Here is a 57,671-nt window from a genome sequence, read left to right as displayed (position 1 = left end):
TAATAACTTTTCGGCTTTGGCCAATGCTACAGCTATAGCACCTATTACGCCGGCATTATTACCTAATTGGGCGGGAATTATTTCCGGTATAAACAAAACGTGCTTGCTCAGCATATCTTTCAAAGAAACTATAAATTTTTGGGGGACATCACTTAATTGCCCTCCTAATATAATTACTTCAGGATTTAAGATTGAAATTATATTTATGAGAGCTATACCTAAATATATTTTTATATCCTCTACAATTGAATTGGCAATATCGTCTCCTTTTTCCCATCTTTTCAAAACATCACTAATGCTTATATCTTCATCTGGAAATTTTTGACCTTTTAATTGCTCATACTTGTTTTTATAAGTATTAGCTATTGCGTCATTGCATATAAGTCTCTCTAGTGCCCCTTGTTCGCAAAACTTATCTTGAATCAGTTCTTTATCAGGTAACATAAAACCTATTTCTCCTGCTGCAAAGTTAACACCTCTATAAAGACGACCGTTTAATATAAAGCGTGCTGCAACCCCGTCTCCTAATTTTATATAGGCCATATTTTCATAATTTCGCCCTGCACCCTTCCAATATTCCCCTATTATACTCATATCAACGTCGTTCTCAACGATAAATGGAAACTTAAATTTCTCTTCCATCCGGTTCTTAAGATTTATTTGGTCCCACGATTTTATAAAAGGTGCTAAAATGTTCGTACCTGTATTTACATTCTTTATACCGGGTGAACCTATACCTGCTGCCAGTATCTTATCATTATTTATCTTATTTCTTTCTAACATAGAAAGTATTACGTTATGTACTCTGTTAAGTACAGACTCACCACCCTCATTCGCCATAGTAGGAACCTCATTAAAATCAATTATGTCACCATCCAGATTTGCAACTCCACAATGTATCTTGTATTCACCAATGTCAATTCCTAAAACGTAACCAAATGTCGAATTAAAACAAAGCAGTACAGGTTTTCTTCCTACACTAGAATCGTAAGTTCCCACTTCTTTGATAATACCCGCTTCTAATAATGCATTTATGTTGTTAGAAACTGCGGGCGGACTTAAGTTTAACTGACGTGCTATGTCAGCTCTAGATATGGGGCCTTTAGCCCGTACTAAGCGTATGATAGAAGCCTTGTTCTTGTTACCTATCATTTTAGGATTAGCCAGGTCAAAAAATGTACTATCGTCTATAGATGGTATTGATGTATTGTTATGCATATATACCTTTCCTCTATAATTTTTCATCTTCTTACAACATCCCTTTTTTCATTTTTTAGCGTAATACGAAGCTTTTATCACTCACACTATTATCTTTTAAGTTATATTCCTTACTTAATAATATAATACAACTTTATATTCAAAAAAACATATTATATTTTTTTATTTGTTAATTATTATTTAATCCTCATTTATTGCTACTAAATAGCTATATATAACTATTCCAACTTCCCATAAAGTTGACTACTCCCCGCCACAAGTGGCGGGGCTTTGTGCTAAGTTTCTCTGTATTTCTATGACATAATTTGTATGCACTTATTCTGATGCCTTCTTTTAACGGATTTTGTTTATTCACTTCTATTATAGCAGGCATTCAGAATAAGTGCGCTATTTTTATGTTAGATTTTTATCCACTACAACATTTATTATAGAACCAAGATATTAATTATTTGTCATTATAGGCTTTTTCCCCAGGTTTCCATGTTCCATTTACCAATAAAAGCATACCACCATCAAAGCCATAATTAAGTTCGTATACAGCTTCTTCATCAACAGGATTTGTCGGTAATGGCATATCTCTATTATATTTTGAAAATAAATTATGCATCGGGAGTGTATTTTCATCAATAATTGCTTTATTTATAAATATTGACGATGAATTTAAAAAGTAATCGAGTCCGAAGGCATTTTCATTTGCTATCCATGCAAGCGCACTTACAGCTTTTCTCATATCCTCATCATTCATATAAAGCAATTTATCTATTGTCTCATTAATATCTATAATTTTGCCATCTGGCCCCGGTAATTTCATATCAAGTTTACCATAATCTTTACCTTTCTTTGTTACTATTGGGAAATTCGCATAACTAGCTTGCGCACCTCGCCAGAATTCTGACAATGCAAACCAAGGATGCAAAAAATTCCAAGTTACATCTATCCAATCTGTTGACATATGATATTTATTATTAGGCCTTCGTGCATTTGTATAGTAAATGCTATCATCAACAGCTGAAAGTTTTGTTGGAAGCCCAAATGCTGTAAACTGTTCAGCTAATATTTCACTAGCATTTACTGCCATTCCAAACGAAGATGGTGCTCCAATTGATAGATTATATATTTTCCCATTTTTATCTCTCCATATACCATCACTGCCTTTTTGCCAACCATCTTGTTGCAACAATGCAGCTGCCTTATCAGGATCATAAATAAATTTAGTCATTTTCTTTCTTACGTCATCATTTATCCAATTCATCAGATTAAGTGGCATACCTATTACAGAAATATCTCCAACTGTAGCGGCCCAATTTGCAGCATCTCTTATTTTTTTTCTATCTGCTATATATTGTACCGCCCTTCTGAAATTTACATCATCAAAAGGTTTCATTTTTATGTTAAATATCACACCCAAATCTGCTTCGTCTTTCATTTTATAGAAAACCATATCTTTGTTCTTTCTGAGGATCGTCTCCATTATATCTTTTGTTGGGCTATAATCAGTTTGTGCTATTTTGCCTGATTGTATGAGTGCCAATCCACCAGCTTGATCTGTTTGATAGAGCTTTATTCTATCAAATTTTACCTTATCTTTATTATAATAATAAGGATTTTTTTCCATAATCAGTTGTGCAGATGTAACTGTCTTTACCATGAATGGTCCTGTCCCTATTGGATATTTTAATTTATACTTGATAAATGCATTCCAATTCTCATTCAATTCTGCACTGGCTTTATCATCTATTAACTTAGTAAATGGTCCTCTCTTATCAAGATCATTTGTAGTTGGTAAACGAGATAATATTTCATTTGCTTTATCAACGTATTTTGAAAAAATATGATAGGGAATAGTACCTTGGGTATCCTGAGCTATAAGCATATTTTTTATTTCTTCATTTGGTTGCGGATCTGCCCACTTAAAAATCACTGTATAATCATCTGGAATCTCTATAGAATTCAAAAATCTTGTAATAAATGTACCATTATTTAAAATATAAAATGCCCATATATCTTTGCTGGTAAAAGGTTTTCCATCATTCCATTTAACACCTTTTCTCAAATGTATTATTGATTCATTTCCCTTATTTTCTGGCAGTGCTGTGGCTAACCTTGGATATAAACGATTACTCACTCTAATAAATTCATATAATCCCTCAAAGACTGCTGCTTGTACAGGCCATCCAACTCCACCTGAAGAAAAATAGTTTCCTTGATATAAAGGCGGTTTAGGCCAACTACCTAATCTGCCGAAAGTTGCAATTTTAGAGCCTTTTAAATTATTACTACCACTTGTTGTTTTTGCGTTTGAACATCCGGCTGACAAGCTAGAAATAATCAGTAAAATGGCTACAGTAACAGAAATAAACTTTACCCTTTTCAACATAGAACCCCCTTTAATAATTTATTTTATTAGATTATTACGAAACCCCAAAAAGCTCTAAAATATTGAGGTTTCGCGTTATATTTTCAAAGGATTTCCCCCACTTTTGTCTAATTTAATATACAGCAATTCTTATCATAAGATCGGAGGGAATCCTATGAAAACCAACTTTAAACAAATTTCTCTTTGCGACATTTATGACGATGTTAAATCTTTCTTCGAAGATGATAAACCTAAGTTTATCGAACTCTTTGATTCTTTCATTGATTTCTCTGAAATCATCCCTTCTTCTTTCTACGACCATTATTACTTTCCTATTGATCATAGGGACTTTAGCATTGAATCTATGTTTTGTGTCATCTTTCTTCAAAAAATTCTATCTATCCCTAATACTCATTGCTTGTTTGTAACACACTTAATTTTCTAAAGAACCAAAAAACTTTTTTGTGACTTCTCCAGAATCCGTAACCCTTCTAAATTTTCCAGATTTTAAATTCTCTTACTTTAATGACATGAATCTTTCCTTTAAAACCATTATCATCAGTATCTAATTTGATATTGATACCTCTTTGTTTTTTCTTTTTACCTTATTTTACAATTACCTGTAAAAAATATTATTAACATAATTAATTAATGATATTAATAAATTATGTTAATAATATTATAACACAATACTTTTTTATGTCAATAGGAAAACGGTTTGTTAAATAGAAAATTTTTCCTTAAATTGCAATATTAAATGCGACACATTTTTTGGAAACCCGAATGATATTGGATTTCGCGATCATGAATTTTGAAACTCAGAAGTTAGCCGTTCTATTTCCCGGAAGAAAAGCTCTGCTGGCTGGCGGTAACCAAGGATTTTTCTTGGCAAGGTATTACACCAATCCTGTACCCGCCCAATTTGTGAAAGCGACAATTCACTAATAGCTGTCCCCTTAGGAATCAACCGCCTTACTAGGCCATTGTGCCGCTCATTATTAGTGGCTCGTTCCCAGGCAGAGTAAGGGTGAGTATAGTAAATATCAATCCCGTGGACATTTAGATTGGCAAACTCACTACCGTTATCCGCAGTGATGCTCTTAAACACCCGAGAAAACATAAGACCATACTGGCTTTTTAGCCGCTTTAATGCCTCATCCACTGCCTCAGCAGTTTTGCTTGCCAATGGGAGGAGCAGATGATAATGAGTTTTCCTCTCTGTTAGGATCAGCAGAGCATGGTCATTAGAGCGTCTTCCGAGAACAGTGTCGATTCCCCAATGGCCGAACTCCTCACGCTTTTCAATGCTATCAGGCCGCTCGCTAATACTCTTGCCAAAAAGGCGCTTGTGTTTTCTCAAAGAATTCTTCTTGGGTTTACGTCTGGTTTTTATGAAAAGGTCTATATTGCGGACTTTTGTCTTGAAGTATCTTTTGCTCAGCATATTGGAGGAAGGATTCAACCTGGAGGATCTTACTTTTTCGGCCACAGAAAGAGCGATTCTTCTCATATACCGCCTGGCCAGTTTCTAGGAAGTATGCTTCATACGTAGTTAGATCTGTACGGCATTGAGTTGTGGTGCCACGTTTTATTTCGCGGTAAATGGTGCTGCGATGACGGCCAAGTTTTTTAGCGATTTGAGTTGGTGAGAATCCTTCTTTTAAAAGAGCACAAATTTTACCTCTTTCATAAGGTGTAAGGTGTTTAAAAGTACAAGGTGATGTTTTTTGGTGTCGTATTTAATTTTACAATTAACCTGTTATATATTTTTATTATTGTTTTAGTATTAAATGTATTAATATGGCTTGTAAAAAAATAAGTATAAACCATGGCTTATGAATGAGAGTGTTAATAGACAAAAATAAAAGGTAAGGCAACACATAAGTGTAACCTTACCAAAAGGAGTCTTATTTATGATTATTATTCCCAGCCCTACAAAATCTATAACAGAATATATTGACTTAGGCCAAAATATCTATATACCCCAACTTTACGGTTATCCGGTAGAGACTCCTGGACCATATTACCAGGATTATATGGGAGCGCTTATGTATTTTGACAGATTTCAACAATTAATCTGAAAAAGTTTAGCCATTTTGCAACAATTTTTACAACACTTTATTATTGCCGCCAATCATACGGTAAAAGTTCTCTGAGGGTTACTATTTTATTTTCTCCAACCATCACTTCAGCATCTAAATTCTGGTCGTTAATCTGACTTATAAATTCGCGACAACGACCACATGGTGGCATAATATGGCCATCCCACCCTACAGCAATCATTTTTAATACACGACTTTCGCCTGCAGTTATCATCGCAGCTGCGGCAGCGTGTTCAGCACAAAAGCCCATAGAACATGCGGTATCAATGCACACACCTGTATATACATTTCCACTTTCTGAAAGAATAGCAGCACCGACTCCACCGGCCTCAGCATATTCCGAAAGTTTACGTGGATTTATTACAGATTTCGCTTTTTTATAGAGTTCATCAAAAGTCATATTTTTAGCCCCCTTGTAATCTACTTAAAACTCCTCAATGGCGTGAACCAGTAAATTTATAGCTGCCTCCACATCATTTTTATCAACCATCTCACTATGGGAGTGAACATATCTCGATGGAACTGATATAACCCCAGATGGAACTCCTGTCTTTGAAACATGGATTTCTGCTGCATCTGTTGTTCCCATTTCTAAAATCTCGTATTGATATTTAATGTTATTCTTTTCTGCAACGCTTGTTAAAAATTCCTTTATCTTTGGATGAACTATAAAGCCCCTATCCATTATTTTAATAGCAACACCATCTCCCAATTTGACCGCCATCCTGTTGCAATTTGGTATATCTCCTGTTCCTGTAACATCAATTGCAATAGCAGCATCAGGTTCTATTGAATAAGCAGAAGTCCTGGCACCCCTTAAGCCAACTTCTTCCTGAACTGTGAAAACAAAATAAACATCACAGTTTATGTTCTTTATTCTTTTTGCAGCTTCTATTAAAACATAGCAACCTACTCTATCATCAAAGGCTGCACTGATAAGTCTTTGCCCCAAATCTTGAAAATCAGATTTAAACACTCCAAAATCTCCGATATTAACCTTCTTTTTTGCCTCATCTTTACAATTTGCCCCTATATCAATGTAAAGATCCTTTAAAGCTAATTCTTTTATCTCAGCCTTTTGTTCCTTTGAGATTATTCCTTCCACTCCATTCTTAAAAACCACGCGCTTAAAAAGCAGTGAATATGGATTTAGACCACCTATGTTCGTAAATCTTAAGTACCCATCATCGTCAATAAAAGTTACCATAACACCAATCTGATCCATATGAGCTGTAAGCATAAGCTTTTTTTGACCACTTCCCTTTTTAACCGCAATTACATTGCCTAATGCATCTTTACTTATTTCATCTACATATGGCTTTATAGTTTCCATTATAAATTCGGCAATTTTATCTTCTCTACCTGATGGTCCGTAAATTGAAGTCAAGCTTTTTAAAAGTTCCATTACAATTCCTCCCCTTCAATGCTTTCTAATACTTTCTTAACAAGCTTTAATGTGTATTCATAGTCATCCTTATGGACCATGCTGATTGGCGAGTGAATATATCTTGTGGGAACTGAAATGCTGGCTGTAATTATCCCTGATTTGGTCTTATGGATAGCCCCTGCATCATTTCCACCCACATTACCCCTTCTTATTTGATAGGGAATACCATTCTCTTCTGCTACTTTTAAAATCCTATTTAAAAGCTTTTCGTTTGTAATTGATGACGAGTCCATGACAGAAATTGCAGGACCCTTTCCTGTTTCAGTTACAAAATCCTTGTCATCCTTAACAAAATCGGCACAGGTCGTCCCTTCAATAACAAGTCCTATTTCCGGTTCAATCTTATATGCAGCAACAGTTGCACCCCTCAGTCCTACTTCCTCTTGAACCGTAAACACACAGTATAAGTCAAGATTATAGTTTTCCTTTAAAATATCGATTAATATAGCACATCCAACTCTATCATCCAGTGCTTTTGCTTTTATGTATTTTCCCATTTCAACATATTCGCTTTCAAATGTAGCATAATCTCCAGGTTTAATACTTTTTAAAACCTCATCCTTACTTGTTGCGCCTATGTCGATAAAAAGATCCTTAACATTTACTGGATCATTTCTTTCACCTTCACTTTGAAGATGTATAGGCTTATATCCAATTACTCCCTTGACCTTTGCCCTACCGAAAACAACCCTTTTGGAAACCAATATTCTCGCGTCAATTCCACCTACCGGCGCAAATTTTATTCTTCCATCATCCTTTATAGCTGTTACAATAAATCCAACCTCATCCATATGGGCTGCAAGCATAACTTTTTTGCCATTTCCTTTTTTATGAACGATTAAGTTCCCAAGTTTATCTACAAAAACTTCGCCTGAATCCTTCACCTCATCCTTTATAACATCTCTGACTTCCTTCTCATATCCTGATACGCCAAAGGCATCTGTAAGTTTTTTAAGCATAAATTTCACCCCAATTCTTCAATGAAGAAATAAATAATGCTAAAAGCCTTCCTGCTCTTATTACATCTTTGTAATTTACAACCTCTGTGGATGTATGCATATATTTTATAGGGACTGAAATTAGAAGGGTTGGAACGCCTTCTCTGCTTATTTGAACATTCCATGTTTCTGTACCAGTCGGACCTGCTGCAACATCTATTGTATACGGTATACTATACTCATCCGCCACTTTAATCAGCCTTTCAGAAAGTTCCGGGTGAATATTAGGTCCTACTGTTATTTCTACTCCCTTTCCACATTCAACCTGAATATCAGGATTTGCATATTTATCTCCTAAGGTTACATCTACAACTATCCCTATATCAGGATTTATCTCATACGTTGTAGTCCTAACTCCTACAAGTCCTCTTTCCTCTTGAGTTGTTGCTGCAAAATAAACATCAGCTATATGTCTTAAATTTTTTAAGTTTTTAGCGCACTCATATAAAACCATTATCCCTACACGGTTATCTAGAGCTTTGCCGGTTATAAAATCACCTAATAGGTCAATTGACTTTCTATTTATAGTAATAAAATCACCTATACTTATTATCTTTTTTAATTCGTCCTTTTCCATTCCACAGTCTATAACCATTTCATCTATTTTTATAGACTTTTTTCTATCCTTCTCAGTCAATACATGGGGTGGTTTTGCACCTATAACCCCAAATACATCTTCTTTGCCGTGAATTATAACCTCCTGGGCTGGCAATGTTTTTGCATCAACTCCACCTACATTTGTAAAGTGCACAAATCCTCTATCATCTATATCAGTCACCATGAGCCCAATTTCATCGGCATGGGCAGTCAACATTATTTTTAATCTTTCTTCTCCTTCACCCTTTTTGACTGCCACAAAATCCCCCATCTTGCCTCTTTTAACCTCATCTGAATATTCCTTAAAGATTTCTTCTAAAACATCATGCAAAATAAATTCACTTCCTGAAACGCCATTCAGGTCGCTCAGCTTTTTAAGTATATCTTTTCCCTCCAATTGTTTCTACTCTCCCTCCCAAAAGTACTTAGAAATATTGAGATAAAAAATTAACATTCTTGATTAAAACTTTCTAAAAAAAGGAATCGCTATTATCCCAAAGATAAAACCACCTATATGTGCCCACCAGGCAATACCGCCTCCAAATGCTGGCCCTAAAAGAGAGAAAAGCCCGGAAAAAAACTGCGAAACAAACCAAAAACCGATAAAGAAAATGGCCGGGATCTGCACAAAAAGCGGCACCCAAAGAAACGGGATAATAGTTATAATGCGAGCTAGTGGAAACATGACAAAATACGCTCCCATAACCCCGGCAATAGCTCCTGAAGCTCCAATAGTTGGAACAGATGAATATTCATTAAAAATATAATGAGTTAAAGAAGCTATAATCCCGCTTAAAAGATAAAAAACCAAAAAACGAAGATGCCCCACCCTGTCTTCAACATTATCGCCAAATAGCCATAAACTCCACATATTGCCGATCAGATGTAACCAGCTTCCATGAAGAAACATACTTGTAATAAGAGGCCATGAAAAAAACAATATTTCAAGCCGCAAGCCTTCACGCCACAAATTTGTTAATTTTAGAGGAACAAAACCAAAGCCATACACAAACATTTCCAAAATATTTGAAGGTAACGAAATCTGAAATAAAAAAACCAGAAAATTAACAATAATAATTATCCATGTAACAAAAGGCTTTTTTCTGTGGGGGACAGTGTCCATTAGAGGTATCATATACAAATCTCCTTTAAAAATTTTATCACATGTTTATAATGTTCGACAAAAAAAGCGAGAATCCTTTTTGACTTCAAAAATTCTCGCTTATTAGAAAAGAGCATGTCATTTCAATATCTCTAACATCATACTATAATAATATTCATAAAAATTTAAAAGAGAGAGGATTATTAACCTAAATGTAGAATTATATTTATAATGTTATAAACAAAATTTAAATTTTAGATAAAAAAGGGGGATATAAATGGAAAAAGTAAAAATTGGAATCATAGGGATAGGCAACATGGGCAGTGGCCACACCACATACCTTATGAACGGTGAAGTACCAGGTGCTGAACTCACGGCGGTATGTGATATCGATCCAAAAAGATTGGAATGGGTAAAATCAAAATACGGCGACAAGATCAAATTGTTCGATGATGACGATGCCTTTTTTGCTAACTCAGGCGTAGATGCAGTTATAATTGCAACGCCGCACTATTCTCATCCTCCTCTGGCTATTCAGGCATTTCAAAAGGGAATGCACGTGTTAGTTGAAAAGCCTGCAGGAGTATATACAAAGCAGGTAAGAGAAATGAATGAAGTAGCCAAAAAGAGTGGCAAGGTTTTTGCCATCATGTTTATGTGGCGTACACACCCGCTCTACCAGAAATTAAAAGACCTCATAGACTCCGGTGAATTGGGTGAAATCAAGCGGACAAATTGGATTATAACCAACTGGTACCGCTCACAGAGCTATTATGATTCTGGATCATGGCGCGCTACGTGGAGCGGTGAAGGTGGCGGGGTTTTGCTGAACCAGTGCCCTCATAACCTGGATTTATGGCAGTGGATATGCGGAATGCCCAAAAGGGTAAGGGCTTTTTGTTATTTTGGCAAATACCATAACATTGAAGTGGAAGACGATGTGACGGCTTTTGTAGAGTATCCCAATGGAGCAACCGGAGTATTCGTGACGACTACAGGTGAAACTCCAGGGACCAACAGATTAGAGGTCGCCGGCGATAGAGGAAAAATAGTCATAGAAGACGATAAATTGACCTTCTGGCGGCTACGAGAATCCGAGAGAGAGTTTAACGCCAGGTACAAAGGCGGGTTCGGCGAGCCAGAATGCTGGAAATGCGAGATACCTATAAACGGAAAACCATCATGGCATCCCGGCATTACTCGAAATTTCGTGGAGGCCATTCAAAAAGGCACACCGCTTATAGCCCCGGGTGAAGAAGGAATTAAAAGTCTCTCCATATCAAATGCCATGCTTCTCTCAACATGGACTGATGATTGGGTGGAGCTGCCAATAGACGAAGATCTGTATTATCAGATGCTCAGCGAGCGCATAAAAAATTCTACTATAAAAAAGGGATAATAAGGATTTATACAATACTATAATTTGGCATCAACGGTTAATGGAGGATTGCCTATGAATAGCTACAGCAGTAAATTAAAGAAAAATCACTGGGAAGACCAGCACGTTTTACATATAAATCGCGAACCGATGCACTCCCCATGGGGTGCATATTCCAGCCTTGCGGACGCTATTACCTGCAACAGAAAGATCTCTAAATATGTATCAGTGCTGGACGGTACATGGAAATTTAAGCTGGTGAATAGCCCAGAAGATGTGCCTGAAGGTTTTTACAAAGAAGACTATGATACGTCAGGGTGGGATGATATCGTCGTACCAGGAAACTGGGAACTTCAGGGTTTTGGCTATCCCATATACACGAATGTAATTTACCCATTCAGCCAGGACAATCGTGATCTAAATCCACCTTTTGTACCAAAAGATAATCCCACGGGGTGTTATGTAACCAGATTTATTGTCCCTGAAAATTGGAGTGGAAGGGAGATATTTATAAATTTTGAATCAGTAGAATCCGCTTTTTATCTCTGGGTAAATGGTGAGATGGTAGGATATTCACAGGATAGCAAGCTGAGCGCAGAGTTTAATATAACCGATTATGTGAGGATAGGCACCAATACGCTGGCCGTTCAGGTGATGAGGTGGTGTGATGGCTCATATCTTGAAGACCAGGACTACTGGCATTTATCAGGTATACAGCGTTCGGTGATTCTGTACAGCAAACCAAGGGTGCACATAAGGGATTTCAAGGTGTTTGCACTCCTGGATGACCTGTACCAGGATGGAAAGCTAGTTGCATACTGTTATGTAAACAAGGTCAAAGGATATGAGAATTACAGAGTAAGGGCTAGGCTTTTTGGTCCTTCGGGAGATGAGGTAATACCTGCTTTTGAAGCAAAAATATCATCGGAAACCCCTATGTACGACAGGCGAGAGTTTACTCCAGAGGCTGGCGCAGCCCTTTTAACTGCCGGCGTAAAATCTCCCCTAAAGTGGACAGCCGAAAATCCCAATCTCTATACCCTGGTGTTTGCACTGGTAGACCCAGAGGGCAATGAAGTGGACTTTGAAAGCTGCAGAGTGGGATTTAGGAGAATAGAGATTTCCGAAGACGGTGTCATCAAATTAAATGGCAAGAGGCTTATAATAAGAGGCGTTGATCGCCATGAACATCATCCTGAAAATGGCAGAGCGTTGACAGAAGAGCGCATGCGCCAGGAAATCATAGCCATGAAGCGTCTAAATTTCAATGCTGTTAGAACCAGTCATTACCCCAATAGCCCTATCTGGTATGATCTGTGCGATGAGCTCGGAATCTACCTGGTAGACGAAACCAACCTTGAAACCCACGGCATTCAGGGGCAACTGTCCAAGGACCCAGAATGGGCTTGCGCCTATCTGGACAGAGCCATGAGAATGGTGTTGAGGGACAAGAACCATCCATCAATCCTGTTCTGGTCACTGGGAAATGAATCCGGTGCGGGAATGAACCATGCAGCCATGGCGGGATGGATAAGGGCCTACGACCCTTACAGATTGGTTCAGTATGAAAGCGGAGATCCAGGTCCTGCTATTTCGGATATAAGAGCGCCTATGTACCCACCTCTGTCCTGGGTAGCTGATGTTATGGCCGATACCAAAGACAGGCGTCCGATGGTCATGTGTGAATATGCTTATTCCAAAAGCAACAGCAATGGAAACTTTAAGGATTTTTGGGATTATGTAGACAAATACCCTCGCTTTCAAGGTGGATTCGTATGGGACTGGATCGATAAAGCCATAACCAAATACACCGAAGATGGCACAAAGTACTGGGCATACGGTGGGGATTTTGGCGAACCTGTGGTGGATCCGGTAAAGGATATGTGCTTAAATGGCGTAGTACTGCCCGACCTCACTCCCAAACCAGGTGCCTACGAAATCAAAAAAATCCAAGCTCCCGTCCAGGTCAAAGACCTGGATGTCTTAAAGGGCAGGTTTGTGGTTTACAATAAGTATATTGACAGCGATCTCAAGCACCTTTATATAAAGTGGCAGGTCACTGAAAATGGCATTGAAATCCAGAGTGGAGTTATAGAACCCCCAGATATCCCGCCAGAAGGAAGCGGAGAATTGATAGTGCCGTTTGATCTGCCCGCTGCCAAACCAGGAGCAGAATATTTCGTAAATCTGTCGTTTTGTTTGAATAGGGATATGCCATGGGCAGATAAAGGCTACGAGATATACAGCGAACAGTTTGTGCTGCCTCTTAAGGCGCCATATAAAAAGCCGACCGTTTTTTACGCGCCCTGTACCTCGAAAAAGTTGAATATCACCGAGGACGAACTTCATTATGAAATCCAGGGAGAGGATTTTACAGTTAGCTTTGATAAAATCCATGGCATCATAGTTTCATACCGATTGAACGGAGAAAATATCATTAACTCGGGTGCACGGGAAAATTATTTTAGAGCTCCTACGGGTATCGATGAAGCTACGGGAGGAGCCTCATCCATAGCCGAAGATTGGTATGCTGCCGGGCTGGACAGATTGGTTAGAAAAGTTGAAAAGGTAGAGTGCTATAAAGCAAATGAAAATCGGGCACACGTTGAAGTAACTTCTTACCTGTGTACCGATGGCCTGAATGACGGCATCATGAGCCTCATGAGGTACACCATTTATAGCGATGGCACAATAGTCATAGAGAATGCCGTAGATGCAAGTAAAAATCTCCCGATTTTGCCACGAATCGGCGTGACATTTACACTTCCAGCTAAATTTGATCGCCTGAAGTGGTTTGGAAGAGGGCCTCACGAAAATTACCCAGACCGCAAATTGAGCGCCCATGTAGGGCTGTATGAAAGCACTGTAGACCAGCAACACTTTCCGTATATTGTACCGGTGGAATGCGGAGGGAAAGAGGATGTAAGGTGGTTATCTCTAACCGATCAAACCGGCAAAGGAATAATAATAGAGGGCTTTAATTTGCTGCACTTTGACGTGCACCGCAACAGCGTGGAAGACTATGCAAAAGCAAAACATACTATAGAACTTAAACCTAGAGACGAAATTTATCTCAACATAGACCACATTCACTCTGGGCTTGGCGGTGATAACGGCTGGAGCAAGTGCATACATGAACAATACCAGGTTAAGCCTGGGAGATATCAGTACAGCTTCGCCATAAAGCCGCTATGGTAAAAGTTCAGTTGGTATCAAAAGATTCGATCGTTCCGCTGCTATCAAAATTCAACTCATCAAGTTTACATTAAAGGGGGAATTTTTTAAAATGAATAAAAAATTTGAATTACCTTTTAGAGAAGTAAATCTGGATTTTCACACCAGTCCCGACATATATGATATCGGAGCAAAATTTGACCCCGAAGAATTCGCTACTACCCTTGAAAAAGCCAGGGTAAACTCCATAACGTGTTTTGCAAGATGCCATCACGGCATGTTGTATTATGATTCCAAAGCCTTCCCCGAGAGGGTACATCCCCATCTGGTAAACAAAAACCTCCTCAAGGAACAGATCGAGGCGTGCCACAGGCATGGCATCAGGGTCCCCATTTACATAACAGTTCAATGGGATCAATATACAGCCGAGGAACATCCTGAATGGCTGGCTGTGGATGGCAATGGACGCCCCTTTGGAAATTCCACCTTTGAACCGGGTTTTTACCGCAGATTGTGCGTAAACTCTCCATATAGAGATCTTCTAAAAGCCATAACGAAAGAAGTGCTAGAGACGCTGCCTGTGGATGGATTATTTTTTGATATAGTATCACCCGTACCCTGCGCCTGTAAATATTGCCGTGAAGGCATGAAAAAAGCCGGTCTGAATCCTTCTGACCTGAAAGACAGAACAAAATATGGCCAGATGCTTATAAATGAATTTATGAAGGATATGACTAATTTTATAAGACAGTATAATAAAGACTGCACCATTTTTTACAACAGAGGCCATATAGGACCGGTTCACAGACCGGTGGTAGATGCTTATACCCACTTTGAACTAGAAAGTTTACCCAGCGGAGGATGGGGATATTTGGATTTCCCAATAACCGTCCGTTACGCCAGAAACCTGGGTCTCGATTGCGTCGGCATAACAGGTAAGTTTCACACCTCATGGGGCGATTTTCATTCCTTTAAAAACAAAGCGGCACTGGAATACGAATGCTTCCGAATGCTGGCACTAAATGCTAAATGCATGATCGGTGACCAGCTGGAGCCTAACGGGAAGTTGTCCGAGGCGGTCTATGACCTTATAGGCTCTGTCTACTCTCAGGTAGAAAAGAAAGAACCCTGGTGCGTGGGCGCCAGAGCTATAACCGACATCGGTGTTTTTACCCCTGAAGAATTCTACGGGGCTGATGTAGGAGGTTTGCCCCCTGCCATCATGGGAGCAAATCGCATGCTGGAAGAAGCAGGCTATCAATTTGATATCATCGACTCAAAGAGCGATTTTTCAAGATATAAGGTGCTGATATTACCAGACAATATACCTGTGTCCCAAGAATTTGCTGAGAAACTGGACAAATATGTAGCTGACGGCGGCGCAATCATAGCATCATTTGAATCAGGTTTAAATGAAGACAAAAGCGCCTTCTCTATAAAATCACTAGGTATAAAGCTAAAGGGTGAAGCGCCGTACAGCCCTGACTTTATACTTCCAGAGGGAGAGATAGGCAGGGGATTGCCAAAAACAGAACACGTCATGTACATGAGGGGATTGGAGGTAGAAGCGGAGCAAGGCACAGAAGTACTGGCATACACCGTTGTACCGTATTTCAACAGGACATGGGAACATTTCTGCTCCCATAAACACACACCTTCTTCAGGAAAAATAGGTTATCCTGGTATATTAAAAAACGGCCGAGCTATTTACTTTATGCACCCGATTTTTACTCAGTACAATCAAAATGCTCCCCGCTGGTGTAAGCAGCTTCTCGTCAATGCCCTGAATATGCTTCTGCCTGATCCAGTCGTGAGACACAGCGGACCTACTACCATGTTTGTCACGCTAAATGAACAGGCAGAACAAAACCGCTGGGTGCTGCATTTGCTCCATTATATACCTGAGCGGAGAAGTCAGGACATTGACATAATAGAAGACGTTATACCGCTGTACAATATTAATGTATCCATAAAAGTACCTAAAGAAGTAAAAGAAGTAGTATGCGTGCCTGAAGGTAAACCGTTGGCTTTTGAAATAAAGGGTAACCGAGTCGAGTTTGTAGTGCCAGAAGTTAACGGTCATCAGATGATAGCAATAAGTTTTAAATAAAATATGACACGAAAAAATATGACATGAAAAAGGAGGGCGTCATTTTCAGATGCCCTCCTGATTTTTTAATATCTTCTGCCTATAAATGCTATAGTCTTGAACTGAAGTGGTATTCTCCTGACTGAAGCAGCAAAACAACACGACCATCTTGGTATCCTTTAACCTGTATACCTACCTGCTTTGAAACAGGCTCACCATTTTCCATTACGCTCTCCGGGTCAGATGTGGGAATATAAACAGTGCCCGTGCTGTTTGGCGGTATTATTACATGCATGTTAAAATTGTTTCCCTCCACAGCCCAGTTGCATGTTATCTTCCCGTACATGGATTCATGCCATGCTTTTACCCATTGTAAATCCCCCACAGGATTGGGTTTAAATATAATGTTCTTGAAGCCAGGCACCTCCGGGTCTGGATTAATTCCGGCCAATCCCTTGTAAAACCATGCGCTTATATCGCTAAACATGTGGTGATTGCGGGATGCGTCCCCTGACCATGTTTCCCACAATGTGGTTGCACCCTGTGCAATCCAGTAACCCCACCCTGGAAATGTGGTCTGTGTTGCTATGTCATAAGCCAGATCTGCCCGGCCTAACTCCGTCAATGTGTGCATAATATATTTTGCGCCTAATATGCCACAATCTATATGCCTATTTGCTTTTTCCACCTGTTCCACCAGTAATGCCAGAACTTTCTGCTTTTCATCTTCATTCACCAATCCCTGATACAACGCACAGGATAGTGATGTCTGGCTGTTGCTGAGAACCTGTCCGGTGTCTGGATCAAAGAATTTTTTGCGGAATGCATCTCTGATCCTTCTGGCAAGCTGCGCATACCTTTCCGCATCCTCTTTTTTACCTAAAATCGATGCCACCTTTGATAGGATATGGGTATCTACATAGTAATAAGCTGTACTGGTCACCGCTACTGGACATTTATGGCCTTCAGGACCACCTGTAGGTGGGCACCAATCACCCAGGCCGAACTCTAAAATGTCATCTGTGGCCATAGTGGTCATAAAGTCCACATACTTTTTCATGTTATCATACATCTTCTCAAGTATGGCTTCATCGCCACAATATAAATACATATACCATGGAATGAAAATTATGGCACTGTCCCATGCAGGGCCACTGCCCCAATTGTATCCCCATCCCCCTGTTGGAACAATACCCGGCAACTGTCCGGTCTTTCTCTGTACATCCTGAAAATCTGACATCCATTTTGTATATGCTGTCATTGGATCGAAGTTCATCAACACCTGCTCAGCAGAAAGCTGTGCATCACCCGTCCAGCCATTTTTCTCCCTGTGAGGACAATCTGTGGGAATACCCATATAGTTGGACAATGTGGCCCACCTGGCAGCATGTTGAATGGAATTTAGCAATTCATTGGAACACTTAAATTCTCCCTGGGCTTCAAAATCTGTATGAACCACTCTTCCCCTTAAGTTGTCCAGCGTGGGTCTACCAGGAAATCCTGTAACCTGGACATATTGAAAGCCATGGTACGTAAACCTGGGTTCCCAAACCTCTATCCCTTCACCTTTTAAAGTATATTTATCTGTCTGAAATTCTCCACTTTTTACAAACACGTCAATATTAGATGTATCGATGTCTCCATCATCCTTCAACTTTTCAGCATATTTCATCGTTACGGTTGTCCCCGCCGGCCCGCTTACCTTTATTTGAGCCCATCCTGAAATGTTTTGCCCCAAATCGTACACAAAAACACCTGGTTTTACTTCTTTAACGCTTTTAGGAACTATTGTATCCGTAATTCGGATAGGTGTCATCTGTTGAGACTTTAAAACGCCTCCAGGACCGGGTACAATAACCGCATTTTCCCACTCACTATCATCATAACCAACGTCATTCCACCCTTGCTTTTCGAGGCGGGCATCGTAAAACTCTCCGTTTCTCAACCCATCAAACACAATAGGTCCTGTGGACACACGCCACTGACGATCAGTGGTAATCACCGATTCACTCCCATCATCATATTGAACAATTACCTGAAGCATTAGCTTTGGCTTATCCCGCCAGGGAGCCTGCTCAAAATTCCACACCTCTTTTGTAAAACAGTTATACCAGCCATTTCCGAGAATAACCCCTATGACGTTTTCTCCCGGTCTAAAAGCGTCAGTCACATCATATGTGTTGTAAAGCACTGTCTCATCATATCTGGTAAAAGCAGGTTTAAGAACATCATCGCCTATTTTTCTCCCATTAATGTACAATTCATAATACCCCAAGCCGCAAACATACGCTCTTGCTGATGCTACCTTTTTTTCTAATGAAACCACGCGGCGAAAAAGCGGTGCAGGAGACGGCTCCATATTACCAGTATGTGGTGCAGCTATCCACTGACCATACCAGTCGCTTTGATTAAGCAATCCCATTTCCCAGTACGCTATTTCACTCCAGGCAGAAGGTTTTCCATCCATATCCCAGACTTTAACCTTCCAGTAGCACCTTTGCCGTGACTTTAATTCTCTTCCTTTATAAACCACATGAATGGATTGATCCGTTTCCACTATGCCAGAATCCCACATGTCGCCGATATCTTTATTCAATAATTCTTTTTCGCTTGCCACAAGAACCCGATACGCGGTCTGACGCTGTCCCCTTTCTTGCGAAAGCAAAGCCCAGCTTAAACGCGGGTTGGGTGTCTCCACACCCAATGGATTGTACAAATAATTACACCTTAATTTCCCTACTGTCAATTTAGTATCCATAATATCCTCTCCCCTTTTATATCCCACATTTTTTCACAAAACTTAAGTTTTTCTTTAATTTCCATATCTATATTATATCACTTTAATTCGTAATGAAAAAATCAAAATCTTCCGCTTAAAAGATCTATCTTCCTTTTCATGTAATACATAAAGTTCTCCAACGGCACATCAGGCGGTACCAGGTGGTCGACGGTTGGAATAAATCCTCCTTCTTCGATGAGGGGTAATAACGACATCAGATGCTCTTCAATATCAGCTTTTGTCTTAGCAAGGATCCTTTTATCTATACCACCCCAAAGCCTGAGGCTTCTGCCAAACTTCTTTCTCAATTTTATTGGGTCCATATCTGCTGCTCTTTCCATAGGCCATATAAAATCCACGCCGGCGTCCATTAAAAGAGGTATCAACGCTTCGCAGTTGCCATCAGTGTCAACGCCTACATACCTTACACCATGGCTCTTAAAGTAATCGACAAGACGCCTCATATGAGGATATATAAACTCCTTATAGGTCTTGGGGCTCAATAACGGACCGCTTTTCATGGCCATATCTTCGTTAATAAACACGTAATCCACATCGGTTTTTTCCAAAATCGGCCTGCTAACTTCTATGGTAAAATCAGCTATAAACTCCATCATCTCATGCATTAACTCAGGCTGATCATACCACGCGTAGCATAAGTTTTCCGTGCCCATCCACTCTCTGGCTCTCCAGTAAAACCCTAAAGTACTGCAATTTCGACCAAGCACCAAAACATGGTCTCTGCTTTTCCAACGAGGCAACATGATTTTCTCCCATTGAGGGGGATATCTTCTTCGCATATTAGCCACATATCTCTTTTTTAGTTCTCGAAAATCATCGATATTTTCCACCGGGAATTTTAAATATTGATCCATACTGGCCCTGGTGCCGTGAGCCGTCCCTTCAATCAAAGCCTTGGTGACGACGCCGTTTTCGTGCCTTATGATTTCATACCTATCTGTTTTTTCGATAATTTCTGCTTCAAATGGAGGAATCATTCCGTAGTTTAAATTTATAAATTCCCTGGCATCCATATCAAAAAATTCTTCTCCCGTGAACCAATCCCAATGCAGATCGTAAATATTCAAACCTTCTTTTTCCCATCTATCTATGGTCTGCCCCCAGACACCTACTTCGTAGTTGGGTATGCGGTCAACAGCCTTATATTCCATCGTGTTGATAAACCTCTCCCTTTGAGTCATAGCTTTATCAGTAAACATGTTGCAACCCCACCCTTTTAGAATTCCTATCTCTTTTTATAAGTGCGGGCTACTTCTACCATCGCCATGATGTTTTCAGCAGGTATATTGGGATGCAGTTCCGTGGTCGAACCCAAGAAATAACCTACACCGCCTGCCTCTTCAATAGCATTAATACAAGCTTCCCGCACTTCTTCTACTGTACCAAATGCCATCAACTGGCTAACATCTATGCCGCCGGTTATAAACAGTTTATCGCCATAGCGTTGCCTTACCTCTTTTATGCTCATGCCAGCTACTGTCTCCATGGGATTTATACCATCGATACCCGCATCAACCAGATCATCCATTATGGGCATGAGATTTCCGTCTGAATGGAAAAGGCATTTTACCCCTGCATCATGATAGGTATCGTTGAGCCGTTTTAACCGCGGGAAGAATTCTTTTTTTAAGAAAGCCGGAGGAAATATAGGTCCACTCTTATATGCCAGATCCGTATAAGTCAACACTATAGGTACCAGTTCAGGGTCAGCGATGGCCTTAGCCCGCCTTATCTCAGCCTGATTTAAAGCTTCCAGCCATTCCGACACCAGATCTGGTTCGTCAGCCATCAAGTAGCTAAAAAGCTCTATACCTGCCATACTGCGAGCATAATCCAGGCCAACATCGCTTTCTACCACGATCACCGTATCATCGCCTATACCTCTCATATGTTTTATTATACGTTCTCTATAACTTTTTACATAAGCCTCGTCAGGTTGCCATCTGTTTTTTCTGTCAATATCCTTCTCAACCCACTTTTTCAACCCTTCTACGTCATCAAAAGGCCTCTTTTCTATCCAGGATGTATATCTATCGTTATAATAAACAAAACCATCTTCATTCGCAGAATATCCAGGATGGAAATTGGGCACTACGATCATGCGCGTCATGTCCAGCAACTCTCTTATTGCGGCATACTCCAATCTCCACGCATTTTCTTCAGTTATCTTCTCCCCGCCAATGTATTCCCGTATATTGTCATTGTCTATGATGTCGTAGACCGGTATTCTATCCGTCTCCTGAAAATTAATTGTCCTTAAAACCCTTTCCCTTTTTGTCATTTCCTTCATAACAGCACCGCCCTTCAACAGCTCCCTTTCTCAATAACGCTTCTCAAGCATTTAAGATAATACAAATAGTTTTTCAACGGCACATCTGGCGGAATAGAATGGTCTACATCAGGTATGTATCCGCCTTTTTCTATGAGAGGTGGTACTTTACGCAATATCTCTTCTCTTATAGCCCTCTCATCTTTAGCCAGTACTTTTTTGTCTATACCGCCGATCATGCGAAGTTCCGGATATTCCTGTCGCAGTTTAACCACATCCATTCCTGATTGAACTTCTAAGGGCCAAACGCCATTGATACCTGCTTCCAGCCATATGGGTATAAGCTCGCTTATATCCCCGTCGCTGTCTACAAAGATCAGATCAATGCCCTTTGATCTCAAAAAATCCGTAACCTTTCTATAGCGTGGCAACATAAATTTTCTCACCATTTGCGGCGATATCAATGAACCGTGATTGTAAGCCATATCCTCCCAGAAGGCAAAAAAATCTATTTTTGTATACTTTAATATCTCATCAACTATAGCAATTATCAGTTCGGCTTTATCGTCCATCATCTCTTCAATGAGCACAGGGTCATCGTAAAACGTAAGGACCAGATTTTCCAGTCCCATGAGATTTCTTAAAGGGCCAAAAAAACCTCCTTCCCTATCGGCAAACATTCTTATAGGTAAATTGCTATTCTCATTGTAAAACCTTGCTCTTTTCTTCCACTCCTCGGTTATGCGCTGTTGAGCGTTAAGCCGAAAACGCCACTTTAGCTTGTGATAATCCTCCCGGTTTTTTACGGGAAATTCCAAAAAATCCGGCATAGATGTTTCGGGGTCTGTCTTCTTTTCCCTCATCTTTATGCCTTCGTGGTTTATATAAACCACGAAGGCATCATCCTCTTCTAAAACGGTTCGCTCAAATGCCGGACACATACCAAAATATATTCCAAGTTCCACAACGCCATCGGCATCAAACAATCTGTTCAAATCTACATTCTCCGGCAAGCCTTCGCTATGCCACCGCTTTAAAGTCGTAGCCCACGGCCCGCCTATATAAAAAGGGACCCTATCCACCGATTTAAATCTCATGGTGTTTAAAAAACGCTCTCTTTGATTCATTATATCACCCCAATTTACTTATCATAAGGACAAAAAGTTCAACTATCCTGCAGCGGTATTATTCTAAAGTTTCAACGCTCCGCTGGTCATGCCTTCTATAAATTGTTTCGAAGCAAAGAAAAACGCCACAAGCAGCGGTATACTCGTTATCACATACCCCGCCATAGCAGGGCCAAAATTCCTGGTAACCTGAGCTGTCGTTGACGTAAAAGGCTGCAAGCCTATGGCAATGGTATACAGATCCTGCGACGTCAGCGCAATACTGGGCCATATGATATCGTTCCAGAAAAACAACAAGCTCAATATTGCCAGTGTTGATATCATAGGCATGGACAGCGGTATTGCAATCTTTCTAAAGGTTTGAAAAGTGGTAGCGCCGTCAATTCTAGCCGCATCAAATAAGTCCTCAGGTATTGCAGCCATAAATGTCCGCAATACAAATATGCCAAAAGGAAGCTGCGACCTTATACCAGGTAATATTACGGCCCAATAAGAATTTAATATCTTTAAATTATCCACTACTTTAAACAAGGGAATAAGTGTCAATATTCCCGGAACCATCATGAGTGCCAGTATAGACATAAACAGAAACTCTTTACCCGGAAAGTCAAATCTGGCGAATATAAAAGCGCTCAAAGTAGCAATTATCAAAATCAATGCAACGGCAATTATGGTTATTATAAGCGTATTTACGATATAGACGCTCACGTACTGCCATGCGATTTTATAATTATCAAAATTTAGTGGAAACGATAAAAGCCATGGATTATGTATGTTCTGTTCTGGTGTCTTAAAACTCTTAAACAGCATCTCTATTAAAGGCAAAAATGTGAAAAATAACAATAACCACGTCAAAACATGCAACATCCACTCTTTATAATCAATATATCTCACTCTTAACGTCCTGGCAACAGGCCTTTCAACTTTCACATTATACAATATCTCCACCTTCTCCCTTTTAATAGTTGACCTCATTGGCTTTACCAATTCTGGTATTAATAATGGTAAGTATGAGAATAACCCCAAACATAAGCAAACCTATTGCAGATGCATAGCCAAAATTGCCGTACCCAAACGCATTTCTGTACATCCAGTAGCCTGGCACCATAGTGCTGTTGGCCGGACCACCGTTTGTCAAAATATATTGTAGGCCAAAACCTTGAATACCGCCAATAAGCCCGAGTATTACCAATAGCTTTATCTGACCCAACAAGAGAGGCAAGTCAATGTAAATAAACCGTTTAATACCAGTAGCTCCATCCAACTTGGCCGAGTCGTAAACGCTTTCAGGCACGTTTTGAAGCCCTGCCATATAAATAAGGAAATTGACCCCTGATACCCATGGAAAGCCTATCAAAATCAGAGAATACAGTGCAGTATGGTAATCTCCTAACCATCCAATTTTCTCAAAGCCCAATGCGCTCAATATAGAGTTCAGCAAGCCTACGTTGGGTTCAAATACAAGGTTTTGCCACACCAACATTATTACCACACTTGGTATCAGCATGGGAATTATAAACAAAAACCTGTATATATTGCTGAGCTTCTTATTCTTCATATTAAACAACAATTCTGCTCCAAGCAATGGAGGAATAAGGCCTGTTATCATGCCAGCTATTAGCAAAATCACCATGTTATATATTGAAGAAATAAATATCCTATCGTTTACAAATAGATTGACGAAATTTCTAAAACCTATGAAATTGGCTATATTCCCATCCCAATCAGTAAATGCGTAGTAAAATGCGATAACAGCAGGATAATAGCCAAAAATCAATATAATGATAAATGCAGGCAGCAGATATAGATACAGTTCTTTTTTTCTGTAAATCTCTCGCAGCAAACCCATTTGACTTCCCCTCCTCTACCATTTAGATGTATCCCAGTGATTCTGTCTTATCTGCTCCTGAACGGATATTTTCATCTCAGCCGTCAAGGAATCTATCATCTGCTTCAGGCTATACTTTCCTAAAATATATCCTGGGTAATAATTTGTTTCAAACTGGTCGTGGGCGCGTAAAGAAAGCGAATCCCATAATGCAAAGGTATGCCAATCCACAAAACCTTTCTTTTGGTCCTCTATCGCCGCGTCATAAAGAGGTTTAAACAGAGGCAATGGTTCTGCGCCATTTACAGCTGGTGTGGCGGTCCCTAGCTTATTTACCATCAAGCTGTTGTTATGTGGCTCAGTTAAGAACTGAAGAAAATCAAAAGCCAGATCTGTAGTTCCCTTAACCTTCGTAGTATTCGTAACAAGCCATGTAGTGCTATAGCCTGCATCTCCTCTCACAACGCCTATGCCACCATAAGGCGAATCTTCCTTTGATACGATAGGATATGGCATTATCCCAAAATCAAATTTTCTGGATTTGTCATCACTGATAGTCCGCATGTGAATGCTTATACCTTCTATCATTCCCACTTTGCCATTTAAAAACAGATCAAGAGCATTTGCCGTCATCCAACCCTTTGGATAATATTTGGTCTTTTCTTTCACGAATTTGAGATATGCCACAAACTGCGGTGAATCAAAAGAGAATATGCCTTTAGTAAAGCCCCTCGCAAATTCTTGGTTATCTATAACCCCATCTTTTACCAGTACATCCATCTTGGGCAGATACGAATTCATAAAGCAGCCACCTAGGAATATATCATACCAGTGATATAGCGGCAAATACGGTATCACACCAACCTCGCGGAGTTTTTTTTGCGCATCCATAAATTCCCCAAAGGTCTCCGGTATCTTATCTATTCCAGCTTTTTCAAACATATCTTTGTTGTATATAATGCCTATAGGTATAGTATCAAGGCCAACCCAGTACAAGTGGCCATCAGGAGATCTTAGGGCATCCACCCATACCTTGTTAAATTGGTCAATCCAGTGCTTATTCCCCGGTACGTATTTGTTGGGTTTTTCTAAATACGAGTCAGATGGTATAACCCAATCCTTACCCACAATCATATTTTTATATGCTCCCATATTCATGTACACAATATCAGGTGCTTTTTTACCTATAAACAAAGGGATAAGCCTTTGAGGATCACCGCCAAATGTTGTATCCAATATCTGTATCTTTACTCCCGGATGCAGCTTTTCCCATTGATCAGCCAACACTCTTAACTCATTATATGGATACGGATTGGCATCAGACTTTACCATGCTCTTTGTAGAATAATAATTCCCCGTACCTCCACCGGCATCTACCACAATAACCTTTTCGCCACCGGTATTGTTTGTGCTGTAATTGATATCTTCCGAAGAACTGTTTGTTGCTTTCCCGCTCCCCTGTGGCACAAGGCCTTTTACTATATAGCTATAATTGCCTGTACAGCCCGACAATACAAAAATTGCGAGCAGGCAAAATAACCATATAAGGTGCCTTTTCATAGATCAACTCCCCCTCTTAATTAATCACTTATTTCTACAGTAAAGGGATTTGCTTGTAAGGCAGCAAATCCCTTTACTGTAGTCCTTAGTACCTCTAAATTTTCGCCTCTATATTTCTACATCATTTAGGATAAACCTGACCCGTCGCAATATAATACTTTAATATGCCAGGCATCCAGAACGCCATCACATCGTCATAATCTTTATCAGTTGCAGGCATAGGCATATTCCTGTTGTATTTCGCCAGCTGATCCTCCATAGGCACACCGCCGATCTGCCCGGCATTAACCATGGTTGTACCTGTATTCCAGAACCAGGTAAATGCCAGTGCATTTTCATTTATAATCCATACCAGATCTCCTGAAACCTTTTTCAATTCGTCTTCACTCATATAAGGCATTTTCTTCAACACATCGTTAATGTTAACATCCTTGCCATCCGGCCCTTTAAATATCATGTTAGTGCGGCCCTGATCCGGACCACTCTTAAACGTGGGGAAATTGCCTGCTTGCCCTGGAAAACCATTGAAAAAGTTATTAAATATTGTAGGTGGATCATTTATTCCATCATTAGTCCAGTTAAACATAAAATCCCACGCCATATTATACATAGCCTTTGGCCTCGTAGCATTGGTGTAGTAAATGCTGGGATCCTGTACCGTAAGTTTTGTAGGCAATCCAAACTTCGTCATCTCTTCTGCCTGTACTTCCATGCCTTTTACAGGCCATCCTGATTGACACGCAATCGTTAAATTATACATCTTACCGTTTTTGTCTCGCCAGATTCCATCAGAGCCTTTTGTCCACCCTGATGCCTTCAACATCTCTTCTGCCTTGGCAGGATCGTATTTATATTTTGTCAGCTTATCCTGTATATCCTTTGATACCCATGGATCCATAAACTGAGGTATAGGAAGTAATGCTGTAGCAGCATAGTCCACCAGCGTTGCATAAGGGTTAGCTACATCCCTTATTTTGCTCCTATCTACAGCGTATAGCACAGCTTTTCTTACATTGACATCGTCAAAAGGTGCTTTCTGTATGTTAAAAGATGTGCCAAATGCGGCCGGATCACCTGCGGGATAGAAAACCAAATCTTTGTTTGTCTGCAATAGATTTTCGATGATATCCTTTGTACCTCCTGTTTCCCATCCACCAGCCAGATTGGTCTTGCCGGATCTGAACATGGCCAAAGCCCCTGGCTGATCGGCTATATATAGATGAACTTTATCAAATTTCACATTGTCCTTCCAGAAGAAATATGGGTTCTTTACCAGGATCATTTCAGATGCTGTCACTTTCTGTACCATAAACGGACCTGTACCAATAGGCAACTTGGGATTTTCTTTCGTAAAGTCCTGCCAATTTTTGTTCAACGCATCAGATGTGTCTTTATCAATATATTTGCCAAACGGCCCTCTCTTGGATAGATCGTCCGTAGGCTGTGCTTTATCCAGTATCTCTTTTGCCTTGTCTACATATTTGCCGTAAATATGATAAGGAATTGTATCCTGGACATCATGAGCAATATACTTTATCTTTAAATCATCTGGCGGCGAAAACTTATCCCAATTAAACACCACCGTATAATCATCAGGTGTATCGATGCTTTTAAGGAACTTTGTTACGTAAGTGCCGTTGTTTAAAATGTAGTACGCCCAGACATCCTTGCTGGTAAATGGTTGTCCATCGTTCCACTTCACATCTTTTCTCAAATGAATGATAGTCTGTAAACCCTTTTGTTCATAAGATTCTGCTATAAACGGCTTAAAATTACCTGTACTTCTCCACCACTGAAATAAGCCACAGTAAACCCAGTCATACGCTGAGCCTACGCCACCTGCTGCAAAAGGATTACCTTGATATAACGGCGGTTTAGGCCAACTACCAAAAGCATATGCTATAGCTTTTTCTTTATTTTTTAGTTTAACCGGTGCATTGTTCTTTTTAACATTAGAAGATACAGCTTTATTAGAAGTTTTATCAGACGAGCTTGTAGATGTTTTTCCACATCCGCTCAATAGAATTGTTAATAACATTATAACCGATAAAAAGACAGCAATATTCCTTTTAAGCACGTACATCCTCCCCCTCGTATCATTTTACTTTAGATTTTATTTGTCACTGTATATGTCCACTCTATCAATTAAATTTTCACCGATAAAATCACCTCCTTGTAAACTTTTACTATTAATATATTATGCTCCTATTGCTAAATATTACTTTAATCTTCTATAAAAACATTTTCAAAGTCCAAATTTGACCAAATTCGTCGAATATTCGCTGTTTTTTTTTTTTTTGAATATTTCTCGCGTTTTCTCATTGTTTCTTTAATTTTGATATGGGAACTGTGTTATTCTCAATTTAGCTGCTCCATAAGGTATGAGTTCGATATCTTCCTCTGGTTCATCTGAAGTCACAGGACTCATAGGCAATTCGCCTGCCGAATTGGATTGTAACTGCCATTCTTTTACTCTTTTGCCCTTGCACTTTAATATAATAGGTGGATTGGATGAATCGTATGGCTGATAAGTTACGTCATGCTTCTCTATTGTAAAAGAACGACTGGGGCTTTGTACATCCAACAGCAAAGCATAGTTCCATGGAGTAGTAGGATATACCTCCCAATCAGCATAAGGACCAGTACCCCTCAGCTTGCTCCATCGTTCTCCAATCCTTAGTGAAAATACCAAAGGACCACGCTCTACAGCCACCGAATTGTTGTACCATCGGCTAATTCTTATATCCATAGGCAACCGTAGAATAATTTGATCACCATCACTCCATTCTCGCTTTACAATAGCAAAAGTGCCCGCATGCGGAGTAGCAAATAAACCACCATTCACCATCACTTCTGCTTTATAGCACCAACCTGGTATGCGCAGCTTTAATGGAAAGCAAACAGATTTATCACAATGTACAGTAAAGGTTATACTTTCATCAAATGGATAATCGGTTTGTTCGTCAATAACAATATTGATGCCATTACCCACTTTTGTGTTAACACTACATGGAGCATATGTCAACGCTACCACACCATTATCAGCTAACATCCACAAACTGTTAACAAATTTAGGCCATCCTTGATGCATGTTGGCAGTACAACAACCAAAGTTGGGTTCCAAACCAAAAAGATTGGATTCATCGCCGTTATTATACCAATTTCTTTTTGCTTTAGTCACCAGTACCTGATTGGCCTGCTGATCATATTGATGCCCCCACATATCTTTGGTAAAAGCAGCTGGTAAAGCATTATACGCTACTTTTTCCAATATATCCGAAAACATAGTACTCTCAAATATTGACAGCAATACTTGCAGGCTGAACATATACTCTACCACAGCACATAGTTCTGTTTCCTGTGATGGATTACGGCCGCTTAAATGTTCATCACCTGTAAACATTCCATTTGCAACACCATGATATTTCATAAGGTTTTCTATAGCATTTACAACGGCTTCCTTGTGTATGGGATTATTGGTATAAAGATATCGCAATGCTGGCTCTTTTATAGCCATGGCTACATTAACCACATGATTGTAATGATAGTTCATAAGTCTTACTAACTCATCGTGAGGTCGCTTTATAACATATTCCCATTCATAATAATACCTTATAGGACGGACAAAAGGAAAATCATTAAAGAAATCAGTCCAATTCAGTGTTTGATCAAATATAATTTCAGCCAAATCCAACAGCTCTCTATCACCTGTTTTATTATACAACCAATATATGGCGAATATGTTCTCACCGCCCCTGGCCTGTGCCCAATCCTTTAATGGTCTCTCTTTTATATGAGACTTTTGATAGGCAAAATATTTCGTCATAAACTCTAAAACCCTTGAATCAGCAGTAGCTTCGTAATATTGAATCAATGCCTTGAGCATTATCATCCTAGGCCACCAATCATCGTTGTTTTCTGGTCCAAAGAAGCCGTTTTCCTTCTGGCTATTTAATGTCCATTCTACCCACTTTTTGGCTTTCTCTATAAGCCTTTCATCATTTAACAGATAGGCCAACGGTATTAATCCATCACAGTAATACGGGCCTCTTTCCCAATTTTCGCCAGTTCCCCCTAGCCACGCACTGTAAGAACCCACCGAATCCCATATTTCATCCAGATGCCCCGTCAAACCATTAGCTTGGATTTGCAATTGATTATAAAGCCAACCTTTAGGCTTTATAGCTCCTAAAGGCAACGGAGTATGAAGTGTTTTTATCATTCGTAGACACCCCTTTCTTCAACCTCTTAGTTATGTAACTCCAAAAATTATTTCCTTTAAAAACTTATAGTACCTACAAACCTTAATTTTAAGGGAATAGCCTTTTGCTATCCCCTTAGTAATTCTTTTTTAAAAAATTCTACCGATTCATTTATAGCTGTTTTCTCCCATTCAAGATTATTAAAAGTGTGGTCTGCATTTTCTATTGTAACCCTTCTAGCATTGCTTCCATAAACCTCATTGAGAATTCTATCAGATACTTTATACTCTACAGCAGCATCATTAGTTCCATGCACTATAAGTACATTGTTGTTATAACCTTTAGACAGCTCAAATATATTTAATTTTACGATATCCTCCACAAAATTCTTGCTAAGGGCAAGACCACCTATATCTACAAAACCGTATTTCTCCATTGTATCGCCAAATCTATTGTTCTCCCCATTCGCCATCGCCTCAGGTATGTTAAAAGCAGGAGCCCATAGTACTAATGCTTTTACATCATCCTTATACTCATTTGCAAGAACACCTGCAATAGCTCCTCCCATGCTTAAACCAAGTACCCCTATCCTATTCAGGTCAGTTGTAGGCTGCTGCTTAATAAAATTCAATATCTGCCTGGCATCTTCTAATTCGCCGCTAAAGGTCATTTCACTAAAGTCTCCATCGCTTTCCCCTGACCCGTAAAAATCAAATCTGACACTTCCTATTCCTGCTTTTTCTAAAGCTCGTGACAATTTTACAAATATAAAATGGGGCTCCATTTTATTTCCCGTAAAGCCGTGAAAGATCGCTACCATTGGCACTTTCCCGTTTGAATTATCAGGTATGTGCATCATACCTCTTAAAGTCCTTCCACTGTATGTAATCTCAACAGCTTTTTGCATAATTAAAACACCTCCACGATTTTCTATAATTTATTATAGCATATCTTAGAAAACATTTCCTCTATCGACGATACACCCATCATCCAAAACCATCACCTCATCGGCAATAGCTAAGGTAGAAAGGCGATGGGAAACAATCAAGGTTGTGCGCCCTTTCATCAACTACCTTAATGCATTTTCTATCTGATGCTCCGCAACACTGTCCATGGAGGCAGTAGGTTCATCCAGCAGCAATACCGGAGCATCCTTTAAAAAAGCTCGAGCAATGGCAATTCTCTGCCTTTCGCCGCCTGAAAGCTCCCTGCCGCACTTTCCGATTATAGTGTTATAACCATCAGACAGCTTCTCTATAAAATCATGGGCAAATGCCGCTTTAGCCGCATCTATGACTTCGTCTCTAGTTGCCTGCGGTTCTGCTATAGCGATGTTATCGTAGACGGTGCCCATGAATATAAAGGTGTCCTGGGGTACATAGGAAAAGTATTGCCTCCACTCATCAAGGGACATATCAGAAAACGCCTTCCCATTGATGTACATACTCCCTGATTCAGGCACATACAAGCCCGCTAATAGTTTCAAAAGGGTACTTTTGCCTGCACCGACCGCTTTTACCGGCTATACCCAATACCGAGCCACGTTTTACCCTAAAGGATATGTCCTTTAAAACCAACCTGTCTTTATAACCAAATTTAAGGTCTTTTACTTCCCCAATACATGGGATAATAATCCTGAATAAATTTTATTAGCCCTGACAACAAAATCAAAAAAGTCAAGGTCACAATAATGTCTTTAACCCCAAGGACATCTTTTGCTGTACTCATGGCATCCGCGCTCTTTCGCAATAAAATCGCCGTGCCGATGGTTGTGGCAATCCCTGCCACTATTATCAGCTGAAACGATATTAAATCCCACCAAAAATGCGGGAAAAGACCCGGTATGCGCTTTAAAGCATCATTTTTCTTCATATCATTTCTCCCCCTATGTAATATCCTGGTAAGACATCAGGAATACTCTTGAGGAGTTTTCAAAATCTAATTTTTAACATACTACCAATTTTGATCCTCTCTCCATTCTGTACTTTTTTAACAGAACCATCGGTTTCTACGTAAATCTCATCATATACATCTTTTAAATCGATGACCATATACCACTCATCTTCATCAGTATGTATAGCATACTCACTCCTGTCATCTATTCTCTTATAGCTGAAATCAAATAAAGCAGTCCCTATCCTCACTCCATTGTATTCCCAATTGTCCCATCCTACAGGGTTGCGCGGTTTAAATAAAATCTCTTTTTTATAAGCATGAGGCCTAATTCCAAAAACGTATGTAACAATTGGCCATATTATCCCATATCCCGTCCATGCCTGAACAAAACATCCATAATCAGGCGACATTTCAGAAAATGTACCTGGCATCCTGATAGAGAACGTGGATATTATCTGGTTGATATATCCAAGCATCTGTTCTATCCTCTCATACTGCCCTTCTGCTTCTGCCTGCGCCGCAGTAGAAATGGTCATCATGGCACTTTTATCGGTGCCGCACAGCTTAAGGCCAAATCTTCCTGTATATTCACTGCTCTCCATCACATCCAGTGCTTTGTGGGCCTTATCTACCTCTGCTATCCCTTCCTCCATAGGTAAATTAATAACCCAATTTTTCATTAAATGATTTGTCTCTACCAGGTTCTGCATCTATCGCTTCTCCTTTGAGTTTTTCTATAATATTTATGAACTCATCATCGTTACTATAAAAGCCTCTGTTTTTGAAAATGTCATATCTATCAATAAATTCTTCTGGTTTTGCCATAAAATCCGCAAAAGTATTATCCTCTTCTTTCCAGAAATCTGTATTGATTTTATCTTTTAATAACCCCGCTTTTTCTCTCCAGATCTCACTGCCCTCAATCTTTAAATAATCCAGCATTTCAGCATAGGCTTCCAGCGCTCTCTGGGTAAAAACAGCTGTATCTATGTTTTCACAATTTAACCCTTCAATCTCAATAATCCCATAACCTTCGGGCAAAAGATCGTCATCTTTATCCATATCATTTAGCAGCCAATTTATTGACTTCTCTATAAATGGAAACATCTCTTTTAAAAAGTTTACATTTCCAGTCCACTGAAATACCTGCCATACAAGTTTTATAAATTGAGCTGTTTCCTGTGTATTCCCTTTATTAAAAACCACACCATTGGTCGATACCTCATGAATTATTCTGCCATTGCCGTTTTCTTTTTCAGATACATTTTTCAATAATCTGAGCGTGTCTTCGATCTCATCAAACCTTCCAGTTGGCAATAAGCCTAAAAGGGCATAACCGTTATCGCAGCCAAACCACCACGGATATTCCGGAATGCCTGCCCCTAGGCCCCTACCTATATCCGGTACATCTCTTATCAACCAATCGTAGTTAAATTTAACCCAATCGATTGCCTGATTAATCCTCTCATCCGGAACTCTTATATTTCCACTTTTTATTAATTCCATATATCTATTTGATTTTTCTTCAAAGAGTTTATCGTGGTTATCTTTAATAAAATTAAAATCCTTTAACGCCTTTTGTTCCGAAACATATGACCCACTGATAAAAAAATTTATACTGTACGTGGATTTGCCTTTTATTTCAATATTTTTATATATTAACTTTCCGTTGGCACCATTGCCGTTGGTATTTTCTATATACCCTAATTTATCAGGTATTTCCCAGTCATCAGCTTTTTTATCAGAGCCCCAAACAATATACCACGGATTCTTTTCATCCCTACCAATAAACACTCCTACGTCTTCCCTATATTCCAGCAAGTCGTCGCCATCAAATATATTTAATTTTTCTGCCAGCCACACCGGACGAAGATCAGTTCTTAATAGCAATTCAAAGGTTATTTTCTTATCGTTGTTTGTTATATTTTTTATCTCATAATTTATTACAATTCCTTCTATCCCATCGGGACAGAATTGCTTTCTTTTTACTATTAAATCATTACCTTTTAAATTATAAACAAACTCCTGATAAAAAGGACCGGTTATATACATCGAAGCCTTTTTCAGAAATCTCTGATATTCACCTTCTTTAATCACTGCCCAAAAGCCATCTGCTAGCTTTATCGGATGATCCCATAAGCCGCCCATTTCTTCGGGTACATGCCCTCCCATATCAGGAAAAAGGCCATCCTGTGTACCGACCAAATATATTCTATCTCCCGCACAAACATATGGGTCATCCAGTCTATGGCTTTTGCTGATCTTATACGAATCTAACATCATACATCCTCCCCATTTCCAATTATGTTTGCATTATAGCATATTATAGTGATATTTATAAAGAGCTTAGGCAAAAGTGTACCTGTCCATTGGGTAAAACTATTTTCCCTTTAACTCCATCAGGCAACTTAACGGATATAGTAAATTCACCATCAACTATCTCCCATCTAACATGAATGACACCGTACATGGTAGGCACACTACCCTCTGCTCCTGTTAAATTTAAAATATGGGGTTTTATAAGCACCTCTTTAAAACCCGGCTTAAGCGGCTTTATCCCTAAGATTTCTGAGAGAAATTCATATATAGGGGTGGAAGACCAAGCATGGCAGTAGCTCCTGGCAAAGTACGGATCTTCTGGCCATGTAGTAAGGTCTGTTTTCATCATGCTATGCCACATGGTAAAAAGCCTTGGCGCTACATCATCATACGAGTCTGCTTTACTCAATGCCCTGAAAACATAAAATCTGCCATAAAGGGTAGACTTTGCAAGAATAGGATTTACGCCGATTTGAGATGCAATAGCTTTTGCCTGTTCCGGTGTAGCAGCTTCAGATAGTATTGCCCAGGCATTACCCAGTTCGCTGAATTCATCATAACCCGGTCTGTCCCTATACAATTTGTGTTCATCAGACCAGCAGGATCTCCTTACCTCTTCTGTAATTTTATCCCTTATATTCATAAAGTGATCCGCTTCACGTTCTCTTCCAAACTCTCTAAACAGTTCTGCAGCCTTCATCAGAGCATAAGCATACTGTAAGCTTATTAAGGCAGTCACTCCACCTTCTGCTCCCGGCGGGCAACCATTAGGGTGCTTCCACTCTTTTACCCAATCTACTACTTTCCAATACGGTAACTTCTCCAACAAATATGAGTTATTTAGGTACTTTTCAAGCCAATGAAGTGTAGCATTAATTCCATCAAGACATCGTTCTGTAGTTTCTTTATCAGCCGTGTGCAAATAATAATCGCTTACCATAACCACCCAGAGTATTGACCACGATGGAATTTTCTGAGGAACTACACTCGGATACCTGCTTTTAGTTATACCTTCATAATCCCTTGACCAATCAAAATGCAATACAGCCTGCCTTGTAAGGGACCAATCGCCAGAAACATATCCTGCAACCAGCGAAACAACCTGGCTGTCCCCTGCATACTGCATCTGCTCATAATACGGGCAATCTTCAAAGGTCTCATGCGTACACAATCTGACAGTCCACCATGACATATCCCACATTTTTTTGTGTAACGGATCTGATGATTGATATGTAGCAACTTCTTTTAAAGGATAGGAAATAAATCTATAATGTATATCTTCTATAAAAAGTTCTTCATCAAAAGTCTCTATATCTACTTTAACGTACCTAAATGTCCTCCAGAGTATCGGTTCATAATATGTCACCTTCCCTGATGAAATAACTACATCGAAAATTCCTTCAACATCCCCTTTGTCCGGTACATGATATGGCGTTTTTCGGCCATCCACATATAAAGCCTCTGAGTAAGTTAGCTTGATCCTTGAATTTTTGCCTCCTCTGACCTGAATTACAGGGAAACCAGTTGTAAGCATGCCAGCATCCAGTATAAAACTTGCATTGCTATGTGGCATTACCCGCATATCATTCATACCCTGCCGCTTATATATTGCTACAAACTGCATATCCTTCTCTTCCAGCTGGGCTATCATTCTAGGTATAAGCCTGTAAGGAAGTGACGTATCCGTTACATTGTCAGGGCGTATTCCCCTGTCCTATATACTTATGATGTTTTTTCTCCTGTATTTGTTTAACTTGAATATAGAAACATTCATTCATATATAATGTTTGCTTTTTATACAGAATAAAAAATGCATTATTGGGTATTACTTGTTATGAGGTGGTTACAATGAGGACAAGGAGAAGAAATTCAGCTGACATAGGTATAGCAAAAAATGACGATGAAAGGATAGCAATATCCGAAGCGTTAAATCTCATACAAGCCGATCAGCTGATTAACAGCAATGATGTAGTGGTGATCACTCCTAATTGGGTTCAACAGCAAACTCCACAGACAGGAGTGGTGGTTGGGCCTGAGAGTCTTAGAGAGATTATAAGGTTTGCTAAAAAAAATAATCCACGCAGAATTGTCGTCGCAACAGGTTCAGGTGAAAAAGATACAGCAGAAATTATGAATTCCATGGGCTTTGACCAGGTGATTAAGTCAGAAGGTGTTGAATTTATTGATCTAAATAAAGGCCCATTTATAAGAGTAGACCTGAATCATGATTCGCCATCATCCACAAACCTTAACAAATTATTTGATGAAATGACTTTTTTAATTTCCTTTACACAGCTTAAGGTTCATGAGGAAGCTACAGTGTCAGCCTCAATAAAAAACATTGCTATGGGGTGGCCACCTGCTGAAGAACACGGTCATCCAAAAAAGGATAAAGGAATACACAAGAATTTACATGGTTTTATACGGGCAATGGCACAACTAATTCCCATTGACCTTTCTATCGTAAGCTTAAATCCTGCAATGGTAGGTACAGGACCTTCTGGTGGAATACCTATACACACAGGGATCATACTATGTGGTACTGATGCTGTTGCTGTAGATACGATAGGTGCTCGCCTTTTAGGTTTCAAACCTCAAGCTATCTATTACCTTTATGACTGCATTAACAATGGTATTGGGATAGGCGATGTAAATCAAATGAATATAAAAGGACTTCCACTGGTTGAAGCAGAAAGAATTTTCAGCACCGCTGTTTACAGACAACCTGTTATTATAGACCAATAGCTAATTATCTAAACATTCGCCTTAACACCTTGAGGAAATTTAATAATAAACTTTGTACCTTCACCAACCTTGCTTTCAACAAACACAATTCCATCGTGCATATCTATTATCATCTTTGCTATAGATAATCCCAAACCCCAGCCCCCTTGCTCCTTGTTTCTGGATTTATCAACACGGTAAAACCTGTCAAAAATATGCGGTATGTCCTCCGGCGGTATGCCTATTCCATCGTCCTCAATAGACATTTTTACCTCCGATTCATTTCTAATTAATTTTATTAAAATACGGCCACCCTTTTTTGTATACTTTATGCTATTGTCAATAAATATCCTCAGCATCTCTTTAATAAGATTTTTATCACCATAAAAAATGATATTTTGTTCACTTTGTACTTTTATATTGTGCTCTGGTGATATGATTTTAGCTTCTGAAACAACCTCATTAACGATATCATTTAAACAAAAACTGCTCTTCTCTATTTTTATTTGCCCTTTATCACCTCGCGCAATTAGTAAAAGGCGCTCTGTCAATAACTTCATTTCATCCGCCTGCTTTTTTATAGCGTCAATGCCTTCCTGCAAAACACTCTTATCATTTTTACCCCATCTATCTAACATATCAATATATCCCTTTATAACCGCAATAGGTGTTCTTAATTCATGGGATACATCAGAAATAAATCTCTCTTGTCGCTCAAAGGAATCCTGTATCCTATTCAGCATTTCATTAAAGGTTTTTGCTAAACGGGTAAGCTCATCATCGGGACCATTTACCTTAATTCTTTTATTTAGATCAGTCGCCCTTATGCTTTGTACCTCCCGTATCAAATAATTGATCGGCTTTAATACTTTCAGTGTCACAACAAATCCCACGCCAATGGACAAAAATATACCTATCCCATCTACAAACAGCAGTATCATAAACAACGCCTTTAAGAAATCATATTCATTTTCCATGTCTTTTATAAGTTGGATGTAAAATATTTTACCACTTATTTCAATCCTCTGATTTAAATATACGAGGTGATATTCGTCTTTTTCTATTTTTTTTGCCTTGCCTACATTATTTAAATAGGGAAGTCTTAATTTGTCGTTTTTCACCGATGAATATATAATTTTACCATTACTATCATATACTCTTGCAATCATATTTTGAGATTCACCTGTATCAAACAATAAATTCTCATTATAATCATTAAACTCCCCTTTTATTTCCTTGATTTTTTCTAATATGGCATCTGATTGATTATAAACCTGATTTATGGATTGCTCTATAAGGTAATATCTCAAACCAAACAATATTGATGCACTGAGTATAAGTAACACTAAAGAAAAAAGTAATGAATAGATTAGGGTGATCTTTAGTGAAATCTTCATTATTTATGCTCCTTTATCACATACCCAACGCCTCTGACAGTCTGTATCAATTTTACATCATACCCGTCATCTATTTTACTCCTTAAATACCTTATATACACATCTACAATATTTGTATCGCCAATATAATCATATCCCCATACTTCATTGAGTATTCTCTCCCTGGACAAAACTATATTTTTATTTTTTAGCAAAAAAAGTAATAATTCAAACTCTGTTTTAGTAAGCGGCACATTCTTATTTCCTCTTGTCACTTCCCGTGTTGCTGTGTTTAATACAAGATCTGCCACTTTATAACTATTCTCGTCCTCCTGCTTTTTATTTTTTCTCAAAAGCACTCTTATTCTTGCCAACAATTCTTCTATGGCAAAGGGCTTTGTTACATAATCATCAGCACCGGAATCCAGTCCCATTACCTTATCTGATACCTCATCTTTGGCTGTCAATAATATTATCGGGATATTGGAAAATTCTCGCGTCTTCTTTAATAATTGTATGCCATCCATGCCTGGTAGCATTATATCCAGTATCGCCAGATCATATATATTTGTGGTTAATTTGTTATATCCTTCAATGCCATCATTGGCTATATCCACACTAAATCCCTCATGTTGCAATTCCAGCTCCACAAACCTGGCTATCATTTTATCGTCCTCGACTAGCAAAATGCTATTACCCATACTCATATCATTTAATCACCTCAAAATAATAACGCGGATATCCGCGCTATAAATCAAACTAAACATATTATAACTCATATATTATTTTTTGCAATTCTTCTGTATATGGAAATTACTTTATTTTCCAGCGGTTCAATGTATTTGTCAATATTCTTTAAAATACGACTGCTGATAAAGCCAACTGCCAATCCGCCTAATACATCGCCAGGGTAATGGACCCCCACATAAACCCTGGATATCATTACACCTATAGAAAAAGCGATCATTAAACTACCGATGACCTTATTGTACAGCATTTCAGTAAATGACACTGAACTGGAAAGTGATGAGTGGTCACTGGGAAATGACGCATCTGCCGGGTGTTTTATCAGTTGAACCACTTTATGCTCAACAAACGGTCTCGGTTCATAAAAAAATGCAGATATAATCAAATTAAATAATAGTGCAAGAAATCCTGCTAATGCAGAATTAATAGCAACTTTTTTATCTCTATCATTGCCCACAAGCCACTGCAAAATCAGAAAACCAGCATATATAAATGGTGAATACACAGCAAAAAAGATCATCAAATAATCCAGCCATTTAATATGCCCAGCAAAATCGTTTATGAGGTGCAGCCCGATTAAATTAATGTTCAATATTAATCACCTTTCTTTCTTAAGAAAAATGTTACACCTCATCGCTTAAAAAAATATTAATTAAGCATTAAAATTCAATTAGAATTTCATTTAGAAAATATTGTAATTAACATTTTAAAATTGCTCTTTCAAATAAAAATTTTTGTGTTGACAAAAATTGCTTCAAAATATATAATTTAAAATAACTCAAAATCTTATCGAAATACTTGGAATTAACGACTAAAGGGAAAGTAAATTTAACGATTGGAGGGAGTATATGTACCATATTAAGGTTTTAAAAACCTTGTCTGTTATATCGTTGCTCTTTGTGATAATAGCTTTTACCACAGCATGCAATGCAAAAACACAAAGCAAAAATACAGCTGTAAGAATTGGTTTTTTCCCCAACATAACGCACTCACAGGCACTGATAGGAAAAGCCCAAGACCAATTTCAAAAAGCATTGGGGGAGAAAAACAAGATTGAATGGAAGCAGTTTAACGCAGGCCCCGCAGAAATAGAGGCGATGCTCTCGGGACAAATAGACATAGGGTACATAGGACCCGGACCGGCAATAAATGGATATGCCAGGTCAAAGGGTGAGATCCAGATAATTGCAGGGGCTGCAGATGCAGGAGCTATTCTGATCTCCAGAAAAGACCTCAAAATCAATAGTGTCAAAGAATTAAGCGGAAAAAAGATCGCCATCCCTCAGTTTGGAAATACTCAGGATTTATGTTTAAGAGCCATCCTCAAAAAAAATGGACTGAAGGACACAACCAAAGGTGGAACAGTTGAGATCGTACAAGCTGAAAACCCCGACATAGAGGTTTTGCTGGACAGAGGAGAGATAGACGCCGCTCTGGTGCCAGAACCATGGGGTTCAAGGATGATAAAAGAAGTAAATGCCAACGTAGTCCTGGACTACGACAGGATATTAAATAGCGGAAATTATGCCACTGCTGTAGTAATAGCAAGAAAGGAGTTCATAAAAGAACACCCGGATATAGTGGAGAAGTTTTTAAAAACCCATGTGGAATTGACCGACTTTATAAATAACAATAAGGATAAGGCAAAAGAGATTGTAAACAACCAATTAAATGAATTGACAAAAAAGCCTTTATCAGAAGACGTACTCACCAGCTCATTTAACAGGCTCAAGATAACTTATGATCCTGAAAGAAACTCCGTGATAGACTTTGTAAATATTTCACTGGAAACCGGCTTTTTAAAGCAAAAACCTGATCTTAAGGAGCTTTTTAATCTAGATATACTGAACAAGATCTTAAATGAAGAAGGCAAGCAGCAGATTAAATAAGCTTAAAAGAAAGAGGTGTATATGTTGAGTTTAAAAATCTCCAATGTCAGTAAAAGTTTTATAAACAAGCAGGGAAAAAATCACGTTCTGTACAACATTAACCTTGAAATAAAATCAGGTGAGTTTATATGCTTGCTGGGCCCTTCAGGATGCGGCAAATCAACTCTTCTTAATATTATAGCTGGTTTGGAAAAACCTTCAGAAGGCAGTATTTTTTTAAATGGAACTGAAGTAAAAGAAGCAGGACCAGACAGGGCAGTCATGTTTCAGGAATCAGCCCTTTTCCCCTGGCTTAAGGTCATCGATAATGTAGAGTTTGGCATGAAAATGGCGGGAATCCCAAAAACAGTGAGAAGAGAAAAGGCGCTAAAATACCTTAAAATGGTTCACCTTACCAGATTTCAGAACTCACTGGTACACGAGCTGTCAGGAGGCATGAAGCAGAGGGTCGCCCTTGCCAGGGCATTGACCCTGGACTCTGAGGTGCTGTTAATGGATGAGCCTTTCGCTGCCCTTGACAGCCAGACAAAAAATATATTATTGCTAGAACTGCAGCGCATCTGGTTGGAGACCAAAAAGACCATAATATTCGTAACCCACAACATAGAGGAAGCAGTACTGCTTGCAGACAGAATTATTGTAATGGCTGCCAATCCAGGAAGAATAAAAAAGATATACAATGTACAGCTGGCAAGACCAAGGCAATCGGGAAGTCTGGATGTGGCGTATATAGTAGCTGACGTAATGAGAGAATTGAAAGAAGAGGTGGAAAAGGTTGCAAAAGCTGAGTTTGACGATGACTGGGATATTAAAAAAGACGCTGTTTTATATAATGCTGATAGTAATCTGGGAATTGGCTTATAAGCTTGGAGTTGATTTCCTAAAAGTCTGGAAGCCTTACACATTCCCCTCACCCCTTTCCGTATTCAGCACTCTGATGAGCCTTATAGCCGATAACAGTATTGGCGTTGCGGTGCTGGCTAGCATGAAAAGACTTATCCTAGGCTATTTTATTTCACTGGCAATAGGTACTGCCATTGGCTTAATTATGGTGCGCTTTAAATACCTTGACGAAAACCTAAACCCAATAATATTGGGACTTCAAACCCTGCCAAGCGTTTGCTGGCTACCTTTTGCTATACTGTGGTACGGCTTAAGTGAAAGTGCAATCATTTTCGTAATAGCTATAGGCTCTACTTTTGCTATCGCTATGTCCATCGTATCGGGAATCAAAAACATAAACCCTCTATACATCAGAGCCGCTAAGACCATGGGAGCGAATGGAATTAAAATATACTCCAACGTAATTATACCGGCCAGTTTACCCAGCGTAGTCTCAGGGATGAAACAGGGATGGTCTTTTGCGTGGAGGTCCCTTATAGCCGGTGAAATGCTTTACGCCACCAAGGGATTAGGACAGATCCTTATAGTGGGAAGAGATCTGGCGGATATGAACCAGGTTGTGGCAGTAATGATAGTAATAATTGTGCTGGGATTTATGGTTGACAATTTGATTTTTGGAAAAGTTGAGGAAAAAATAAGGTACAGGTGGGGCCTTGATAGGACATAACCTTTTCAGCTTGCCAGCTCATCTCCCTCAAACTGGCTGTTATAAAGGCTTGCATAAAATCCGCCTTTTGCAAGAAGCTCTTCATGGGTACCCTGTTCTACAATATCCCCATGGTTCATGACAAGTATCAAATCAGCATCGCGTATTGTAGACAGGCGGTGAGCAATTATAAAGCTTGTACGGCCCTTCATGAGATAGTCCATAGCCTTTTGTATTTGAACTTCAGTAAGGGTATCTACAGAGCTTGTAGCTTCATCAAGAATAAGGATTTTAGGGTCTTTGAGTATGGCTCTTGCTATAGTAAGTAGCTGCTTTTGACCCTGGGAAATATTTGTAGTCTCTTCATTTAATACCATATTATAACCACCGGGCAGTGTGTGTACAAAGCTGTCCACATGAGCAGCCTTTGCAGCTGCTATAACTTCTTCATCTGTTGCATCAAGGCGCCCATACCGTATATTTTCCATGATAGTACCGTTATAAAGCCATGTATCCTGTAAAACCATGCCAAACATCGAACGCAAATCCTCGCGGGTAAATTCCCTTATGTCGTGACCATCGATCAAAATTGCACCTTCATTCACATCATAGAAACGCATAAGAAGCTTAACTATGGTAGTTTTACCTGCACCGGTAGGACCTACAATCGCGACTTTTTGCCCCGGTTTAATATGAGCTGAAAAGTCATTAATTACGATTTTATCAGGATTATAGCCAAAATGAACATGTCTAAATTCAACACTGCCTTTAACAGTATCCAGTTTTACGGGATTGGGATTGTCCGGGGTTTCTTCTTCTTCATCTAAAAACTCGAATATACGCTCAGCACAGGCAGCAGTCTGTTGCAGTATATTGGAAATATTTGCAATCTGTGCAATTGGCTGTGTAAAAGAACGCACATATTGTATGAATGCCTGAATATCCCCGATTTCTATCGTCTTCTTGATTACAAGCCATCCTCCTAAAACCGTTACTGCAACATAGCCAAGGTTGCCTATAACGTTCATAATAGGCATCATCATACCTGTTAAAAACTGTGATTTCCATGCAACGGTATAAAGCATATCGTTTAATACGTTAAACTTCTCTATGCTCTTTTTCTCACCATTAAAGGCTTTAACTATATTATGACCGCCGTACATCTCCTCTACATGACCATTTACATGTCCTAAATAGTCCTGTTGTTCTTTAAAGTAAATTTGAGAATACTTTACTATGATAGTGACAAACAATGCAGATAGCGGGATTATACCCAGGGCGATAATTGTCATAAGCCAGCTTATGCTGAGCATCATAATCAATACCCCAACTATTGTGGTAACTGAAGTAATTATTTGAGTTAAACTCTGGTTAAGTGTCTGGCCTATGGTATCCACATCGTTTGTAATTCGAGACAACACCTCTCCCTGGTTGGTGCTCTCAAAATATCTTAAGGGCATACGGTTAATTTTTTCTGATATTTCTTTTCTGAACTGATAAGTAATCTTCATAGAAACGCCAGACATGATCCAGCCCTGTAAATAACCAAATAACGCACTTAGTAAATACAATCCCAGGAGAATCAAGACTATCCTTCCGATATAATCAAAATCTATGCCACTACCTGTTCCTGTAATCTTACTCATCACACCTTCAAAGATTTTTGTTATTGCCTTGCTTAATATCTTAGGACCTACTATGGAAAATGTAGCACTGGCTGCTGCAAATATAAACACAGCAATTATAGATAATTTATAAGCATTTAAATATCGTATCAACTTTTTCATAGTACCCTTGAAATCGCGGGCCTTTTCTCCTACCCGCATCATGCCGCCGGGACCGCGACCCATTCCAAAACCTCGTTGCCTGGGCATTTGTTTTTGCTGATTGCTATTTTGCTCGTTCATGCCAACTCCTCCTTTGATAGCTGTGATAGAGCTATCTCCCTATAAGTTTCGCATTTTTCCAGAAGCTCTTTATGCTTGCCTATACCTACAATCCTACCATCTTCCAGCACGATTATCTGATCTGCATGAGCGATGGTCGAAACGCGCTGCGAAACCATTAAAACTGTACTTGAACTGAGGCGCGTCTTTATTGCTTTTCTTAAAGCGGCTTCTGTCTTAAAATCAAGAGCAGAAAAACTTTCATCAAAAATGTATATTTCAGGCTTTTTCACAAGAGCACGAGCAATTGACAGTCTTTGCTTTTGACCACCTGATACGTTAGTTCCTCCCTGAGCAATCTCCGAATCAAATTGCTTTGGCTTTTCATTGATGAACTCCATTGCCTGAGCAATTTCGGCAGCCTCCATCACCTCTTCATCAGATGCATTTTCGTTTCCATACTTCAAATTGGATTTAATCGTACCGCTGAACAACCAGCTCTTCTGAGGTACATAACCTATTTTGCTGCGAAGCTCGTGCTGTGTCACATCTTTCACATTTACTCCATCGATTAGCACTTCACCGCTGGTTGCATCATAAAAACGAAGAATCAAATTGATTAGCGTCGTCTTACCCGAACCTGTCCGCCCTATAATGGCTGTCGTCTGTCCAGGCAATACTTTAAAACTTATATTTTTCAACGCATCTTCATCTGCACCAGGATATCTAAATGATACATTTCTGAACTCTATCGTCCCTGCCATATTTTCATCAAAGTGCTTTGGATTCTCCGGGTCTACAATAGAAGGTTCTGTCTCCAGAACTTCCGCAATACGCTGCGCAGACACAGAAGCCCTTGGGATCATGATAAATAGCATTGACAGCATCAAAAATGCAAAAATAATCTGTATTGCATATTGCATAAACGCCATCATATCTCCTACCTGCATACTGGAGTTTTGAATCTGATGGGCACCCACCCACACTATTAGAAGCGTAACCCCGTTCATGATGAGCATCATAGACGGAAACATGACAGCCATAGCGCGGTTTACAAAAAGTCCTATCTTTGTAATATCCGTATTGGCACTATCAAAGCGATCTTCTTCGAATTTTTGGTTATTAAAAGCTCTTATCACCATTATTCCCGAAAGATTTTCACGGGCAACCAGGTTAAGCCTGTCGATAAGCTTTTGCATAAGCATAAACTTTGGCATAGCGATTGAAAATAATACTGATATTAAACCTAACAGCACAATAACTGCCAGCGCTATAATCCATGACATTGATGTACTTTTGGCAAGAGCTCTAAATACTCCGCCAATGCCCATTATAGGTGCATAAAACACCATTCTCATCATTATAACCACAAGCATTTGAATCTGCATAATATCATTTGTAGTCCTCGTTATAAGAGAGGCTGTAGAAAACTTATCAAACTCGGCATTAGAGAAACTCTCCACTTTCGTAAACAAATATCTGCGCAAATCCCGGGCTAATCCTGCCGCTACCTTTGCTGCAAAAAAGCCAACCATAATCGTACTGGCAGCACTCAATAAAGTTATCAAAAGCATGATTATGCCAGTATTCATAATGTAGCTATTCTGAATTTTATCTGTATTTACGCCAAGTGCGACATACTCAGCTTTTACCGCATTGGTTGCAGCTTGTATCACCATATTGTCGCCTAAAGCTGTAAACTTTTTATTCATTTCATCTCTTAATTTTAAAAGTTGTTCCTCAGGCATTCTGGCTATGATTTGAAATAAGTCTACGTTCGCCGGTATCTTCTTGCCATTAAATTCAATAAATCCTTTTTTAGCGTTAGCTTTGGCTCTTTCAATGCCGGTAACAGCGAGAAATGCCTAGGATAATCCTTCATATATTTATCGTAGTCAACACTGGATTTATCTATCAATTTATAATCTTTTAAGACTTCGGCCCTCTCTTCCGGATTCATAAATAAGGTCAGCTTATCCATCTGACTTTTTCTAACGGCTTTTGGAACAGCATTTACTATGCCACCCTGCTGTATGCCTTTGTTTACAATATTTGACATATAATCAGGCAGTGAAAGGTCACTCATGGCCTGAACAAATATAAAAAGTATTGCCATAATGATCATAGCAGTATAGGGCTTCAAATATTTCGCCAATTTTAACATAATCACACCTTCTCCTCGCTAAGATCGATGTCAATTTATCACTCTTTTTGCCTCTCCAATACCTCTTTTAATGTATTTAAACCTTCAAATATTTTGTTAAGTTCTTCAGGAGTAGCTTTGTTTATTGCTTCTTCAAACCTCCTTTCTGCCTCACTAAAATACTTCTGAAAAGTTTTTTTAAAGTCTGGTGTTACCCTCACATAAACAACCCTTCTATCCTCGGTACTCCTTATCCTTTCAACTAAACCGTGCTTTTCCAGTCTGTCAATAATACCAGAAACAGTGCTATTTGACAACCCAAGCTTTTTACTTATATCACTTATCTTCATCTCCCCGTAATGGGTCAGTATACCCATTAGTATGCCCTGCGGCCCTGTTATATCCAAATCTTTACACTCATACTTCATTTTTTGCTTTATAATATACATTATCTGCTTTAACATTTTAAGTATTTTAATTCCATTGCTTACTTCTTCCATGGCTCATCACCAGTTCACAAACTTTTGTATTCAAATATTTTGCATCGAAATATTTAGTGTACGAACTATATTTTACTCTTGCCGCTATATTTTTGTCAAGTATCATCTTCAGCACCTCAATTCGCAATTTACAATATTTATAAACAATGGTGATAAATATTTAAGAGAAAGGAGCAGATTTAAGATCAGGCAATTTTCCTTTCAAATGGGAACAGATCCTTTCTATTCCCATCTGAAAGGAAAATATATTTTTTAGAAATGCTTTTTGCTACACAAAAGTACAATACTCTCATTCATTCCCGCCGCACGGATTCTGGGTTCACATCTGTTAAAACCACTGCTGAATAAGGCTGTAGAGCTATCGTAACCATTCCATCCTTTACATCATAATATTCTCCCTTTAAGAGATCCACAACCTTTCCTCCGCTTTCTAACGGCAATTTCAATGTATTATATAAGCCGCTGTTGTTTATAAGAACCCATATGCGCTCTTCTTTTCCCTCTCTTATATAGCCGTAAATGTTCTTCAGCGGATCTACATGCCATGTACGGTAAATAGAATTAGCAAGCCATGGAAAACTATGGCGTATACTTATGAGCTTTTTATATAAAGCATAAATATCTCTATCCTGTTTATCTTCCTCCCATATCATGGTCCTGCGGCAATCTGGGTCATTATCCCCTTCCATACCTATTTCATCCCCATAATATACCATCGGTATCCCAGGATACGTCATCTGAAAAACCACTGCCAGCATCAATTTTCTTTTATCCCCCTTACAAAGGGTCAAAAAGCGCGGCGTATCATGGCTATCAATGAGGTTAACAAGCCCTGATACAACTTCACTGGTATACATCATCCTCAATCGTGCCAGTTCACAGTCAAAGGCTTCTGCATCAATGGTGTTCTTTGCAAAAAACTTTACTACCAAATCCCTCCACGGATAGTTCATCACTGAATCAAATTGATCTCCTTCCAACCACTTCAAAGCGTCATGCCATACCTCTCCTAGAATAAACGCCTGCGGATTGATGTCTTTCACTATCTTCCTGAATTCTCTCCAAAAGGAGTGGTCTATCTCATTGGCAACATCCAGTCGCCAGCCATCTAAATTAACCTCTTTTGTCCAATACTTTATTACTCCAAGCAGGTATTCTCTGACTTCAGGATTATAGGTCATGAGCTTTGGCATTGTATACACACCATTGGCAAAGGTTTCATAATTGGGATTGGGACCTACTTTAACAGGGTAACTGTAAATATTGAACCATTGCCAGTATCTTGAACCAGGACCTTTAGATACAGCCTCTTTAAATGCCCAAAAGTCCTTGCCGCAGTGATTAAAAACGGCATCAAGAATTATTTTTATTCCGCGCTGATGCGCCTCATCCACCAACTGCCTTAAAGTGTCTAAATCTCCAAAAGCCTTATCTACCCTATAGTAATCTGTAGTATCGTATTTATGATTGGAAGGCGATTCAAAAATCGGTGTAAAGTAAATGGCATCAATACCCAGCTCTTTTAAATAATCAAGCTTTAACATTACGCCTTTTAAATCGCCGCCAAAAAAAGACTTACTGTCCGGAGCTTCGCCCCATTTTTTACAACCTGGAGGATCATTGTTTTTATCACCGTTATAAAACCTGTCCGGGAATATCTGATATATAACAGCACCTTTAGTCCATAAAGGCTCTTTAAACAAGTCTGCTTTGCATATATAAGGATATTGAAAATGACCCTCTAAAGGCCTAACTTCTGAGAATCCCCCTTCGGCATACCATATATGCTCATTTTCACCTTCCAGATAAAAAAAGTAGCGTATCCTCCTGGTGTCCGAATATATATCAACCTGAAAATAGTCATATAAAGTATCCCAGCAAACTTTCGTCATCTCTGCTACTTTTTCTGTGCCCGGCCCTGTATACCTATCGTCGTAGAGAACATAGCACCTCTTTAAGTCTCCCCTTTTTGCCTTTAAAATCAACCTTATTTCATTTTCACTTAATGGATATGCATAAGACCCTTCAGCCCTGTGATAAATTGCTTCTTTATGCAATATATTTATCCCCCTTCCTTTCAACCTTATTTTTTACAAAGCTTCAAAGCTTAAAAAAATCTTTTGGATTCTGGTACAATAGCCTTTGTGCGATGTCCAAGCATTGTCCCTCTTTTATATATCCCTTTTCCACTTTGTTAGCCAATGCCCTTGCAATGTTCTCTCTGGCGATGACCTGATGCCCGTACACACCTTCCACAAATATATAATCGCCACCAAAACCAAATATCTTGTTAGCTGGTATAGTGTCCAGCCACTCTTCCAATATGCGAACTGCATACTCTCTGGATATTATGTGGGCCCAGCACATGTCTGCGTAGACGTTAGGAAAATTCTTTACTATAGCTGATAATTCTCCGCCATAAGGATAACCAGCGTGAAAGATGTCAAATCTCGCCTGTGGGTAATCCATAAATAGGTTTATTAGATGGGATGGATTGGAATTTGTAATTACATTGCCGTTCCCTTCTTGGAGACCCGTATGTATCTGAATAGGCAAATCCATCTCACTGGCAATCTGTACCACTTTATGCATCATATAATCCTGCAGGGGCTTTGTCTGTATGCAAAATTCTGATCCGACGCCTCTGGCTGATAAAAGTTGATTAAATATGGCTTCAGCTTCTGAATAATCGGTCCGCTCATACCTCAATATCCTAGAATAAGCGAGGCCGGACTTAACAGCACATATATGATATTTTTCTTTATACTCTTTCATGGTATCTTCCAGCAGTCTCACCCACTGGTTCAAGCTGTTGATATAACGCCCATGTCTTTTTTCAAGAGCTGATATATCGTCGCTGGATTCCACGAAGATAAACTCATCAAACCTGACTGCTGGGCGATAAAACTCTTCGTCCAGCAAAAATGGATCCGGCCAGTATACATCGCATATGCTCAATTCGATATGAGACATATCTTTGAGGATGCGGCGGTATAAACCCGGTTTATTCATAGACACAATACGTGCGTTTAACTCCTGGTATGTAAAGTCGTTTATATCATCTACACCATATATGTCTTTCACCGCTATCAACAAACACTGGCAATAGGATGTATTTTTTGCCCTTTCCCAGTAGGGCTTAAAAATCCGCCACTTTTCATCAATGTCCAGCTGATTTCCCCTTAGCTTATCCATGTCTTCAACAGGCATTCCCGCTGATATTAGATCCGAAGAAGCATAGTGGGTCATAAAAAGTGAAAATAAATCCACACCTTTTTTCACCCTATGCTCTTCCATATCTAGGTGCTCATGGGTATCTATTATAGGTAACTTCTTTACCTCAGATAAGATATTTTCATAAAGCTTATCCATCAGAAATCCCCCTCCTTTCCTTAATTCAATATCCTAGCTAATCTTTCTCACAGTTACATTATACCATATTTAAAAAAATTGCTTTAAAAAATATATATATTGACATCACACTATGCATATGATAATTTCAATGAGGGTAAAGTTCCCGATTCAGTGTTTTATGCTTAAATCGGGAACTTATTAGAAAAATGTCAAGACCATTACATTGCTGGCAATGCTTATAGCTCTCAGCGCAGTAGGCGCTCTTATCAAGATTTTCAATACTGTGGCGTTTGACTCACTGCCTGGATATCTTGCAGCACTTTACCTAGGTGGAGGCTACGGCGCTACAGTAATAAGTCTGGGACATATGTTAACAGCTATTACGACAGGTTTCCCGCTTGGTATCACTAATCACATCTATATAGCAATTCAAATGGCAATATATGCATACTTATTCAGGCTTGCCTACAAAAAATTTAATATCTACATAGCTGTTGCTATCGGTACGGTACTAAATGGGCCTATTGCAACTCTTTTGATGGTTCCAGTATTTGGTTGGGGCTTCTTCGTCAGCTGGGTTCTACCATTGACCATAGGATCTTTCGTCAATGTACTGTTGGCAGGAATCCTTTACAAAATATTAATAAAGTGGGGAATAGTTTATGATAGAAAGGTATAGAGATACGCTGATCATGTATATTGGCAATGAAGCTATCATAGTTACTTGTGATAGCCTCGGTTCAATAGGCAATAAGAAATATGATAAATTACATGTTGACGAGGAAATAGTTGGAAGAATGACAGTAAAAGTAGCTCTATCTGAAGCACTATCTCTTGGTGCAAAACCTGTAATTATATCCGACACTATATCAAACGAAATGAATCCTACGGGTATAAAAATCATAAACGGTATTGAAAAGGAACTAAATGAAAATGGTTTAACGGACGTAATCTTAACAGGAAGCACTGAAGAAAACTTTGTTACACAGATGACAGCAATAGGAATAACTGTAATAAGCAAAGCAGACCGTTCAAAGCTCAAGATTAAAAAAGTTCGCAGTGGCATGCATATTGCGCTAATTGGATACCCGCGGGTAGGAAAAGAGGTAATCAATTATAATGATATACTGACATTGAAGGATTATATAAATATATCAAATACTCCTGATATTGTAGAAGCTGTGCCTGTTGGTTCTAAAGGGATAAAGTATGAATTATCTGTACTCGCTGAAATATATGGATATAGAATTGATATGGAAAATCATGGTTACTTTGATATGTCAAAATCTGGAGGTCCAGCCACATGTGCCATTATTGTATATGACAAGAAAAATGAAGACAATATAAAAAAAATTACGGATAAACCATTTACTTATTTAGGAAGATTTTTGGCATAGGTTGGTATTGAGACAAATAGACCAGGCATAAAAATTTTTGTTATGTCTTTTTGCCTGGTCTTTTCATTGTATAATACGCTCCTATATACCCCATGATTTATTGGGTCTTGGCCCCATATGGAATACCAGTGTGCCGCCATTGACAATATCTTCATGTTTAATCCACGGCTCATTTAAGGGTTTTCCATTTAATTCAGCGGACTGGATATATTTATTTTTACTGGAAACATTAATGGCTTTTATCGTAAAGACTTTATCGTTATCTATATGAATTTTTATTTCTTCGAATATCGGGCTTCCAATATCATAAACAGGCTTGCCCGGGCATACCGGATAAAAACCCATGGCAGAAAATACAAACCATGACGACATAGCACCACCATCTTCATCACCGCATATGCCCAGCGGACCATCGCCATACCATATATCCATTATTTTTCTCACTATGCGCTGCGTTTTCCATGGCTGACCTGCATAGTTGTACAGATAAGGGATGTGAAAACTTGGTTCATTCCCCTGGGCATACTGGCCAATTAAACCTGTAGAGTCCGGGAACTGTCCCAAAAACCTGTATTTAGGCCCATCATATTGTTCTGTAAATAAGGCATCCAATCGCTCAGCGAATTTTTCTTTACCGCCCATAAGGTCTATGAGGCCATCGATATCGTGTTGCACGTGAAATGTATATATCCAGGAATTACATTCTGTAGTATAATCCCTTCCACCTAATCCTCCACCTAATTTGGGATCAAAATCTTTAACCCATTCGCCATGGGCATTCTTTGGAGCCATAAACCCTATCCGCTCATTGTACAGATTCTTATAATTTTGAGCCCGTTTTGCAAAATACCTATAATCTTCTTCCTTATTTAATGCTTTCGCCATTTGAGCTACGCACCAATCGTCATAAGACCATTCTAATGTAACAGACACGGCCTGTCGCCTTTCAAAGGGATGGACCTCTTTTACCGTTTCTTCCTCTCCTTTATCCAACGCCGGGAAAAAGCCCTTTTCAAGATATACCTTATCAAGCTCTGTAAGCGGACCCTTCCTCCACGGCAATTTGGTGCACTCCATGGCATTCTTTTTCATGGCTTCATAAGCTTTTTCTACATCAAAATCCCTATAGCCTTTCATATATGCGTCTAATATAAAAGCCGCTGCGTGATTGCCTATCATTACATCCAGGTCTCTTTCCAGATGAGGAAAAGTCGGTAACCATCCTGTGTTCTCATAAATGTGTAAGTACGAACGTATCATGTCCATCTGCCTTCTGGAGTCTATAAGCAATTGCAGTGGATGCATGCAGCGATAGGTATCCCATATCCCATCATTTACGTAAAAATCGTGACCTTCGCAGTCATGAACCTTTTTGTCGTAATTGCTGTAATACCTGCCATACTCTGTCACATTAACCATGCGACTCATGGCTCTATAAAGCGCGGTATAAAATATAGTGCGTTGCTTTTCTGTTCCACCCTTAACTTCTATGGCTTTTAATGCGTTATTCCATATATCTCTGGCCTGACTTTTGATACTCTCAAAATCCCAATCCGGTATCTCTGTCACAAGATTTCGGTGTGCCTGATCTACATCTATATAGGACAACCCTACTTTTACTTCAATACAATCTTTATCTGATGTTTCATACTTTGCGGCAAATCCTGTTTTTTCGGCCTCAAGCTTAAATGCTTTTTGTTGAACAATTTCTTGCCTTCCCTCTTTATATACACTATATCCTTCAAACGGCCTGGAAAATTCCATGTATATATAACGCTTCATACCATTTAATATGCAATATCCTTTTACTACCCTGAAATCTGTGACCTCAAGTTCACCAGCATCCAGTGCACTGATAAGTATGTTAGAATTCGCAGAAGCCGGAAACGTAAATCGGTAATATATGGCATGATATGTAACGGTGTACTCAACAGTAATATCATAATCTTCCAGTAAAACCGAATAATAATATGGCGTCGCTGTTTCAAAATCATGATCAAATGACGATGCGCATTTTGAAGGTTGAATCTCATCACAATTTACTGTAGGCATAATAGTGCATGCCCCTACAGGAAAACCATATATTTTATCAGCTAAGTATACATCCGTTATCCCTGGAGTAAAAACAGGTGACACTTGAACCATACTGTGGGGAAGCATGACAGTTGGTGATGTTGCCGTCAGTAAATGTCCAATAGATCCTATATATGGCTTAACATAATCGACAGGATCTTTATTGACATCGTCTTTCATATAACACACTCCTTTCCTTTTTCCATTATTCGCTGAGACTCTTCAAGGGATTGTCCTTCTTTTATTTGTGTAATTCCAGCTTTCTTGATCTTTGCAAAAAAGCTCTTAACTAATTCAGCCCTGTTAGGATAATAACCTGGCGTTGTAGATAATTTTACATATTCTATTGGCAATCTAGCAATGCGCACTCTTTCAAGTATCTCATCGTTATCAGCCAACATTTCTGCCCTGTCGAATAATTCTTCAGCTTTTTCCAGAATATCTTTTGATAAATACTTACTTGTCGGTGGATCAAAAATACCCACGTGTATATTCTCATCTACAACTTTTCTATGCAACATATCGATATATTGCCTTATAGGCGCTGCAGCACTGCCGTAATATCCGATTAAAAATTCATTTATTGCAAGGTCAACATCATAATCGGGATTCCACAGCAGCTTAGCCAGCACATATGCTCTAAGTTCTGCAAACTCGCCTTTTCCGCCCTGTGAATAGTTACCTTCCTCAAAAATTCCCTTTACATTATTTTTTATCATAAATTTTATATTGGGTTGGAGTACATACAAGTTCGGGAAAGGCATTATATAATGCGCGAAATTTGTCACATAGTCCCACACATACAACCTATCAGTAATCTTAGCCCATTCCTGTAAATCCTTTGCAAAAGAAGAGCCCTCCTCCACCCTATCCCTAAATGGATAACTGACAGCGTCACATTCCTCAAATGGATGAGAAAAACAGGATTCTATACTGCAAAGCCTTATAATAACATTCTTTCTCGGTCGAACGTATTTCGGTGGCTTTCTTGTATACTGGTACGCCAATGTATCTATTAATTTATCCGGATAGTCTTTTTCTATCTCTTCAGCAATCCGGTTGACAAAGTAAAGCAAAGTACCGCTGTGGCTTCCTTCTCGTTCATCTATTTCTCTACAGTTTTTACACTGACAAGGGTTATACCAATCGTTCTGGGATACCGAAAATATTTTTGCATCCGGTTCTTTTTCAATCCATTCTCTAACTCTATCAAGAGCAATTTTGAAAACATCCTCGTTAGTCAAACAAAGCTGGGTATGTTCAGAAATGCGTTTACCATTAACCTCAGAAAAATATTCTGGATGTGTATCAAAATACTCCGATACAGGTACCAATTCATTGAATGTGTGTACAAAGTGGGTTGAATATTTCATCTTGTTACCGTGTTTTTCTTCTAATCTTCCAAAACTGCTGTTACATTTATTCCTGGCACACCAATCTCCATCGAAAGCATCAAAATAGAATGGTTCCCTATATTCTAGTACCGGAATTTGTTCGATATCAATCTCTGGGATCTCAATTATTTTCCTTTTGGGTATAGAACTTACTTTTGAACTTAGCCATCGGCAACCAAGATAATCTTCAAGGAAAGTATACACTCCATATAGGGTTCCCCTAAGTTTTCCACCAGCAATGATTAAATTGCTGTTCACTGTTTTAATTATAAAGCCCTCATCACCGAGTTTTAGCCAGTCTATATCAAGCCCTAGTTGAGATAGATGTTTGTTATTGCCCAGTATGATTTCGTTTTCCCTCTTTTCACACGAATCTTTCACTATAGGTATACATACGCCGGATATCTCTTTTATAAAATGCTGTAATTCCTCACTGGCATATCTCTCAGATGGTGATGCATCATCTCCTATGACTATCCGCCAGCCAGTACAGCCATCATTAACAAGCAATTTCTTCTCTTTTAAGCTCATATTCATCCTCCCCCCTTATATTTTTATTATTAAGGCTTTTAGCCTAATAAGTAGCTAAAAGCCTTAATATTTTCCCATTTCCTTAGCCAATTCTACTATATGCCTGAAATCCTCAAGGCTAACCGTATCAGGCACCGAGTGATCAGAGGAGAAAATATACCCTCCAGACTCCTTCAATACAGGCACTTTTTCTTTTATCTCAGCCTCTATAGCCTCTCTATCATTCCACAGTACCGCATTGATGCCTCCGTGTAAGACCAGGTCCTTGCCATACTTTTTCTTTAATTCTATTGTATCCACACCCGCTTTGACCTCCAGAGGATTTAGCGCATCAAGGCCAATATCTATCAGCTCGGGTATAAATGGCCTGATATCACCACATGAGTGCAGGTGTGCTTTGATTCCTTTGCTGTGAGCCCAATCAATAGCTTTTTTGTGGATAGGTTTTAGTAGATTCCTGTAGGTATTGACGGAGAAAAATTGGTTGTTTTTATAGCCCATATCATCTGGCCAGAATACGCTGTCAAAGTGATAACCAGCATCCCATACCATATCCAATAGAGCAAGATTGACATCCAGGAAATGGTTGAACATGTCAATACACCACTCAGGATCCTCTATAAGCGCTATCAATAGCCTTTCTGTGCCCACTGTCCATGAATGCGTTACATCAAAGCCAAACCACAAACCGGCCTGTATCCAGTACCCCTCTTCTCTCCACTTTTTATAATTAGCTTGAAGATAGTCCCACGGAATCCTATCCCTAGAGGGCACCATCCGCTCTTTGGCCTCTTTCCAGCTTATTCTGTCTTTTATCCTGAAATCCAAAAACTCTGGAGTAGATGTGATATGTTTCCAACTTTTTAAAGTAGCACCCCACGACGTTGTATATATTTTATACTCATCAGTTTCTTCAATAATTTTGGCTTCATATCGCGGACTGTTATCTACACTTATATGAGCAACTCGATCCAGATCAAAAAATTCCACAAAGCTTACGCCTTCAGGCATCCCCTCCCTATGCCATCTTTCAATGGTAGTCTCCCATGGATCATCAATAATAGGTATCCTGTCAGCTTCTTTGTGCTCAAACATGCGCGAAAACCTTTCATGAGAAGTCATTTTATACATACAAAAGTCCCCCTTTACTTTTATAAAATAATTATACGTTAACATATATTGGTTAACAAGAGGTATAATGAAATAATGTGTGAACCTCTCTCTTCATGCCTTCTCTTCTTGTTGTATCTGTACCTCTCTGCTATCTCTCCTATCTCCTTATCTTCCGCCCGTGCCCTTATATTCACTGCACCCACATGGTCCGCATCATCTTCATATCCGCAGCATATGCATTTGAATTTCACCGCAAGGGTTATTTCCTTCTTCACGGCATGTTCATAAGACCTCAAAACACGGTTCAGGGCCTTCCTGCCTTGTAGCATCCTGTTGATATTGCTTATCTTCTCCCTTAATCTCTGCTTCTTTTCTTCAGATGTCTCTTTCTTCAGTCTTTTTCTGTATTTCCGCATCAACGCTCTCAACTTGCTCCTGTTGCTCAATTTGGGCAATACCGTTTTATCGTACTTCTCTATCATCTGCTTGAAACTGCCGTACGTTTTGTTCTCCGATGTGTGCAGCAGTTCCGT

41 protein-coding genes, 4 pseudogenes and 1 riboswitch (1 of these 46 running past the window's edge) are annotated in these 57,671 nt (G+C 39.1%); of the genes and pseudogenes, 9 read left to right on the top strand and 36 right to left on the bottom strand.

Annotated features, from left to right (window positions below):
• The 9 genes and pseudogenes from BUB87_RS07585 to BUB87_RS07545 form a co-directional block, all read right to left on the bottom strand.
• Window positions 1-1,245: the 5' portion of an ROK family transcriptional regulator gene (locus BUB87_RS07585; RefSeq protein ID WP_073343594.1), read on the bottom strand. The gene continues 18 nt to the left of window position 1, outside the view; the window shows 1,245 of its 1,263 coding nt (coding positions 1-1,245); it begins with the start codon at window positions 1,243-1,245; the stop codon falls past the left edge of the window.
• A 418-nt stretch (window positions 1,246-1,663) separates the two neighbouring features.
• Window positions 1,664-3,592 carry an ABC transporter substrate-binding protein gene (locus BUB87_RS07580; protein ID WP_073343592.1) on the bottom strand — a complete coding sequence of 643 codons (1,929 nt, stop codon included), beginning with the start codon at window positions 3,590-3,592 and terminating at the stop codon, window positions 1,664-1,666.
• Between the two features lie 115 nt (window positions 3,593-3,707).
• On the bottom strand, window positions 3,708-3,962 hold the full coding sequence (locus BUB87_RS14375) for a hypothetical protein (protein WP_159432380.1): 255 nt from the start codon (window positions 3,960-3,962) through the stop codon (window positions 3,708-3,710).
• Between the two features lie 414 nt (window positions 3,963-4,376).
• Window positions 4,377-5,313 (bottom strand): annotated as a pseudogene (locus BUB87_RS07570) (IS30 family transposase).
• Between the two features lie 220 nt (window positions 5,314-5,533).
• Window positions 5,534-5,634: riboswitch (purine riboswitch) on the bottom strand.
• A 61-nt stretch (window positions 5,635-5,695) separates the two neighbouring features.
• The gene (locus BUB87_RS07565) at window positions 5,696-6,076 is read right to left on the bottom strand and encodes a cytidine deaminase family protein (protein WP_073343588.1); all 381 of its coding nucleotides are present in this window, start codon (window positions 6,074-6,076) and stop codon (window positions 5,696-5,698) included.
• Window positions 6,077-6,100: 24 nt separating this feature from the next.
• Complete coding sequence (locus BUB87_RS07560) at window positions 6,101-7,081, bottom strand: M42 family metallopeptidase (RefSeq protein ID WP_073343585.1); 981 nt, start codon at window positions 7,079-7,081, stop codon at window positions 6,101-6,103.
• Window positions 7,081-8,082: a M42 family metallopeptidase gene (locus BUB87_RS07555; protein ID WP_073343582.1), complete on the bottom strand. Its 1,002-nt coding sequence runs from the start codon at window positions 8,080-8,082 to the stop codon at window positions 7,081-7,083. Before BUB87_RS07555 ends, BUB87_RS07560 begins: the two co-directional genes overlap by 1 nt.
• Window positions 8,075-9,115 (bottom strand): M28 family peptidase, encoded by a 1,041-nt coding sequence (locus BUB87_RS07550; protein WP_073343579.1) that lies wholly within the window; start codon window positions 9,113-9,115, stop codon window positions 8,075-8,077. The genes BUB87_RS07555 and BUB87_RS07550 overlap by 8 nt, the downstream gene beginning before the upstream one ends.
• Before the next feature lie 63 nt (window positions 9,116-9,178).
• Window positions 9,179-9,853, bottom strand: coding sequence for a rhomboid family intramembrane serine protease (locus BUB87_RS07545; protein WP_073343576.1), 675 nt, complete (start codon window positions 9,851-9,853; stop codon window positions 9,179-9,181).
• Between the two features lie 244 nt (window positions 9,854-10,097).
• On the opposite strand from BUB87_RS07545, the gene BUB87_RS07540 reads away from it, so the two are divergent.
• The 3 genes from BUB87_RS07540 (at window position 10,098) to BUB87_RS07530 (ending at window position 16,482) form a co-directional block, all read left to right on the top strand.
• Entirely contained in the window at window positions 10,098-11,219 is a 1,122-nt protein-coding gene (locus BUB87_RS07540) for a Gfo/Idh/MocA family protein (RefSeq protein ID WP_073343574.1), read from the top strand.
• A 54-nt stretch (window positions 11,220-11,273) separates the two neighbouring features.
• On the top strand, window positions 11,274-14,396 hold the full coding sequence (locus tag BUB87_RS07535; protein WP_073343571.1) for a beta-galactosidase, LacZ type: 3,123 nt from the start codon (window positions 11,274-11,276) through the stop codon (window positions 14,394-14,396).
• Between the two features lie 88 nt (window positions 14,397-14,484).
• Window positions 14,485-16,482, top strand: a complete 1,998-nt coding sequence (locus BUB87_RS07530; protein ID WP_073343567.1) for a beta-galactosidase trimerization domain-containing protein — start codon at window positions 14,485-14,487, stop codon at window positions 16,480-16,482.
• Between the two features lie 88 nt (window positions 16,483-16,570).
• Here the strand turns inward: BUB87_RS07530 and BUB87_RS07525 are convergent, their stop codons facing one another.
• The 15 genes and pseudogenes from BUB87_RS07525 to BUB87_RS07455 all read right to left on the bottom strand — a co-directional run bounded on the left by BUB87_RS07525 (window position 16,571) and on the right by BUB87_RS07455 (window position 36,086).
• Window positions 16,571-19,219, bottom strand: a complete 2,649-nt coding sequence (locus tag BUB87_RS07525) for a glycoside hydrolase family 78 protein (protein WP_073343564.1) — start codon at window positions 19,217-19,219, stop codon at window positions 16,571-16,573.
• A 101-nt stretch (window positions 19,220-19,320) separates the two neighbouring features.
• Entirely contained in the window at window positions 19,321-20,460 is a 1,140-nt protein-coding gene (locus tag BUB87_RS07520) for a uroporphyrinogen decarboxylase family protein (RefSeq protein WP_073343562.1), read from the bottom strand.
• Between the two features lie 26 nt (window positions 20,461-20,486).
• Window positions 20,487-21,551, bottom strand: coding sequence for a uroporphyrinogen decarboxylase family protein (locus tag BUB87_RS07515; protein WP_143156638.1), 1,065 nt, complete (start codon window positions 21,549-21,551; stop codon window positions 20,487-20,489).
• A 14-nt stretch (window positions 21,552-21,565) separates the two neighbouring features.
• Window positions 21,566-22,657: a uroporphyrinogen decarboxylase family protein gene (locus BUB87_RS07510; RefSeq protein WP_073343557.1), complete on the bottom strand. Its 1,092-nt coding sequence runs from the start codon at window positions 22,655-22,657 to the stop codon at window positions 21,566-21,568.
• A gap of 63 nt (window positions 22,658-22,720) precedes the next feature.
• Window positions 22,721-23,605 (bottom strand): carbohydrate ABC transporter permease, encoded by an 885-nt coding sequence (locus BUB87_RS07505; RefSeq protein WP_159432379.1) that lies wholly within the window; start codon window positions 23,603-23,605, stop codon window positions 22,721-22,723.
• 10 nt (window positions 23,606-23,615) lie between these two features.
• Complete coding sequence (locus BUB87_RS07500) at window positions 23,616-24,506, bottom strand: carbohydrate ABC transporter permease (protein WP_084111018.1); 891 nt, start codon at window positions 24,504-24,506, stop codon at window positions 23,616-23,618.
• 15 nt (window positions 24,507-24,521) lie between these two features.
• Window positions 24,522-26,045 (bottom strand): ABC transporter substrate-binding protein, encoded by a 1,524-nt coding sequence (locus BUB87_RS07495; RefSeq protein WP_073343551.1) that lies wholly within the window; start codon window positions 26,043-26,045, stop codon window positions 24,522-24,524.
• A 121-nt stretch (window positions 26,046-26,166) separates the two neighbouring features.
• Window positions 26,167-28,122, bottom strand: coding sequence for an ABC transporter substrate-binding protein (locus BUB87_RS07490; RefSeq protein WP_073343547.1), 1,956 nt, complete (start codon window positions 28,120-28,122; stop codon window positions 26,167-26,169).
• A gap of 252 nt (window positions 28,123-28,374) precedes the next feature.
• Entirely contained in the window at window positions 28,375-30,267 is a 1,893-nt protein-coding gene (locus BUB87_RS07485) for a beta-L-arabinofuranosidase domain-containing protein (RefSeq protein ID WP_073343545.1), read from the bottom strand.
• Between the two features lie 107 nt (window positions 30,268-30,374).
• Window positions 30,375-31,154 (bottom strand): alpha/beta hydrolase, encoded by a 780-nt coding sequence (locus BUB87_RS07480; RefSeq protein ID WP_073343543.1) that lies wholly within the window; start codon window positions 31,152-31,154, stop codon window positions 30,375-30,377.
• Between the two features lie 162 nt (window positions 31,155-31,316).
• Window positions 31,317-31,742 (bottom strand): annotated as a pseudogene (locus BUB87_RS07475) (ATP-binding cassette domain-containing protein); the annotation flags it as partial.
• A gap of 101 nt (window positions 31,743-31,843) precedes the next feature.
• Complete coding sequence (locus tag BUB87_RS07470) at window positions 31,844-32,119, bottom strand: hypothetical protein (RefSeq protein ID WP_073343539.1); 276 nt, start codon at window positions 32,117-32,119, stop codon at window positions 31,844-31,846.
• Between the two features lie 59 nt (window positions 32,120-32,178).
• A complete protein-coding gene (locus tag BUB87_RS07465; protein ID WP_073343536.1) occupies window positions 32,179-32,853 on the bottom strand; it encodes a hypothetical protein in 675 nt (224 codons plus the stop codon).
• Complete coding sequence (locus BUB87_RS07460) at window positions 32,804-34,423, bottom strand: glucosidase family protein (RefSeq protein WP_073343534.1); 1,620 nt, start codon at window positions 34,421-34,423, stop codon at window positions 32,804-32,806. Before BUB87_RS07460 ends, BUB87_RS07465 begins: the two co-directional genes overlap by 50 nt.
• A 55-nt stretch (window positions 34,424-34,478) precedes the next feature.
• The gene (locus BUB87_RS07455) at window positions 34,479-36,086 is read right to left on the bottom strand and encodes a family 78 glycoside hydrolase catalytic domain (protein WP_159432378.1); all 1,608 of its coding nucleotides are present in this window, start codon (window positions 36,084-36,086) and stop codon (window positions 34,479-34,481) included.
• 224 nt (window positions 36,087-36,310) lie between these two features.
• Between BUB87_RS07455 and BUB87_RS07450 the strand changes: the two genes are divergently transcribed.
• Entirely contained in the window at window positions 36,311-37,207 is an 897-nt protein-coding gene (locus BUB87_RS07450) for a DUF362 domain-containing protein (RefSeq protein ID WP_073343528.1), read from the top strand.
• Between the two features lie 8 nt (window positions 37,208-37,215).
• On the opposite strand, the gene BUB87_RS07445 is transcribed toward BUB87_RS07450, so the two are convergent.
• From BUB87_RS07445 to BUB87_RS07435, 3 genes are all read right to left on the bottom strand, one after another.
• Window positions 37,216-38,583 (bottom strand): sensor histidine kinase, encoded by a 1,368-nt coding sequence (locus BUB87_RS07445; RefSeq protein ID WP_073343525.1) that lies wholly within the window; start codon window positions 38,581-38,583, stop codon window positions 37,216-37,218.
• Complete coding sequence (locus BUB87_RS07440; RefSeq protein WP_073343612.1) at window positions 38,583-39,263, bottom strand: response regulator transcription factor; 681 nt, start codon at window positions 39,261-39,263, stop codon at window positions 38,583-38,585. Before BUB87_RS07440 ends, BUB87_RS07445 begins: the two co-directional genes overlap by 1 nt.
• A 74-nt stretch (window positions 39,264-39,337) precedes the next feature.
• Window positions 39,338-39,901: an undecaprenyl-diphosphatase gene (locus BUB87_RS07435; protein ID WP_234945991.1), complete on the bottom strand. Its 564-nt coding sequence runs from the start codon at window positions 39,899-39,901 to the stop codon at window positions 39,338-39,340.
• 256 nt (window positions 39,902-40,157) lie between these two features.
• Here BUB87_RS07435 and BUB87_RS07430 point away from each other — a divergent pair, with 256 nt between their 5' ends.
• The 3 genes from BUB87_RS07430 to BUB87_RS07420 are packed head-to-tail and all read left to right on the top strand — an operon-like array spanning window position 40,158 to window position 42,768.
• The gene (locus tag BUB87_RS07430) at window positions 40,158-41,198 is read left to right on the top strand and encodes an aliphatic sulfonate ABC transporter substrate-binding protein (RefSeq protein ID WP_200792780.1); all 1,041 of its coding nucleotides are present in this window, start codon (window positions 40,158-40,160) and stop codon (window positions 41,196-41,198) included.
• 21 nt (window positions 41,199-41,219) lie between these two features.
• Window positions 41,220-42,062 (top strand): ABC transporter ATP-binding protein, encoded by an 843-nt coding sequence (locus tag BUB87_RS07425; RefSeq protein WP_234945990.1) that lies wholly within the window; start codon window positions 41,220-41,222, stop codon window positions 42,060-42,062.
• Window positions 41,974-42,768 carry an ABC transporter permease gene (locus tag BUB87_RS07420; RefSeq protein WP_327021793.1) on the top strand — a complete coding sequence of 265 codons (795 nt, stop codon included), beginning with the start codon at window positions 41,974-41,976 and terminating at the stop codon, window positions 42,766-42,768. Before BUB87_RS07425 ends, BUB87_RS07420 begins: the two co-directional genes overlap by 89 nt.
• Before the next feature lie 5 nt (window positions 42,769-42,773).
• Here BUB87_RS07420 and BUB87_RS07415 read toward each other — a convergent pair whose 3' ends face one another.
• The 5 genes and pseudogenes from BUB87_RS07415 to BUB87_RS07395 all read right to left on the bottom strand — a co-directional run bounded on the left by BUB87_RS07415 (window position 42,774) and on the right by BUB87_RS07395 (window position 50,648).
• Window positions 42,774-44,654, bottom strand: a complete 1,881-nt coding sequence (locus BUB87_RS07415; RefSeq protein ID WP_073343520.1) for an ABC transporter ATP-binding protein — start codon at window positions 44,652-44,654, stop codon at window positions 42,774-42,776.
• A pseudogene (locus BUB87_RS07410) lies at window positions 44,651-46,797 on the bottom strand (ABC transporter ATP-binding protein). Before BUB87_RS07410 ends, BUB87_RS07415 begins: the two are co-directional and overlap by 4 nt.
• Window positions 46,798-46,835: 38 nt before the next feature.
• Window positions 46,836-47,276, bottom strand: coding sequence for a MarR family winged helix-turn-helix transcriptional regulator (locus BUB87_RS07405; RefSeq protein ID WP_073343517.1), 441 nt, complete (start codon window positions 47,274-47,276; stop codon window positions 46,836-46,838).
• A 293-nt stretch (window positions 47,277-47,569) separates the two neighbouring features.
• Window positions 47,570-49,333, bottom strand: a complete 1,764-nt coding sequence (locus BUB87_RS07400) for an alpha-glycosidase (RefSeq protein WP_073343515.1) — start codon at window positions 49,331-49,333, stop codon at window positions 47,570-47,572.
• Window positions 49,334-49,376: 43 nt separating this feature from the next.
• Window positions 49,377-50,648, bottom strand: coding sequence for an amidohydrolase family protein (locus BUB87_RS07395; protein ID WP_073343512.1), 1,272 nt, complete (start codon window positions 50,646-50,648; stop codon window positions 49,377-49,379).
• A 205-nt stretch (window positions 50,649-50,853) separates the two neighbouring features.
• Between BUB87_RS07395 and BUB87_RS07390 the strand changes: the two genes are divergently transcribed.
• Together BUB87_RS07390 and BUB87_RS07385 are read left to right on the top strand one after the other, a co-directional pair.
• The gene (locus BUB87_RS07390; RefSeq protein WP_268761610.1) at window positions 50,854-51,309 is read left to right on the top strand and encodes an ECF transporter S component; all 456 of its coding nucleotides are present in this window, start codon (window positions 50,854-50,856) and stop codon (window positions 51,307-51,309) included.
• Window positions 51,293-52,027, top strand: a complete 735-nt coding sequence (locus tag BUB87_RS07385; RefSeq protein ID WP_073343510.1) for an AIR synthase related protein — start codon at window positions 51,293-51,295, stop codon at window positions 52,025-52,027. Before BUB87_RS07390 ends, BUB87_RS07385 begins: the two co-directional genes overlap by 17 nt.
• Window positions 52,028-52,108: 81 nt before the next feature.
• On the opposite strand, the gene BUB87_RS07380 is transcribed toward BUB87_RS07385, so the two are convergent.
• The 4 genes and pseudogenes from BUB87_RS07380 to BUB87_RS14370 all read right to left on the bottom strand — a co-directional run.
• Complete coding sequence (locus tag BUB87_RS07380) at window positions 52,109-54,280, bottom strand: GH92 family glycosyl hydrolase (RefSeq protein ID WP_073343507.1); 2,172 nt, start codon at window positions 54,278-54,280, stop codon at window positions 52,109-52,111.
• Window positions 54,277-56,025 carry a DUF4838 domain-containing protein gene (locus tag BUB87_RS07375; RefSeq protein WP_073343504.1) on the bottom strand — a complete coding sequence of 583 codons (1,749 nt, stop codon included), beginning with the start codon at window positions 56,023-56,025 and terminating at the stop codon, window positions 54,277-54,279. Before BUB87_RS07375 ends, BUB87_RS07380 begins: the two co-directional genes overlap by 4 nt.
• A gap of 63 nt (window positions 56,026-56,088) precedes the next feature.
• Window positions 56,089-57,156 carry a uroporphyrinogen decarboxylase family protein gene (locus tag BUB87_RS07370; protein ID WP_073343502.1) on the bottom strand — a complete coding sequence of 356 codons (1,068 nt, stop codon included), beginning with the start codon at window positions 57,154-57,156 and terminating at the stop codon, window positions 56,089-56,091.
• Window positions 57,157-57,194: 38 nt separating this feature from the next.
• A pseudogene (locus BUB87_RS14370) lies at window positions 57,195-57,671 on the bottom strand (hypothetical protein); the annotation flags it as partial.

It is taken from the genome of Caldanaerobius fijiensis DSM 17918 (assembly GCF_900129075.1).
In the GTDB taxonomy this organism is placed as follows: Bacteria; Bacillota; Thermoanaerobacteria; order Thermoanaerobacterales; family Caldanaerobiaceae; genus Caldanaerobius; species Caldanaerobius fijiensis.
Note: the sequence above shows the minus strand (reverse complement) of the source record. Positions and strands in the feature narration are given on the sequence as shown.

Bases quoted from the DNA above. Each gene is read 5' to 3' on its own strand.
- BUB87_RS07565 (WP_073343588.1), bottom strand. From the start codon at position 6,076: ATGACTTTTGATGAACTCTATAAAAAAGCGAAATCTGTAATAAATCCA.
- BUB87_RS07495 (WP_073343551.1), bottom strand. From the start codon at position 26,045: ATGAAAAGGCACCTTATATGGTTATTTTGCCTGCTCGCAATTTTTGTA.
- BUB87_RS07455 (WP_159432378.1), bottom strand. From the start codon at position 36,086: ATGCAGTTTGTAGCAATATATAAGCGGCAGGGTATGAATGATATGCGG.
- BUB87_RS07555 (WP_073343582.1), bottom strand. From the start codon at position 8,082: ATGCTTAAAAAACTTACAGATGCCTTTGGCGTATCAGGATATGAGAAG.
- BUB87_RS07385 (WP_073343510.1), top strand. From the start codon at position 51,293: ATGATAGAAAGGTATAGAGATACGCTGATCATGTATATTGGCAATGAA.
- BUB87_RS07460 (WP_073343534.1), bottom strand. From the start codon at position 34,423: ATGTTAGATTCGTATAAGATCAGCAAAAGCCATAGACTGGATGACCCA.
- BUB87_RS07525 (WP_073343564.1), bottom strand. From the start codon at position 19,219: ATGGATACTAAATTGACAGTAGGGAAATTAAGGTGTAATTATTTGTAC.
- BUB87_RS07450 (WP_073343528.1), top strand. From the start codon at position 36,311: ATGAGGACAAGGAGAAGAAATTCAGCTGACATAGGTATAGCAAAAAAT.
- BUB87_RS07430 (WP_200792780.1), top strand. From the start codon at position 40,158: ATGTACCATATTAAGGTTTTAAAAACCTTGTCTGTTATATCGTTGCTC.
- BUB87_RS07375 (WP_073343504.1), bottom strand. From the start codon at position 56,025: ATGAGCTTAAAAGAGAAGAAATTGCTTGTTAATGATGGCTGTACTGGC.
- BUB87_RS07370 (WP_073343502.1), bottom strand. From the start codon at position 57,156: ATGTATAAAATGACTTCTCATGAAAGGTTTTCGCGCATGTTTGAGCAC.
- BUB87_RS07515 (WP_143156638.1), bottom strand. From the start codon at position 21,551: ATGAAGGAAATGACAAAAAGGGAAAGGGTTTTAAGGACAATTAATTTT.
- BUB87_RS07480 (WP_073343543.1), bottom strand. From the start codon at position 31,154: ATGCAAAAAGCTGTTGAGATTACATACAGTGGAAGGACTTTAAGAGGT.
- BUB87_RS07445 (WP_073343525.1), bottom strand. From the start codon at position 38,583: ATGAAGATTTCACTAAAGATCACCCTAATCTATTCATTACTTTTTTCT.
- BUB87_RS07415 (WP_073343520.1), bottom strand. From the start codon at position 44,654: ATGAACGAGCAAAATAGCAATCAGCAAAAACAAATGCCCAGGCAACGA.
- BUB87_RS07440 (WP_073343612.1), bottom strand. From the start codon at position 39,263: ATGGGTAATAGCATTTTGCTAGTCGAGGACGATAAAATGATAGCCAGG.
- BUB87_RS07395 (WP_073343512.1), bottom strand. From the start codon at position 50,648: ATGGATAAGCTTTATGAAAATATCTTATCTGAGGTAAAGAAGTTACCT.
- BUB87_RS07520 (WP_073343562.1), bottom strand. From the start codon at position 20,460: ATGTTTACTGATAAAGCTATGACTCAAAGGGAGAGGTTTATCAACACG.
- BUB87_RS07540 (WP_073343574.1), top strand. From the start codon at position 10,098: ATGGAAAAAGTAAAAATTGGAATCATAGGGATAGGCAACATGGGCAGT.
- BUB87_RS07425 (WP_234945990.1), top strand. From the start codon at position 41,220: ATGTTGAGTTTAAAAATCTCCAATGTCAGTAAAAGTTTTATAAACAAG.
- BUB87_RS07380 (WP_073343507.1), bottom strand. From the start codon at position 54,280: ATGAAAGACGATGTCAATAAAGATCCTGTCGATTATGTTAAGCCATAT.
- BUB87_RS07535 (WP_073343571.1), top strand. From the start codon at position 11,274: ATGAATAGCTACAGCAGTAAATTAAAGAAAAATCACTGGGAAGACCAG.
- BUB87_RS07500 (WP_084111018.1), bottom strand. From the start codon at position 24,506: ATGGGTTTGCTGCGAGAGATTTACAGAAAAAAAGAACTGTATCTATAT.
- BUB87_RS07510 (WP_073343557.1), bottom strand. From the start codon at position 22,657: ATGAATCAAAGAGAGCGTTTTTTAAACACCATGAGATTTAAATCGGTG.
- BUB87_RS07545 (WP_073343576.1), bottom strand. From the start codon at position 9,853: ATGATACCTCTAATGGACACTGTCCCCCACAGAAAAAAGCCTTTTGTT.
- BUB87_RS07530 (WP_073343567.1), top strand. From the start codon at position 14,485: ATGAATAAAAAATTTGAATTACCTTTTAGAGAAGTAAATCTGGATTTT.
- BUB87_RS07560 (WP_073343585.1), bottom strand. From the start codon at position 7,081: ATGGAACTTTTAAAAAGCTTGACTTCAATTTACGGACCATCAGGTAGA.
- BUB87_RS07485 (WP_073343545.1), bottom strand. From the start codon at position 30,267: ATGATAAAAACACTTCATACTCCGTTGCCTTTAGGAGCTATAAAGCCT.
- BUB87_RS07405 (WP_073343517.1), bottom strand. From the start codon at position 47,276: ATGGAAGAAGTAAGCAATGGAATTAAAATACTTAAAATGTTAAAGCAG.
- BUB87_RS07465 (WP_073343536.1), bottom strand. From the start codon at position 32,853: ATGCAGAACCTGGTAGAGACAAATCATTTAATGAAAAATTGGGTTATT.
- BUB87_RS07470 (WP_073343539.1), bottom strand. From the start codon at position 32,119: ATGAAGAAAAATGATGCTTTAAAGCGCATACCGGGTCTTTTCCCGCAT.